56 protein-coding genes, 1 tRNA gene and 2 pseudogenes (2 of these 59 running past the window's edge) are annotated in these 57,671 nt (G+C 29.9%); 11 read left to right on the forward strand and 48 right to left on the reverse strand.

Annotated elements, in window-relative coordinates:
* The 12 genes from PG914_RS00525 to PG914_RS00580 all read right to left on the reverse strand — a co-directional run.
* Nucleotides 1-346, reverse strand: partial view of a glycoside hydrolase family 5 protein gene (locus PG914_RS00525; RefSeq protein ID WP_488821727.1) — the beginning only. The gene continues 581 nt to the left of window position 1, outside the view; the window shows 346 of its 927 coding nt (coding positions 1-346); it begins with the start codon at nucleotides 344-346; its stop codon lies off the left edge, out of view.
* 391 nt (nucleotides 347-737) lie between these two features.
* Nucleotides 738-1,097 carry a DUF2200 domain-containing protein gene (locus PG914_RS00530; protein WP_488821728.1) on the reverse strand — a complete coding sequence of 120 codons (360 nt, stop codon included), beginning with the start codon at nucleotides 1,095-1,097 and terminating at the stop codon, nucleotides 738-740.
* 214 nt (nucleotides 1,098-1,311) lie between these two features.
* Entirely contained in the window at nucleotides 1,312-3,096 is a 1,785-nt protein-coding gene (locus PG914_RS00535; RefSeq protein WP_488821729.1) for an ABC transporter ATP-binding protein, read from the reverse strand.
* Between the two features lies 1 nt (nucleotide 3,097).
* Nucleotides 3,098-4,873, reverse strand: a complete 1,776-nt coding sequence (locus tag PG914_RS00540) for an ABC transporter ATP-binding protein (RefSeq protein ID WP_488821730.1) — start codon at nucleotides 4,871-4,873, stop codon at nucleotides 3,098-3,100.
* 8 nt (nucleotides 4,874-4,881) lie between these two features.
* Nucleotides 4,882-5,325 (reverse strand): MarR family winged helix-turn-helix transcriptional regulator, encoded by a 444-nt coding sequence (locus PG914_RS00545; RefSeq protein WP_488821731.1) that lies wholly within the window; start codon nucleotides 5,323-5,325, stop codon nucleotides 4,882-4,884.
* A gap of 353 nt (nucleotides 5,326-5,678) precedes the next feature.
* A complete protein-coding gene (locus tag PG914_RS00550) occupies nucleotides 5,679-5,954 on the reverse strand; it encodes a hypothetical protein (protein WP_488821732.1) in 276 nt (91 codons plus the stop codon).
* Between the two features lie 6 nt (nucleotides 5,955-5,960).
* The gene (locus PG914_RS00555; protein ID WP_488821733.1) at nucleotides 5,961-6,383 is read right to left on the reverse strand and encodes a hypothetical protein; all 423 of its coding nucleotides are present in this window, start codon (nucleotides 6,381-6,383) and stop codon (nucleotides 5,961-5,963) included.
* A 104-nt stretch (nucleotides 6,384-6,487) separates the two neighbouring features.
* Nucleotides 6,488-6,955, reverse strand: coding sequence for a hypothetical protein (locus PG914_RS00560; RefSeq protein ID WP_488821734.1), 468 nt, complete (start codon nucleotides 6,953-6,955; stop codon nucleotides 6,488-6,490).
* Between the two features lie 103 nt (nucleotides 6,956-7,058).
* Complete coding sequence (locus PG914_RS00565; protein ID WP_488821735.1) at nucleotides 7,059-7,820, reverse strand: TMEM164 family acyltransferase; 762 nt, start codon at nucleotides 7,818-7,820, stop codon at nucleotides 7,059-7,061.
* Nucleotides 7,821-7,823: 3 nt separating this feature from the next.
* Entirely contained in the window at nucleotides 7,824-10,844 is a 3,021-nt protein-coding gene (locus tag PG914_RS00570) for a hypothetical protein (protein WP_488821736.1), read from the reverse strand.
* Nucleotides 10,844-12,619: a DegV family protein gene (locus PG914_RS00575; RefSeq protein WP_488821737.1), complete on the reverse strand. Its 1,776-nt coding sequence runs from the start codon at nucleotides 12,617-12,619 to the stop codon at nucleotides 10,844-10,846. Before PG914_RS00575 ends, PG914_RS00570 begins: the two co-directional genes overlap by 1 nt.
* Nucleotides 12,616-13,020 carry a DUF2177 family protein gene (locus tag PG914_RS00580; RefSeq protein WP_488821738.1) on the reverse strand — a complete coding sequence of 135 codons (405 nt, stop codon included), beginning with the start codon at nucleotides 13,018-13,020 and terminating at the stop codon, nucleotides 12,616-12,618. The genes PG914_RS00575 and PG914_RS00580 overlap by 4 nt, the downstream gene beginning before the upstream one ends.
* 188 nt (nucleotides 13,021-13,208) lie before the next feature.
* On the opposite strand from PG914_RS00580, the gene PG914_RS00585 reads away from it, so the two are divergent.
* Nucleotides 13,209-15,548, forward strand: coding sequence for a lamin tail domain-containing protein (locus PG914_RS00585; RefSeq protein ID WP_488821739.1), 2,340 nt, complete (start codon nucleotides 13,209-13,211; stop codon nucleotides 15,546-15,548).
* Between the two features lie 80 nt (nucleotides 15,549-15,628).
* On the opposite strand, the gene PG914_RS00590 is transcribed toward PG914_RS00585, so the two are convergent.
* The 10 genes from PG914_RS00590 to ybaK all read right to left on the reverse strand — a co-directional run bounded on the left by PG914_RS00590 (nucleotide 15,629) and on the right by ybaK (nucleotide 26,730).
* The gene (locus PG914_RS00590) at nucleotides 15,629-16,906 is read right to left on the reverse strand and encodes a lysophospholipid acyltransferase family protein (protein ID WP_488821740.1); all 1,278 of its coding nucleotides are present in this window, start codon (nucleotides 16,904-16,906) and stop codon (nucleotides 15,629-15,631) included.
* A 161-nt stretch (nucleotides 16,907-17,067) separates the two neighbouring features.
* Entirely contained in the window at nucleotides 17,068-17,766 is a 699-nt protein-coding gene (locus PG914_RS00595; protein ID WP_488821741.1) for a lysophospholipid acyltransferase family protein, read from the reverse strand.
* A gap of 152 nt (nucleotides 17,767-17,918) precedes the next feature.
* Nucleotides 17,919-18,695, reverse strand: a complete 777-nt coding sequence (locus PG914_RS00600; RefSeq protein ID WP_488821742.1) for a P-loop NTPase family protein — start codon at nucleotides 18,693-18,695, stop codon at nucleotides 17,919-17,921.
* Between the two features lie 129 nt (nucleotides 18,696-18,824).
* Nucleotides 18,825-20,411 (reverse strand): ABC-F family ATP-binding cassette domain-containing protein, encoded by a 1,587-nt coding sequence (locus PG914_RS00605; protein WP_488821743.1) that lies wholly within the window; start codon nucleotides 20,409-20,411, stop codon nucleotides 18,825-18,827.
* Nucleotides 20,412-20,589: 178 nt separating this feature from the next.
* Nucleotides 20,590-21,327, reverse strand: a complete 738-nt coding sequence (locus PG914_RS00610) for a hypothetical protein (protein WP_488821744.1) — start codon at nucleotides 21,325-21,327, stop codon at nucleotides 20,590-20,592.
* 76 nt (nucleotides 21,328-21,403) lie between these two features.
* Nucleotides 21,404-23,506, reverse strand: coding sequence for a heavy metal translocating P-type ATPase (locus PG914_RS00615; RefSeq protein WP_488821745.1), 2,103 nt, complete (start codon nucleotides 23,504-23,506; stop codon nucleotides 21,404-21,406).
* A gap of 251 nt (nucleotides 23,507-23,757) precedes the next feature.
* Nucleotides 23,758-24,555 carry a ZIP family metal transporter gene (locus PG914_RS00620; protein ID WP_488821746.1) on the reverse strand — a complete coding sequence of 266 codons (798 nt, stop codon included), beginning with the start codon at nucleotides 24,553-24,555 and terminating at the stop codon, nucleotides 23,758-23,760.
* 99 nt (nucleotides 24,556-24,654) lie between these two features.
* Complete coding sequence (locus tag PG914_RS00625; protein WP_488821747.1) at nucleotides 24,655-25,158, reverse strand: P-loop NTPase family protein; 504 nt, start codon at nucleotides 25,156-25,158, stop codon at nucleotides 24,655-24,657.
* 54 nt (nucleotides 25,159-25,212) lie between these two features.
* Nucleotides 25,213-26,247, reverse strand: a complete 1,035-nt coding sequence (locus tag PG914_RS00630; protein ID WP_488821748.1) for a M42 family metallopeptidase — start codon at nucleotides 26,245-26,247, stop codon at nucleotides 25,213-25,215.
* 15 nt (nucleotides 26,248-26,262) lie between these two features.
* Nucleotides 26,263-26,730 carry a Cys-tRNA(Pro) deacylase gene (gene ybaK, locus PG914_RS00635; protein WP_488821749.1) on the reverse strand — a complete coding sequence of 156 codons (468 nt, stop codon included), beginning with the start codon at nucleotides 26,728-26,730 and terminating at the stop codon, nucleotides 26,263-26,265.
* 222 nt (nucleotides 26,731-26,952) lie between these two features.
* Here ybaK and PG914_RS00640 point away from each other — a divergent pair, with 222 nt between their 5' ends.
* From PG914_RS00640 to PG914_RS00650, 3 genes are read left to right on the forward strand one after another with little or no spacing between them, the layout of a single operon-like run.
* Nucleotides 26,953-27,126 (forward strand): hypothetical protein, encoded by a 174-nt coding sequence (locus PG914_RS00640; protein WP_488821750.1) that lies wholly within the window; start codon nucleotides 26,953-26,955, stop codon nucleotides 27,124-27,126.
* A gap of 3 nt (nucleotides 27,127-27,129) precedes the next feature.
* Nucleotides 27,130-27,441, forward strand: coding sequence for a hypothetical protein (locus PG914_RS00645; RefSeq protein WP_488821751.1), 312 nt, complete (start codon nucleotides 27,130-27,132; stop codon nucleotides 27,439-27,441).
* The gene (locus PG914_RS00650) at nucleotides 27,416-27,550 is read left to right on the forward strand and encodes a hypothetical protein (protein ID WP_488821752.1); all 135 of its coding nucleotides are present in this window, start codon (nucleotides 27,416-27,418) and stop codon (nucleotides 27,548-27,550) included. The genes PG914_RS00645 and PG914_RS00650 overlap by 26 nt, the downstream gene beginning before the upstream one ends.
* Nucleotides 27,551-27,787: 237 nt before the next feature.
* Here PG914_RS00650 and PG914_RS00655 read toward each other — a convergent pair whose 3' ends face one another.
* The 3 genes from PG914_RS00655 to PG914_RS00665 form a co-directional block, all read right to left on the reverse strand.
* Nucleotides 27,788-29,203, reverse strand: a complete 1,416-nt coding sequence (locus PG914_RS00655) for a flotillin family protein (protein WP_488821753.1) — start codon at nucleotides 29,201-29,203, stop codon at nucleotides 27,788-27,790.
* A gap of 170 nt (nucleotides 29,204-29,373) precedes the next feature.
* A complete protein-coding gene (locus PG914_RS00660) occupies nucleotides 29,374-30,117 on the reverse strand; it encodes a phosphotransferase (RefSeq protein ID WP_488821754.1) in 744 nt (247 codons plus the stop codon).
* A gap of 16 nt (nucleotides 30,118-30,133) precedes the next feature.
* Nucleotides 30,134-30,688, reverse strand: coding sequence for a hypothetical protein (locus PG914_RS00665; RefSeq protein ID WP_488821755.1), 555 nt, complete (start codon nucleotides 30,686-30,688; stop codon nucleotides 30,134-30,136).
* 242 nt (nucleotides 30,689-30,930) lie between these two features.
* Here PG914_RS00665 and PG914_RS00670 point away from each other — a divergent pair, with 242 nt between their 5' ends.
* Entirely contained in the window at nucleotides 30,931-31,170 is a 240-nt protein-coding gene (locus PG914_RS00670) for an ASCH domain-containing protein (RefSeq protein ID WP_488821756.1), read from the forward strand.
* A gap of 28 nt (nucleotides 31,171-31,198) precedes the next feature.
* Here the strand turns inward: PG914_RS00670 and PG914_RS00675 are convergent, their stop codons facing one another.
* The 8 genes from PG914_RS00675 to PG914_RS00710 all read right to left on the reverse strand — a co-directional run bounded on the left by PG914_RS00675 (nucleotide 31,199) and on the right by PG914_RS00710 (nucleotide 38,417).
* Nucleotides 31,199-31,840 (reverse strand): peptidylprolyl isomerase, encoded by a 642-nt coding sequence (locus PG914_RS00675; protein WP_488821757.1) that lies wholly within the window; start codon nucleotides 31,838-31,840, stop codon nucleotides 31,199-31,201.
* Nucleotides 31,841-31,910: 70 nt separating this feature from the next.
* Nucleotides 31,911-32,801, reverse strand: coding sequence for a GHKL domain-containing protein (locus PG914_RS00680; protein WP_488821758.1), 891 nt, complete (start codon nucleotides 32,799-32,801; stop codon nucleotides 31,911-31,913).
* Nucleotides 32,802-33,250: 449 nt separating this feature from the next.
* Nucleotides 33,251-34,036: a LytR/AlgR family response regulator transcription factor gene (locus tag PG914_RS00685; RefSeq protein WP_488821759.1), complete on the reverse strand. Its 786-nt coding sequence runs from the start codon at nucleotides 34,034-34,036 to the stop codon at nucleotides 33,251-33,253.
* Between the two features lie 284 nt (nucleotides 34,037-34,320).
* Nucleotides 34,321-35,454 carry an N-acetylglucosamine-6-phosphate deacetylase gene (gene nagA, locus PG914_RS00690; protein ID WP_488821760.1) on the reverse strand — a complete coding sequence of 378 codons (1,134 nt, stop codon included), beginning with the start codon at nucleotides 35,452-35,454 and terminating at the stop codon, nucleotides 34,321-34,323.
* Nucleotides 35,455-35,672: 218 nt separating this feature from the next.
* Entirely contained in the window at nucleotides 35,673-36,164 is a 492-nt protein-coding gene (locus PG914_RS00695; RefSeq protein ID WP_488821761.1) for a GNAT family N-acetyltransferase, read from the reverse strand.
* Nucleotides 36,165-36,191: 27 nt separating this feature from the next.
* Nucleotides 36,192-37,211: a hypothetical protein gene (locus PG914_RS00700; RefSeq protein ID WP_488821762.1), complete on the reverse strand. Its 1,020-nt coding sequence runs from the start codon at nucleotides 37,209-37,211 to the stop codon at nucleotides 36,192-36,194.
* Nucleotides 37,208-38,089, reverse strand: a complete 882-nt coding sequence (locus tag PG914_RS00705; protein WP_488821763.1) for an ABC transporter ATP-binding protein — start codon at nucleotides 38,087-38,089, stop codon at nucleotides 37,208-37,210. The genes PG914_RS00700 and PG914_RS00705 overlap by 4 nt, the downstream gene beginning before the upstream one ends.
* Nucleotides 38,076-38,417, reverse strand: coding sequence for a GntR family transcriptional regulator (locus PG914_RS00710; protein WP_488821764.1), 342 nt, complete (start codon nucleotides 38,415-38,417; stop codon nucleotides 38,076-38,078). The genes PG914_RS00705 and PG914_RS00710 overlap by 14 nt, the downstream gene beginning before the upstream one ends.
* Nucleotides 38,418-38,640: 223 nt before the next feature.
* Here PG914_RS00710 and PG914_RS00715 point away from each other — a divergent pair, with 223 nt between their 5' ends.
* The 5 genes from PG914_RS00715 to PG914_RS00735 all read left to right on the forward strand — a co-directional run bounded on the left by PG914_RS00715 (nucleotide 38,641) and on the right by PG914_RS00735 (nucleotide 44,097).
* Nucleotides 38,641-39,810, forward strand: a complete 1,170-nt coding sequence (locus PG914_RS00715) for an aminoacetone oxidase family FAD-binding enzyme (RefSeq protein ID WP_488821765.1) — start codon at nucleotides 38,641-38,643, stop codon at nucleotides 39,808-39,810.
* 340 nt (nucleotides 39,811-40,150) lie between these two features.
* The gene (locus PG914_RS00720) at nucleotides 40,151-41,275 is read left to right on the forward strand and encodes an ABC transporter ATP-binding protein (protein ID WP_488821766.1); all 1,125 of its coding nucleotides are present in this window, start codon (nucleotides 40,151-40,153) and stop codon (nucleotides 41,273-41,275) included.
* Nucleotides 41,262-42,092, forward strand: coding sequence for an ABC transporter permease (locus tag PG914_RS00725; protein WP_488821768.1), 831 nt, complete (start codon nucleotides 41,262-41,264; stop codon nucleotides 42,090-42,092). Before PG914_RS00720 ends, PG914_RS00725 begins: the two co-directional genes overlap by 14 nt.
* On the forward strand, nucleotides 42,089-42,952 hold the full coding sequence (locus PG914_RS00730; protein ID WP_488821769.1) for an ABC transporter permease: 864 nt from the start codon (nucleotides 42,089-42,091) through the stop codon (nucleotides 42,950-42,952). The genes PG914_RS00725 and PG914_RS00730 overlap by 4 nt, the downstream gene beginning before the upstream one ends.
* Nucleotides 42,949-44,097: an extracellular solute-binding protein gene (locus PG914_RS00735; RefSeq protein ID WP_488821770.1), complete on the forward strand. Its 1,149-nt coding sequence runs from the start codon at nucleotides 42,949-42,951 to the stop codon at nucleotides 44,095-44,097. The genes PG914_RS00730 and PG914_RS00735 overlap by 4 nt, the downstream gene beginning before the upstream one ends.
* Before the next feature lie 61 nt (nucleotides 44,098-44,158).
* Here the strand turns inward: PG914_RS00735 and PG914_RS00740 are convergent.
* The 10 genes and pseudogenes from PG914_RS00740 to PG914_RS00785 all read right to left on the reverse strand — a co-directional run bounded on the left by PG914_RS00740 (nucleotide 44,159) and on the right by PG914_RS00785 (nucleotide 51,503).
* A pseudogene (locus PG914_RS00740) lies at nucleotides 44,159-44,511 on the reverse strand (cupin domain-containing protein).
* A gap of 16 nt (nucleotides 44,512-44,527) precedes the next feature.
* The gene (locus PG914_RS00745) at nucleotides 44,528-45,250 is read right to left on the reverse strand and encodes an alpha/beta hydrolase (protein WP_488821771.1); all 723 of its coding nucleotides are present in this window, start codon (nucleotides 45,248-45,250) and stop codon (nucleotides 44,528-44,530) included.
* 31 nt (nucleotides 45,251-45,281) lie between these two features.
* Nucleotides 45,282-45,413, reverse strand: a pseudogene (locus tag PG914_RS00750) (GrpB family protein); the annotation flags it as partial.
* 206 nt (nucleotides 45,414-45,619) lie between these two features.
* Nucleotides 45,620-46,027 (reverse strand): DUF5071 domain-containing protein, encoded by a 408-nt coding sequence (locus PG914_RS00755; RefSeq protein ID WP_488821772.1) that lies wholly within the window; start codon nucleotides 46,025-46,027, stop codon nucleotides 45,620-45,622.
* Nucleotides 46,028-46,250: 223 nt separating this feature from the next.
* Nucleotides 46,251-47,975 (reverse strand): hypothetical protein, encoded by a 1,725-nt coding sequence (locus PG914_RS00760; RefSeq protein WP_488821773.1) that lies wholly within the window; start codon nucleotides 47,973-47,975, stop codon nucleotides 46,251-46,253.
* Between the two features lie 9 nt (nucleotides 47,976-47,984).
* Nucleotides 47,985-48,428, reverse strand: a complete 444-nt coding sequence (locus tag PG914_RS00765) for a LytTR family DNA-binding domain-containing protein (RefSeq protein ID WP_204434111.1) — start codon at nucleotides 48,426-48,428, stop codon at nucleotides 47,985-47,987.
* Nucleotides 48,429-49,415: 987 nt separating this feature from the next.
* Nucleotides 49,416-50,159 (reverse strand): DNA alkylation repair protein, encoded by a 744-nt coding sequence (locus tag PG914_RS00770; protein WP_488821774.1) that lies wholly within the window; start codon nucleotides 50,157-50,159, stop codon nucleotides 49,416-49,418.
* A 63-nt stretch (nucleotides 50,160-50,222) separates the two neighbouring features.
* Entirely contained in the window at nucleotides 50,223-50,531 is a 309-nt protein-coding gene (locus PG914_RS00775; protein WP_488821775.1) for a type II toxin-antitoxin system RelE/ParE family toxin, read from the reverse strand.
* Nucleotides 50,532-50,533: 2 nt separating this feature from the next.
* Nucleotides 50,534-50,800, reverse strand: a complete 267-nt coding sequence (locus tag PG914_RS00780) for a type II toxin-antitoxin system prevent-host-death family antitoxin (RefSeq protein ID WP_488821776.1) — start codon at nucleotides 50,798-50,800, stop codon at nucleotides 50,534-50,536.
* Between the two features lie 325 nt (nucleotides 50,801-51,125).
* A complete protein-coding gene (locus PG914_RS00785) occupies nucleotides 51,126-51,503 on the reverse strand; it encodes a hypothetical protein (protein WP_488821777.1) in 378 nt (125 codons plus the stop codon).
* A 614-nt stretch (nucleotides 51,504-52,117) separates the two neighbouring features.
* Between PG914_RS00785 and PG914_RS00790 the strand changes: the two genes are divergently transcribed.
* On the forward strand, nucleotides 52,118-52,519 hold the full coding sequence (locus PG914_RS00790; RefSeq protein ID WP_488821778.1) for a hypothetical protein: 402 nt from the start codon (nucleotides 52,118-52,120) through the stop codon (nucleotides 52,517-52,519).
* Nucleotides 52,520-52,614: 95 nt separating this feature from the next.
* Here the strand turns inward: PG914_RS00790 and PG914_RS00795 are convergent, their stop codons facing one another.
* From PG914_RS00795 to PG914_RS00815, 5 genes are all read right to left on the reverse strand, one after another.
* Nucleotides 52,615-53,154 (reverse strand): hypothetical protein, encoded by a 540-nt coding sequence (locus PG914_RS00795; RefSeq protein WP_488821779.1) that lies wholly within the window; start codon nucleotides 53,152-53,154, stop codon nucleotides 52,615-52,617.
* Between the two features lie 246 nt (nucleotides 53,155-53,400).
* The gene (locus tag PG914_RS00800; protein ID WP_488821844.1) at nucleotides 53,401-53,544 is read right to left on the reverse strand and encodes an IS3 family transposase; all 144 of its coding nucleotides are present in this window, start codon (nucleotides 53,542-53,544) and stop codon (nucleotides 53,401-53,403) included.
* Nucleotides 53,545-53,704: 160 nt separating this feature from the next.
* Nucleotides 53,705-53,795: transfer RNA gene (locus tag PG914_RS00805), tRNA-Ser, on the reverse strand.
* A 10-nt stretch (nucleotides 53,796-53,805) separates the two neighbouring features.
* Entirely contained in the window at nucleotides 53,806-55,521 is a 1,716-nt protein-coding gene (ptsP, locus tag PG914_RS00810; RefSeq protein WP_488821780.1) for a phosphoenolpyruvate--protein phosphotransferase, read from the reverse strand.
* A protein-coding gene (locus tag PG914_RS00815; RefSeq protein WP_488821781.1) for an ATP-binding protein crosses the window boundary here: on the reverse strand, nucleotides 55,521-57,671 show its 3' portion. 1,116 nt of this gene lie beyond the right edge of the window; 2,151 of the gene's 3,267 nt are visible here — the last part of the coding sequence; its start codon lies beyond the right edge, outside the window; its stop codon occupies nucleotides 55,521-55,523. Before PG914_RS00815 ends, ptsP begins: the two co-directional genes overlap by 1 nt.

Genomic DNA, 57,671 nt, shown 5'->3' on the forward strand with positions numbered 1-57,671 from the left:
AACCTGGTGCCGTATGTAAGTCTAACATGACTAAAATATTGGTTTCTTTTGCATAATCTAAAGCTTTTTTAATATATTGAAGTGGACTAATATATGGTTGATCATCCAATAACCACCAAGGAATAGGTATTCTAACTGCATTTATTCTTTGTTCCTTTAACCATTTAAAATCCTCTAGAGTAATCCATGTTTCCCAATGTTTTTCTAGAGTTTCTTTAGCTTTTGGATGATTAAGAACAAAACCAGTCTCATCACGACTTGAAGTTATGTTTTCGAATAATGAATTTTTCATCCAACGCTCTAAGACAAACCATCCACCAAGATTAACCCCTTTAATCTTTTGCATAAAATGCTCCTTAGAAAGTGTTTCACTATTCTTATTTTACTACCATTCATATAAATATAAAAGACTAAGAGAATAGCTCCTAGCCTTAGTATACGAAAAGAGGTTTTAATAAACCTCTCTTAGGATTTGAAAACAGCTTCTTTTAAGATCATTCTTTATTCTTTTTCAACCGCTTCGTTAATTTCATGGATGTACCATACATAAATGATGGTTGAAGGTCTAATCTATCAGACATAAAAATTTCATGCATCTTAAAATAGATACTTCTAAAAGGCTCTTTATATTCTGAAACTTTATTTATAAATTTAACTTCTACTGGACTTTTTTTAATAATACCTGCTTATGCGAACAATTTAAGAGGTACAATTTTTGATAGCAAGTATTAGATTGATTAATTTCTAAATATTTTATCTAATGTTTTTCCTTTAGCTAGTTCATCTACAACCTTATCCATATATCTAATTTTTTGCATAAGTGGATCAGTCATTTCTTCTACTCTAATACCACAAATCACACCGGTAATTAAGTGTGCTTTTGGTGTAAATAAAGGAGATGCTTCAATAAACTCAGTTAAAGTTGCACCTTTATTAATTTGTTCAATTAATCCTTTTTGAGTATAGCCTGTTAACCAAGATAGGACTGCATCTAATTCTTCTTGAGTTCTGTTTTTTCGTACGACTTTTTCAACATATAAAGGATAAATACTTGCAAAACTCATTTTCTTAGCACGTTCATTATTCTTTTCATTCATGATGATACCTCGATTCTGAAGTTTACTAAACATAAACAATGTTTAATATATCAATAATTATACAATGGTAATATTTATTATTGTTGAATAACGAAAATAAGGTCTTTGATTTTTTGAACTAATTTATGTAGATTTATCTAATTTAATTAACTAGATTTTAATTTGGGATTATGTACCATCAAAGAAAAACCCTCTAAAATAAGAGGGTTTAGAATTAAACGTTTTGGAATTGTGAGTTATAAAGTTCGGCATAGAAACCATTTTTAGCAAGTAATGCTTCATGGTTACCTTGTTCAATAATGTCACCATCTTTTAACACTAAGATAATATCAGCATTACGAATAGTTGATAATCTATGTGCGATAACAAATGATGTTCTACCAACTGTTAATTCATCCATTGCACGTTGAATAATTAATTCTGTTCTAGTATCGACTGATGATGTTGCTTCATCAAGAATTAATAATGGAGCGTCTTTAATCATTGCTCTTGCAATTGTGATTTGTTGTTTTTGACCTTCTGATAGTTGAGCTGATTCATCTAAATAAGTGTCATAACCATTTGGAAGTGCATTAACAAAGTGTTTTAATCCGACTGTTTCACAGATTTGATCTAACATATCATCTGTAACATTTGCTTTATTATACACAAGATTTTCTCTTAAAGTACCCTTGAATAACCAAGTGTCTTGTAAAATCATATCAAATAAATTATGAATATCTTCACGTTTCATATCGTGAATTGATACACCATCAATTATGATATCACCACTATTTACATCATAGAACTTCATTAAAAGGTTAACAATAGTTGTTTTACCAGCACCAGTAGGTCCTACAATAGCAACTTTTTGACCCTTTTTGATTGATGCATTAAATCCATGAATAATTTCTTTGTCTTCGAAGTAACCAAATTTTACATCTTTGAATTCAATATTACCTTCAACTACATCTAACTTAGCAGTTAAATGAGATTCATTATTCATTTCTTTTTCTTCTAAAATACCAAATACTCTATCTGCAGCAGCACTTGCTTGTTGCATACCAGTCATTGCTTGTGCAAAAGTTTGAAGTGGTTGAGAGAATAATCTAGCATAAATAACGAATGAAATTAAGGTGCCAATTGTAACAACTGAACTACCATTAATGTGAAGTAAAGCACCAACAATAAAGATTAATACATATGATAAGTTACCAACAAAGATCATAATTGGTTGCATTAATCCTGAAAAATATGATGCTCTCCAGTTTGATTTTCTTAATGCGTTGTTTGTTTCTGTGAAAACTGACATTTCATCATCAACAGCATTGAATGCTTTAACGATGTTATGGTTTGTATATACTTCTTCAATTTGACCATTCATTTTACCTAGTAAACGTTGGTTCGCTCTGAAGAATCCTTGCGATTTTTTAAGAATAACTGGGATGAAGAACATACCTAACATAGATGATAGTATTGTTACAATTGCTAATACCCAGTTTGAAATAAACATCATAATCAGCAATCCAATGAATAAAACGATTGCAGAGAATAAATTAGCTATTGATTGAGATAAACTTTGTGCAATTGTATCTACGTCATTAGTTACTTTTGATAAGATATCACCTTTAGTGTTTCTATCAAAATAAGCAAGTGGTAAACGATATAGTTTTTGGTCAACATCGGTTCTTAATCTATTAGCAGTCTTTTGTGTAATGGTTGCCATAATAAATTGTTGAAGGTAACCAAATGCTGCTGAGATTAAGTAAACAATCATGATACCAGTCGCAATTTTAATAACTTTATCAGTATCAATGCCTGTAGCCATATTGTTTTGAATTTCATCAGATAATACTTTTACCATATCTGGTCCAATAATGGTTGTTACAGCAGCAACAATTGCTAAGATAATTGAAATAACCATTGCTGCTGCATATTTATCCATATATTTTAAGAGTTTCTTAAATGATTTAGCATTGAATTTTGCTTTTTCGCCTGAGCCGCCTCTTCCGTGCATCATATTAGATAGCCTCCTTTACAACAAGTTCATCTTCTGATAATTGTGATAATGCGATATCACGATAAACTTCATTATTCTTTAATAAGTCTTCGTGTTTACCAATACCAGCAATCTTACCATCATTTAAAACAATGATTTGATCTGCTTGACGAATTGTACCAATTCTTTGGGCAACAATCACAATTGTTTTGTCCTTTAATTCTTCAGCGATGCCTTTTCTTACCATCATATCAGTACGATAGTCTAATGCACTGAATGTGTCGTCGAATACAAAGATATCTGCATCTTTATATAGCGTTCTTGCAATCGATAAACGTTGTTTTTGGCCACCTGAGAAGTTTGTACCACCTTGCGCAACCGGTGCTTCAATGCCACCTTCTAATTCATAAATAAATGACGCTTGTGCAAGTTTGACAGCTTTATCAAATCTAGCTTGATCAAATGTATCACCATAAGTAATATTCTTTTTAACATCACCGCTAAATAAAACTGCTTTTTGAGTTGCTAGAGAGACAACTGCATTTAAGTCCTCAAGTTTATAATCTTTAACATTCTTACCATTAATTAAAACTTCGCCTTCAATCACATCATAGAATCTATTTAACAGATTGACAAGTGATGTTTTACCAGCACCAGTTGAACCGATGATTGCAATTGTTTCACCTGGTTTAACTTTGAATGAAACATTATCAATTGCTTTATGATTTATATCATCTACATATGAGAATGAAACGTTCTTAAATTCGATTGAACCTTTAACATTTGCTTCTTTATTAGATAATCCATCTTTGATTTTTGGTTGTTTCTTTAAGACTTCATTGATACGATTTGCTGAAACAGTTGTTCTTGGTAACATGAAAATAATCATAACTAAGAACATAAATGACATAACAACTTGCATAGCAACTTGAGTATATGAACCCATGTTACCTAAAACAGTTGCTTTTTCAATGTATCCAGTCTCTCTATTAATTAAGAATGCACCAATAACATAGATTGCAACAGTTAAACCATTCATAGATAACATCATGAAAGGTTGCATAATTCCCATTGCACGTGAAACAAATAAGTTATTTTTAGTTACTTGTTTGTTAACAACTTCAAATTTATTGTTTTGGAATTTTTCTGCATTAAATGCACGAACAACTCTAACACCTGAAATATTTTCTCTTGTTACATCATTTAAATCATCTGTAAGTTTTTGAATCTTTTTAAATCTAGGTAATGAAACTAATACAAGTGAAATCATAACAACTAAGATTGCGACAACTACTGCAAATGTTGCTTGTGTCCATTCAATTGATGTTGATGATAATTTCAAGATTGCCCAAACTGCTGTAACAGGAGCTTTAATCATAAATTGGAATCCCATTGCTGCAAAGTTTTGAACTTGTACTACGTCATTTGTTGTTCTAGTGATTAGTGATGGTGTTGTAAATTCATTAATCTCAGCATTTGAGAATGTTGTAACTTTAGTGATTAATTCTCTTCTTAATTCAAATGACCAGTCAGATGCCATTCTTGCAATAAAGAAACCATTTACTACCATTGCAGCCATTGATCCGAATGCACAAAGTAACATCATACCACCGTTGTACCAAATATCAGTCATATTTAAGATGTTATCTTCACCTTGTCCCATTGAAATCAGTTTAATTAATTGTGATGTGTAGTCAGGCATTGTCATGTCCAACCAAGTTTGAAATACAATTAATCCAATAATTAAGAAAATATATAGCACATCAATTTTCTTAAAATGTTTTAATAATTTAATCATCTTATTTTTTACTCCTCATCCTTATGAAATATGTTGTTTTCTAAAAAAGTCTGCATCTTATCAAAAGTATCGACAAATTGTTTTAATTCATCTTTACCAATGGCATCAATCATTTGAGAAACTAATGAGTAATATCTTTCTTCCATAATTTTATGCTGCTTAAAACCTTCGTCTGTTAAACTAATTAATGTTTTTCTTGCATCATCTTTAGATATTCTTCTTTCAACTAAACCTTTTGCTTCAAGTTTGTTGACAAGATTTGAGACTCTAGCTGTTGAGATATGCATTTTATCAGCTATTTCAAATGTGAATGTCTTACCACCACTATTTGCTAAAAATTTAATTAAGAAATTCATTCCACGTTGTTCCAACTGAGTTTTTTCTACCACTTGGTGAGGATGCAGATTTTTAAAATACGTAATTAGTTCTATAACATCTTCATGTTTCGCCATAAGTACCTCCTTTTTATTTTTACTGATAACAGTTTACGCTTATTAATTTAGTAAGTAAAGTAAATTGCTAACCCAGTTAGCGATTATGTTATTTCATCTCATATTTTATTTTATAAAGAAAAAAGTGGAAACAAAATCCACTTTTAAATCATACTTATAACTTTTAAAAATATCATAAAATCATCAATGAATTCGTTATTAATTGTTATCTTAAACTCAGACAGTTTCATATATAATCTTCCAACACTTATAGCATATCAAATAAACTATTTTTATCAATTATTCATACAATGAAAAATATTCACAATCTTTTATAAAAAAATAAAAAGACCCTGTGAGAGTCTTTGTTATAGTTAGAATAATCTGATAGCTGTAACGATTAAAGTTAATAAAACCATCCCAACAGCTACCATAATTGGTGAATCTTGTCTGTTACGTCTTTCAATATTTGATGCCACTACACTAATTAAATAGATAATACCCATGACAATTAAGTACCAAAAGACTACACCAAGTTTTCCATCATTAAAAGTAAACCAACCATTTGATTCAAAATCTAAGAAAAAATAAGGAAATTTTGAACCATCTGAAAATCTGATACCAGCAAAATACATCGTATATGAAAACACTAAATATTAAGCAGGTGTGATTAATCCATATAAACTTTGTTTATTCACTGTAATTTTATGGTCGTTCATTAAATAGTCAACCATAGCTAATACCGGTGTCAATGTATGAACAAGTAAATTAGATGGGCTTACTAAATAACTTAAAGGCATACTTGGTGATAATAATATTGAAAAGACAACATATGTTAATAATATACCCCTGGTTAAAATATACTTTAACAAATAAAATCCTTTTGCTGGTTTATTGAAAATTGCTACAAAGATACCTACAAATGCAATCATTGCAATCCAAAGATTACCTTGAATGGTGAAATACATAATGAGTGAACGTCCACTCATAAAACCACCACTTGCGGTATCCATTTGTAAGACTACTCCAATGATTGCAGATAAAATGACAGAAACCTTAATAATGATGTTTTTTAGCATATTGAATATCCTCTTTCTCTAGTCTCTATATCATTATAGAATAATTTGATTAGATGTAAAGTAAATCTATATAATAATTTGTGACTACTTAAATGTAAGTCATTCTAATCTTGTATTTTCTTCTTTTTAAATAAATGAAAGTTTCTTTTATCATAGTATCCAATATATTTTTGATAATTTTGATCAAAGTAATCATATATTTCTTTACTGTATGAAACAATAAATTCAAATGATTCAGAATAGATATAAATGTTTTTTGATTTAAAAATGTTTTTTTGACGTCCTTTAGAAGGTAAATAAATTTTTACAATGTATTTTGTTTTTATGTCAAACAATGTATTTCTACCAATTAAATAAATATCAGATTTGGTAAACTCAATATAGTTACTTTCTAAATCTCTTGTTACAAGGAAAAATGGAATACCTGTAAATAAAGAGAATAATGTAATTCTTAAAAGATTTTGATGATAACCAAATGCAAGTAATGTAATACTCATAATGGTTGTTGCAAATAATAAAATAAAAGTGATTCTTGAGAATAATGCATCTTTTTGATTCCTTTTGAATTTCATAGATGTTCTCCTAATGATGTATATAGTATAGATAATCACCAGATTTTATTATAACAAAACAAATAAAAAATTGCCTTGTAAAGCAATTTTTTATGTTTTTTATTTAAGTTTGTTTCTTCTGAGGCAAAAACTTAAATATCAGATAGAATATAAATCCAGTCCCCAAAAATAAACTAAGTAAAACAATTAAATAATAAGGATAATCTAGATTCCATATGAGGTCAAACATTGGGTCTTTTGCTCTAGTCCAGAAAAAGTTGGTTGAACCACCTGTTTGAAATTGCTCATTATATAGACTCATAACATACGCAATCCAAGTCGAGACCAAGACAGATGTTACTGCTATTTTAAAGTTTTTGAGTTTAACATCCCATAATCGATATCGCCATGCAAAAACTGGCATGAAGCATAAAATCATATGGGAAATAAATGATTGAATCGGTAAGAAACTATATGGATTAAACCATGGCAAGATTCCAATCGGTAAAAGTAATGCAAGTGGTGCACCAACAATTGCTTGAATAAAGATTGCATCATACATCCACTTTTTATTAAATATACCGGTTATTACTGCAAAGTAAATTGCAATTGAACACATATGAAAAGACAAAGATGCAATAACATCTTTATTAAATGCTTCCATAAAGTTAACTACTCTTAATACTTCTAGAATCAGTAAAATTATAGCTAACATCATCATAAATATTCGTTTGTTTTTAAACTTAGCACCAATCAACCATACCACCCAGAAGAGGAGGATTGTTCCTCCAAGCATCAAAAGGTGGTATGTTGAGAAAGTTTTTCCCATCTCTGGGTCATAGATAAAATCTTTTTGGTGCCAAATATAATCTATAAAATCTGTCATTTTTTATTGTAAAGGTACTAATTCCATAATAGCAATACTATATCCACTTGGGAAGATAGGAATTGGAGCTAATACTTCAAAGTAACTTGGTGGTAAGATATTGTTTCCAATATTACTTAAGACAGCACTTTGAATCATCGACATCATCGTTGCTTGATTACCACCAGAAATAATTGCTGCATCAGCAATTTGACTAGCTGATAAATTATAGAATGCTGCAAGCATAGATAGATTACTAATTGTTGGTAAGTCTAATACAACACTATATTGTTGATATGCATAATTACCAATATTATTAGCTAGTGCTAAGAAATCAGTAACGTCACTATATAATCCCATTGGGAACGCATATTGTCCACCAGTAATACGTGGGTCTTCACTTTGTAAATAGTTAAATGCTCGATTTGACTCATAACCATCAATAATTACTCGAACTTCACTACCACTTAATTGTACGTTTTCTTCATCTCTAACTTCTGCTTCACTGTATGGTTCAGTTAATAAGATGAAGTTTAACATCTCTGTTTCAAGCCCTGTAACTGGGTTAACTACTTCTTTGATAATGGATCTTCCAGTTGATGAAATACCTGTTTCGATACCAGACTTCAATTGAAGTGCAACCAGTGTCATACCATATGCTTTAAACCATGCTTCTTCTCCAGAAATATAGTTTTCCATAGTAGTACGATTAATTCTGATAGTTGGATTGTATATACCACCATATGGTCTAATATCAACAGCATGAATAATTGAACCACCAGATTGTCCTAAATATGAATCATTAATTGTGATATCTGCACCATGTGAATAAACACCATTTGCCCAGCTATCATCAATAATAACTTTATTTAATACAGTACTAATCTTAACTTGTTCTTCATTAACTAATGTAAATCCTTTAGCTCTGGTTGATACAGCAATTACTGTAAATTTAATTTGTGAATTATTAATTTCTACCGCACCTTGAGTGTTGAAGACACCAATATATCCGCCAGAGTTTCTACTCATTAGACGTTCTTGAAGTAGAATATCTTCTGCAGTTCCACCTAAGTTAATTGAAGGCACAGTTGTATTACCAATAATTGTTAAGTTATTCATAACAAACTTAGCGTTATTTTCAACTTGAATGTAATTCTTAGGTAAACCATCACCCGAACTAATTTCACCATTACCACCAGAATAATTGAAGATACCAATTTGCATATTAACAATTTCAAATGCATCTGCATATCCAACCAGTCCACTACCACTTCTACCATTTGAGTATGGTAATTGTGAACCATTAATTGTCATGAAGTTACCTTCAATTCTAATTGAGTCATTATTGTCTAAAGTTACACGATTATAGACATTACCTGCCCCATTAGCTATATTTTTAGGTGAACCATCGGCATTCATTTGGTTAGGTGATAATTGAGCAGTTATATTTGAATGCAGATTGATTAATGAAATACTACTGTTTGAATATAATTCTTTTAATTCTTGGTTCGTAAATGCATTGTGTCCATTATTTACAGTAACTACGTAAATTAATGTTTGAGCTTGCATATTAAGTGATTGATACTTCGGTGTGATTTCAATTTGATATGTATTGCCAATTGCTGCATTCTTAAACTTGATTCGGTTCTTAGGTTTCATTGACAAGTGATCAGCTAAATCTTCATCATCAATTTCTATCCAAGTGTTTACACCTGTTTTTATATAGAATTTATAAGTTAAGATTGCATCATCAATGTTGATTCGATTTCCTTGTGAGTTGGTTAATCTTGCATCTAAGTAGAAGTTATTTTGTGCACCAACATAGTATGGAACATCTGTATCAATATAAGTTGAAGCACCGGATGTTTCAGTTAGGTAAGTTTGATAATTAGAACCATACCCAAATTGTTTAATATCTTTAACAATCAAGGCATCATATGTATCAGATGTACCATTAGGACGAGTCATCTTAAACTTAAATGAACCAGCAATGTTCTTCATCTTTAATGTCGAACCATTTTCAATACTTACTAAATCTGAACCTGAAAGAATTTCAAATGTATATAAGACATTAAATTGATATGTCATATTTGTATAGAAGATATAACGAGTTGATTCTTCAAATTCTTCGATAATGAAGTAATCATAGATTGCAGTATTTTCTGGTGCATCATCATAAATAGACTTTCTTTCAAAGATAAATTCATCTGAAAGTATACTATCTGTTGTATCTTCTTGGTCACCTATAGCTTGAATGGATACTGAGTGTAATCCAGTCTCGGTTAACTTAATAAACTTCGCGTGATCAGGATGTTCACTTGTAATAACTAATGTGAATACCAAGCCATCTTGGGTGACTAGTGATGTATAATCACTGATTAAAACTTTATCAATATATAGGTTAAAGTTTGGTTGAACTTGACCAAGTAAATCAAGTTTCCAAGTAATTGTAATTGTATTACCTGATTGAGAAACATTAACGCTAATATCATAAGGTTGTTGATATGCTACTAAAGTCTTCCACTTAGAATAAACTTCAACTTGATTATCAACAAAATCATTAAATGCGTAATCACCTTGAGTAAGTTTTACTTCCTCATCATCTGCTAAGTAATACCAACATAGGAATTTATATCCTGGTCTTGTTAGAACCCAAATTGGAGAATCCTCACCAATAAAGATTGCCTCTGGGTCATTTCCTTGGGATGCGATAAAGATGATTGAGTTATTATCAACAAAGCGAATGGTCTTAGCTGTGTTATCAAAGTATAACGCAGTAATGTTCATTGCTTCTCTAATATTAGTAAATAGAATTCTTTCCCAAATTGCAGTAATATTTGGATTATCATTTAATACTGCAGGAATAAATGATTCATCTAATTCTTCATTGTAATAAACAAAACGTGTATCTGAAATTGTTGAATTGCCTTCACCTTTTTGTGTAAAGACAAGTTCTAAGATGATTCTTCGATAGTAAACTTCAACACCTTGCATGTCATCTGTGACAAGTAAAAGTGCTTCAATATAAATATATAAAAATTCCATTACTTTCTCCCCTTTATGTAACCTACTGCAACTGCATCCTTTCCTGCATTCATTGCAATGACTGCACTTGATTCTGTAACATACTCAGGTAAGAATCCGAGTGCACGAACAAGTGACGCTTTAAATTTTTCAGCTTCTTCTAAATTGTCCACATAAGAGATTGCATAAGTTTGTATGCCATCTTTCTTATGAACATCCAAGATATGTTTAATAATCTTATTGAAACTGTTTTTCTTACCAATTGCTTTACTAAGGACCACCCCTTCACCTTCCTTATTAATTGATACAATTGGTTTTAAGTTGAATACTTTAGCAACAAATCCTAAACTCTTTCTGATTCTACCACTTCTAACCATGTTATCAAGTGACTTAACTGAAACTAAAATGTTTGAGTTATTGACAACATCCAGAGTTGATTGATAAACTTCATCAAATGATTTACCTAAGGCTACTTGTTTGGCTGCATGTAGAGTAATCAGACCTTCACCTACTGAGTTTTGTTTAGAATCAACTATTTTAATACTGTCATCTTTCATTTCAGCAATTGCATTTTTAAAGACTTGATTTGTTGATGACATCTTTGATGAGACTGTAACAACTAATATATTCTTATATAACTTCTTTAATAATTCCAATTGCTTGATGACTGAAATTGTTGAAGGTGATGCGGATCTTGGGAATGATTCTCCATTTTCGATTAACTCTAACATTCTAGGATTCTTAATTGATTTCTTATCAAAGTATATTGTTCCATCAACATTAATAGAAACAGGGAATACTTGAATTTGAAGTTCATCAATTAATTTTTGATTGATATCAGAAATTGAATCAGTAAGTACTGCAATATCATATTTTCTATGGTGATTGATAGCATTTTGATTTTTCATATCATCAACTTTAGAATCAACAATCGTTGCATATTTTGATACATATTCAAAAACTTTATATGGTTCATTCGTATGAATATGGATCTTATAAAATTCAGATGACTCACCAATGACCAAACTATCACCATGATGATTAAGTAATTGTTTTAAAGATTCTTTTTCTAATGGTGTTTTAATTAAGATTTCAGTACAATATCTAAAATTAATATCCGTTTCTTCTTCGTTATGATTATGTTCATCAAGTGATAGATTTTCTGTTTCTTTGACATCTATAACAAAGTTTTCATCAGCAATACTTCTAACAAAACCATCAACAAACATTGTAAAAGCAAGTGCTCCAGAATCAACGACATTATTTTTCTTTAAAATCGGTAAGAGTGATTTTGTTGATTCTAGTGTTTTTTGAAGTTCTAAATTACGTTTCATTAAGTATTCTTCAAACGACGTTTCATTTGTTTCTTCTGATAATAGGTTAAACCAGTTTCTCATTAATGTAATCATTGTACCTTCAACTGGCATATCAATTGCTGAATATGCAAACTCATAACCTTTTTTCATTTGATCTCTTAAAACCTTTTGATCAACAAAATCTGTTTCAATATCTTTTGATAAACCATACATGAATTGAGAAAAGATTAATCCTGAATTTCCTTTAGAACCGATTAAAGCAGCATTAGATATGGATTCTAATGTTTCTTTTAATGTCGCTTTCATTTCTGCTCTTTGAAGAATAGAATCCATTAATGAACGCAGATTTGAACCAGTATCGGCATCCTTAACTGGAAATACGTTAATTTCATTTAGTTGTTTTTCTTTTAAAATAACTGCTTTAGCACCATTGATGATGGCATTAAAGAACTTATCTTTATAAATTTGAATCGATGTCATTTCAATACTCCTTGATAAATTAGATATGTAAATAATGAGATTAAGGTCGATAATGATGTGCCCCATATAAGATCAATAATGACAATCTTTAATGGGAAGCCTTCCATTGTTGCATAATTTGTTAAATCATATGTTGCATAACTTGCTAATCCAAATAATGCTCCTAGGAAGATTGTTTTAACAAGTGATCCTGATTCAATACCAGGCACTAAGACAAAGATAGTTAACGCTGCAATAAAGATGATATAAAAGATAATAGCTACTACGAAATTCACGTCTTGTTTCATTAAATGACCCATTTCTTTTTGATATAAGTCTTTAGCGATAATCCCTAACCATAGTAAATCGATTAAAATAAAAATTACAAACGCTAATCCAAACACTTTTAGATACATCCACATATAAATCACCTCAAAATTTGATTTCAAAGTAATTTTAAGTTTTATTTGTTAAAGGTGAGTTAAGGATGTAACCAAATGCAGATTATTTGTAACAAACGGTTTAACCTATGATTATTAAAACTCCAAATTTAAATACGAACTCATGTTATAATGTTCTTTAGACAACTACTCTTATTTAAGGAGAAAATATGAAATATTTTAAAACACTGATAGTGGTTCTTTTATTATCAATTAGCTTAATTGCTTGTACAGAAATTGAAGATATTGAAGAACCATTAACTTATCGAATTTTGATTAATGAGGATGTATCAAGAGAATTTAAAGTTGGTGATACCATCGATTTTAAACAATTCTTCATCATTATGGATTCAAATGATGAACTTGTTCAAATTACCGATTCTATGATTGATGCAAGTAATGTGAACATGCAACAAGTTGGTTCATACATTGTTAAAATTACCTATTCAAACTATAAAAATCAAGTAACCATTCACGTTGGACCAAATGATTCAGGTGGTGGTGAAGTTGAAATTACCTATACAATTACCATTAACGATGATATTTCTACATCATTACTTTTAAACTCACAAAACATTGATTTTAAAGCTTACTTCATCATTACTGATAGCGAAGGTAATCAAATCCAAGTCACTGATGAAATGCTTGATTTAAGTGAAGTAAACTTGAGTACAGTTGGTGAATTCACAATTACAATAACATACCAAGATGTTTTTAAGTCACTTGATATTACAGTGCTTCCCCCAGATAATTTAGTAGCATCTGATTTATTCATTTCAGAGTACTCAGAAGGTTCTAGTTATAATAAGTACATTGAAATCTTCAATGGTACAGGTTTAGATGTAGATTTATCCAATTACGCTGTTAAATTATTTAATAATGCAGTTTCACCTGCTCAATATACTTTAACTTTGACAGGCACTTTAAAAAATGGTGAAACCTATGTAATTTATCATTTACAAGCTAATGCAACTATTAAAGCAGTTGGCAATATGTATCATGATGTAACCAACTTTAATGGAAATGACCCAATCGCACTCTTTAAAAATGATGTATTAATTGATGTTGTCGGTGATTTAACTAAATCTGTATCAGAAGGTTATGATGCTGGTGGCGTTTCAAAAGCTACAAAAGATAATACCATTATTAGAAATTCAAATGTTTATCAACCAAATGCTAGATGGGATGGCGATGAATGGACTGTTTTAGGATATGAAGTTTATTCAGATATTAAATCACACACTATGGATTGGTTTAATTATCCATCACCTGAGGTTCCAGTTGACAGAGTTCCAGACCTTTATATTTCTGAATACTTTGAAGGTAATGGTGAATATAATAACTCTAAATATATCGAAATCTATAATGGTTTAGGTTTCGACGTTGATTTATCTATTTATGGTTTATCACTTTATTCAAATGGTCAAACTTTCCCTTCTTACACTGAAGATTTAGTCGGTACATTAAAACATGGTGAAACCTACATTGTTTATGCACCATATTCAGCTGATGAAATTAAGGCAGTTGGTAATCTTTCAAGTGAGGTTGCATACTTTAATGGAAGACATGCGATTGCATTAACTAAAAATGATACAATCATTGATGTCTTTGGTGTTATTGGTGAATATCCAGGTGAGGATGGATGGTATGTTGATCAATTCAGTGGTACTGCTAATAATACTTTAATCAGAGATTATGATGTAAATGGACCAACAACAACTTGGGATAAATCTGAATGGTATATTTGTTATGAAAACTATTTATATGATATTGGACAACATAAAGTAACTTATGATGAAGAACCGATTGAAGACTTTACTATTTTGTTCAACTTAATTAAAAATTTATCACTTGATAGTAAAGGTAGTGCCAAAGCTGAACTTGCTGTAACGATTAAAGGTACAGTTTTCATGGATGTTAAAAATGAAACAACATTAGTCTATATTACAGATGGTACTTATTTCATTAAACTTCATGGTCAAAAAATCCATAATTATACTTCTCCAAATACTGTATATGAAGTTGAAGGTTATTATAATGCCAATCTTTATATTCCATCCTTCAGCGTTTCAAATCCATCAACAGATATTACTGCGATTAAAGATGAAGAGCCAGTGAGTGATATTTTCTATAAAGAAGTCACACTTTCAGAAATCTTATCAATGAAGAGAGAAAATTTTGTCCAAAACCTAAATAATGAGTATCTTCAATCAATGTTATTAATCAAAGGATACTTACAACTTGATACACATAATTCAACCCGTTGGGATTATGCATTAACTGTAAATGAAACATATACTAAGAATGATACACAATATATCAATAATGGTTTATACTTCAAAAACGATATTAATGAACTTGAAGATTTCTTAATGCCTTATGAAGTAGAAAAAAATGGAGATAATATTGAAATTGAAATCTTTGGTGTAATTTACGATTGGAATCCTAATCGTAAAAATTGGAGAATTTACGTTTCAGATGAATTAACTTATCAACATTTAGAAGGATAACAATTAAAAAGGTAACTCGCTTGAGTTACCTTTATTTTTTATGATATAATTTGAAATCTTGATTGACGTTAAAAAACAGCCTATTCGGCTGTTTTATGCAATTTAAGTGCTTCTTCTTGTTTATGAAGTTTATAAGCTTCTTCGACTGCAAATCTTAATTTTGTTACTTGATCACGTTTGTTTTTTGGATAGATATAATAAGTATCATCCAGTGTTGATAAAACAATGGCATCAGCAACAACTTTATCTGATCTTAATTTATAATCAAATTCAATATGAACAGAGTAAAGTGAAGCTGTTTCTCTAACTAAATCAAGTGGTTGATCAATATCTTGTCCAGTTAATCTAAATCCATCTTTGGTATGAACTAGTTTACCATTTCCTAATGGAATAAATCCTTTAGCATTTGGTAAAGATTCAATATACACATCATCCTCAAAATGATATGTACCATTAATTAATTCTTGACGTGTAAATTCTCGTTGTGTTTCATACCAATCTGGAATATGTGGATACTTTGTTTCACCTTCATGTGCATGAAGTCTACCATACTCATCTTGAGTATGTCGTTTTCCACAAGCATTACACCAAATTTCAGTGCCTGCTGAATCCATCATAAATTCAGTGCCACAAGATTCACATTGGTATAAAACTTTATGTAAACCTTTAGTTCTGTTTTTATCTTTAATCTTTATTTGATTGTCAAATTGGTATTTGAATTCATCGTATTCAAACGCTTTATGAATTCTTGAATTAATTTCTTCTACTGGTAATTCTAAGATTTCATCCTTAGTGATGATTTGAGTCATATCTGCAGTTAGAGGAACTTTTCTCATTCCCATGTTCCAAACTGGTTGGCTTAAGAAATTACCATGCATATTTAATACAACTACTGGCACTTTTAAAATCTTGACCATTTTAGCTAGTGAATCCGGTAAAGCAGCAGTTGTACCCATCACTGAATAACATGCCTCTGGATATAAAATTGTAATCTTCTTTAATTTTTCTAAAGAATATTTAAGTTGTTTAAATAAGAGTGTATCTTGTGGTGTAAACTTACGTTTCCCCATTGCACCAACATTTCTTAATAACCATTCGCGCTTTAAGAATCCATCAATCGCGACAACATATGTTGCACGATGAGGGAAAATAGCATGCGTAGTTACTTTAAAATCGATAAATGCATGGTGTGTACAAAGTAAAAGATAAGGAGGTTTAAGACCCTTCATATTCACTTTATTTACTTTAAGGTGACGCGGCAATGTTGCTGAGAAACTCAGTGCATATGCGATTGGAGTTAAGAACCATTTTTCTTTTAATGGCTTTTTAATCATATCAAATCTTTTTATTAATGACATTATAAAATATTCCCCTAAACATGAAAGTTTTTGCGTGGCGTAAATATTCTAGCATATTTTAATATTTACATACCTATATAACGACTTTTTAATCAAACATTTGAATGATTTTTCATCAAAATAAAGGTTTACCACGTATTGTGCTAAACCCTGTAATTTTATTAAGCTTCTTTAAGTTCTAACTTACTAAGTTTATTGCATTCATTTACTAAGTACTCAGTAATTTCATTTCTATTTAATCCCATTTCTTTGATCTTACTAAATTTAATTGGATGACCAAAGATATATTTTCTTTCATTCAACTTAAAGTATGATACATACACATCAACATCAATACCTCTTTTAAGTAAGTAATCTCCTAAGACGACAAAACCTCCATGGAAGCCTTGAAGTTCATCTAAATAACCTTCATCGCTCTTCTCAGGAAAAATGACAATGTTCTCTTTAGTATCTTTAATTGTTGTTAAACTCTCTTCTAATGTTTGTTTGAAACGATAATCTTTATATGTAGAGATTAAATTTAAACCTTTATAAAAAAGATTTGTAAGCGGACTTGCTAGTAAACAAAACAATCTTGCAAGATGAATGTTCCAATGTTTCTTTTCATGATAATAAACTCTTGATTGATATTTATACATCTTAATCAATCCTGAGTTCATTTCATGAGTACCCCACATTCTGATTGGAAAATCTGCATAAATTTCTAATGACATTGGTGCATCAGTACCAACATGATTTGAAAGAATAATTGCACTTTCACTTGGTTTTTCGCCAAGATAAATAAACTTTGGTTTCTTATATCGTCCATGCATTAGTTTTTTTAAACCACGATACCAGAGCTTCCTTTTTTGTTTAAACATGTTATTTTCCATAGTAAATGTGTATTCCTTTTTCAAATTGAATTTCTTAATACTTTATGAATTTGATACGTTTTTAGCATTTTTATTGTAGCATAAATCTTGATTATTCAAATAAATCTGCATAAGAGAACTATAAAATAGTCTCTTATCATTTATATATTAACAAAGGTAAATACTTCATCAAATGAGTATTGTTTAGATTCCAAGATTTGATAACTATCTTTAAAGACTTCACTTAAGATTTTCTTTTCTACTTTACGTCTTAATTCAAAATATGAAATCAAGTCATCGATAGAGGTTAAATTGTGAGTTTTAGCATATGGTGAATTGGTAAAATAATTCATCATAAATTTAAACCACATTTCATGACCATCTTCATTCACTCTTTCTTTTTTTGCTTGAAGAAAGTTTTGTCTAATATGATCAGAATCGATATATAACATTCGATAATTAAAATTCATGACTTCTTTAAGTTCTTGATAAAACTTAACTACTTCTTCCTCAGTCATTTGATAGAAAAGTAACATGGTTTCAACTACATTTTGAAAGATTGAACATTCAAAAATCCCATCGTTTGATTGATAGTTTTTAAATCTTCTAAATAAGATTTCTTTAAACTTTTGGAAAGAAACTCGACCATTATAAATTTCATACTGTTCCATTTCAAGATAAAATGTCTCATCTTGTTTATTAGTCTTTGTATAAGGGACAACATAGAATTGATCTTCTTTATGTGTTAAGTCTTTGATACAAGGATACTTAATTAAAAGTTTGTTGTATTGCTCTTTATCTAAATAACTGCACCAAGCAAGTTCTAGTGGATTATAGTCACCTTCAAAAAAAGTTTTATGAGTCTTCATATCCTTCGATAATTTTTTGATTAATGTCGTTTTACCACTACCCTGTATACCTTCAATAAAAATGTTCATATATATTCCCCTAAATATGCTTCATGTATTTTATAATTGAAATCTAAAACGTAGTTTTACTACCCTAATTATACCATTAAAGAAAAAGGTCTCTACAAATGTAAATAATTTGTAGGACCTTTTGATTTATTATGATAAAGTTTCTAAGTATTCTTCATATGAAGTAATATATGATGTCAATTCACCATTCGCTTTTACTTCATATATTTTATTAGCAACCGTTGATGCTAATTGATGGTCTTGAGTTGTAAATAAGATGACACCACTAAATTCTTGTAGACCTTTATTTAATGCTGTAATTGTTTCCATATCAAGATGGTTAGTTGGTTCATCTAAGATTAAGACATTATTTGATAAAATCATCATTCTACTCATTAACAGTCTAACTTTTTCTCCACCTGATAAGACATTGATTGATTTTAATGCATCATCACCTGAGAATAACATACGACCTAGGAAACCTCTAACATAAGTTGTTTCTTTATTTGGAGAATAGTCCGTCAACCAATCTACCATTTTTGTATCTTTGGTAAATTCATAGTTATGATCTTTATCAAAGTAACCAACGTTAGTCGTTTGACCCCAGCGAATTGTACCAGAATCAGCAGTTTCTTTACCTGCAAGAATATCAAATAAAAGTGTATGTGCTTTTTGGTTTAAGCCAACAAACACGATTTTATCTTCTTTACCTACTGTAAATGAGATATTATCTAAGACTTTTTTACCATCAACAACTTTAGTTAAGTTTTCTACCTTTAAAATATCATCACCAAGTTGCTTTTCAAACTTGAAGTTGATATATGGATAGCGTCTAGTTGAAGGTTTAATTTCATTAAGTTCAATTTTATCGAGTAATTTCTTACGTGATGTTGCTTGTTTTGATTTAGAAGCATTTGCACTAAATCTCGAAATGAAATCTTGAAGTTCTTTAATCTTTTCTTCTGATTTCTTGTTTTGTTCTTTCATTTGTTTAAGCATTAATTGGCTTGATTCATACCAGAAATCATAGTTACCAGCATAAAGATTCACAGTCTTATAATCAATATCCACAATATGTGTACATACTTTATTTAAGAAATAACGATCGTGCGATACGACAATCACTGTGTTTTCAAAATCAATTAAGAAGTTTTCTAACCAACGAACAGCTTCTAAATCTAAGTGGTTAGTCGGTTCATCTAGTAACAAGATATCAGGATTATCAAAGATTGCTTTAGCTAGTAAAACTTTAACCTTTAAATTACCTTCTAAATTTTTCATTTCTTCATAATGGTATTTAACATCAATACCTAAACCTGATAAAAGAATTGCAGCATCGGATTCTGCATTCCAACCATTCATTTGATCAAACAATTCCTCTAATTCACCAGCTTTAATACCATCAGCTTCTGTAAAGTCTTCTTTTTGGTAAATAGCTTCTTTTTCCTTCATAACGTTATAGAGTTTTTGATTACCCATTAAAACTGTCTCAATAACTGAAAAATTGTCATATTTAAAATGGTCCTGTTCTAAGACAGACATACGTTTTGATTGTGGATATGAAATTGTTCCTTTAGTTACTTGAAGTTTACCACTTAATAATTTTAGTAGTGTTGATTTACCAGCACCGTTAGCACCAATAACACCATAACAGTTTCCTTCAGTAAATTTAATGTTGACATCTTCAAATAAGATATCTTTTCCAATTTGATAAGTTACGTTAGCAACATTTAACATGATATACACCCTTTTTTTCTTATAAACCTCTACTATTCTAACATAAGTTAGATACGTATGCTAATTATTACTATGTAATATTTAAAGTTTGAGAAAAAAGGGTCAAATGTGTTAAAAATTAGTCTTTATATAATAAAAGAATCCGATACCAAATTTAGATTGTACCGGATTTTATCAATTATTTAATTTTGATTAAGAATGATTTGAGTAGAGTTGGATTCACTTTATCAAGTAATTCCACAAATAACTTTAAAACTTTTGAATCTTTATCATTAGCAATCACAACTTTTTTAACTTCTGGATAAAGTTTAACCGCATCGTTGTAATTACCTCTTTGAAAGAATCCAGGTGTGAATCCTTTTAAAATATCTTCGAATTCATTAAGTCTAATTTCTAGAGCAGCTGAATCTTTAATCTTTACAGAATCTGAAATATCATTGACAATTTTAACTTCTTGATTCTTATCAAATGGTTTTGTAACAATCTTACAAAGTGAAATTGGAATATCTTCGCCATCGACTTTGATAGTTCCATGCTTAACTTCATTTGTTTCAATTGAAACAACAACTAATCTCATATCTTCTGGTCTTTTAACTAGAATAGATTTCTCTTTAACATATTTTAATAAATCATCCTCTTCAGTACGGAAGTATACAAGGTTCTCGTCATGTTTTTTGAAACCTCTAAAACTATAGTTTGTACCTTCAACAATAAATTCATAAGTTTCCGCTTCAAAGGCTTTTCTAAATGCCATACTGTCTTTAATTTTTTCAATTTCTTCTTTAGTTCTTTCAACCACAGCTTTAGAGACATCTGTAACAACTTTAGTTGCTTTATTAATAAAATTAGCTATTTTGTCTTTACCAGATGGTTTAGCATCTTGATGCTTTTCTTGATCTTTATTTTCGTTTTCCATATTAAATTACCCCTTCGATCTCTTTAATTAAATTATAACATACGACAAGGAATAAAATTAAGACATTTTTATGTCTCTATTTTTTAATACTTAAAGTTCTCATAGAGTTTAATACAGCAATTAAAGCAACCCCTATATCAGCAAACACTGCTTCCCACATCGTAGCTACACCGAATGCACCAAGAAAAATGAAGATTAATTTAACTGTGAGTGCAAAAACTATATTTTGGATCACAATTGATTTTGTACGTTTTGCAATCTTAATTGCCAAAATAATTTTTGATGGTTCATCTGTCATAATAACTACATCTGCGGCTTCAATCGCAGCATCACTACCTAATCCACCCATCGCAATCCCAATATCTGCTCTACTTAAGACTGGTGCATCATTAATCCCGTCACCAACATAAATGATATTGCCTTTTTTATACGGATTTAATGATAATTCTTCAACTTTATCTAATTTATCTTTCGGTAATAAATCTGCATAAATATGATCAAGTCCAAGAAAAATACCAATTTCTTCTGCCACTTGTTTCTTATCTCCGGTTAACATGATTGTCTTTTTAACACCTAAGGCTTTTAGCCCATCAATTGTGTTTAAAGAATCTTCTTTTACTGAATCAGAAAGAAGAATATATCCCGCATAAACTAAATCTACTGCAACATGAATTAATGTACCAACAGCTTTATCATCTCTATAATAAATGTTATTGTTTTTCATTAATTTGTTATTGCCAACTAAAACTAATTTATCATCAATATTCAGTTTAATCCCTTGGCCTGGAACTTCTTCAAAGTTTGTTATTCTATCTTGATTAATGCTGCCAACAAATTTCGATTGTATTGAAAGTGCAATCGGATGATTAGAATGACTTTCTGCATAGACTGCATATTCTAATATTTGGTCTTTCGTAAAACTATTTTCACATTGGATTAAGGAAACACTAAAGTCTCCCTTAGTTAACGTGCCTGTTTTATCAAATAAAACTGTTTCAACCTTACTCAAAGCTTCTAAATAATTTCCACCTTTAATTAAAATACCATTTTTTGATGCTCCACCAATACCACCAATAAATCCAAGTGGTACTGATAAAATTAATGCACATGGACATGAAACAACTAAGAAAATAGATGCTCTATAAATCCAATCATTGAATTCTTGATTAGGTATAACAAGTGGTGGAATAACTGCAATAATTATTGCTAGTAAAACTACGATTGGTGTGTAATATCTGGCAAACTTAGTAATAAACTTTTCAGTTTTTGCTTTTTTAGAACTTGCATTTTCAACAAGTTCAAGTATTTTAGATGCCGTTGATTCGTTGAATTTTTTCAATACTTTTATTTTTAATAATCCATTTGAGTTAATTGAACCACTTAAAACATTATCTCCAACCTCTACGTCACAAGGCAATGCTTCACCAGATAATGCTTTAAGATCAAGTGATGATGAACCTTCAATAATTATCCCATCTAACGGAATTTTTTCACCAGGTTTTACGAGAATTATGTTTCCAATTTTAACCATTGATGGAGCGACTTTTTTATAATCATTATTAATTAAAAGATTTGCATATTCGGGTCTTATATCCATCAATTTAGTAATTGATTTTCTTGACTTATCAACTGCCATGTTCTCCAGAATTTCGCCTAGTAAATAAAATAACATGACTGCAACCGCCTCTTTATATTCACCAACATAGAATGCACCAAATGTTGCAATCATCATCAAAAAGTGTTCCGAGAAAAAGTCACCATGAATAATCTTTTTAAACGCGGTTATGATAACTTTATAACCAACAATCAAGTAACTTAGAATATAAAGTAAAAAATGAATCCAATCTTCAAAATTAAAAATGATACTAACTAAAAGAATGATTGAACCAAAGATTAAGTTGATGATTTCTTTATGATTTTTTTTGATATCTATTTCCTGCCTATTTTCCTCAAAATCAAAAATAACCTTCACATCAGGTTCAATTCTTTTTATAATATTCATTACTTTATCTTGAATCATTTCAAGATTGTTTGAATCATGAGTTTCAATATTAAGTTTTTGAGTGATAAAGTCAACAGAAGCGTTATGTACACCTTCAATATTCTTGACACTATCTTCAATTTTCAATGCACAGTTGGCACAATCTAGACCATCTAGCAAGATATCTTTTTTGATCATAATAACTTCACCTACTTTTAAAAACTTAAATCTTTGCCTACTCATTTTAACACTACAAAAAGTAAAGTCAATATGAAACTAGTTTCAAACAAATTTTCATTTACATATATGTAAAATTATAATTTTAAAAGACTTCATCCTCAATTATCGAATAGACTATAATATAAATACCAAAGTATGATTTAAGTCCTCTATGAAAATAAAAAGTTCGACCATATCATAATCGAACTTCAAAATAAATAATCTTTGAGTTATCCTAAAGCAACATCTAAAATCATCATAATGACAAATCCAAGCATGACACTCCAAGTCGCTAAGTGTCCATACTCATTCATATGACCTTCAGGAATTAATTCTTCAACCACAACATAAATCATGGCACCAGCTGCAAATGCTAAGAACCAAGGAATCAGTGGAGCAATGGATGCTGCAAGTACTAATCCAACAACTGCAGCAATTGGTTCGACAACACCAGAAAATGCTCCAAATAAGAATGCTTTATGTTTGCTTCCTAATTCTTCTGCCATTGGAAGAGAAACTGCTGCACCTTCAGGAAAGTTTTGTAAACCAATACCGATTGCAAGACTTAAACCTGATGCTAATGATACAGTTTGAAGTGTACCTTGAGTTGCAAGTGCAACACCAAATGCAAATCCAACCGCTAATCCTTCAGGTATGTTGTGAATTGTCATTGCAAGAAATAGTTTAGTAGATCTTGATAATTTATTTTTCACACCTTCTTCTTGATGTGTCTCACTGTGAAAATGAGGTACGATTTTATCAATTGCAAATAAGAATAATCCACCAAGAAGGAAGCCTAGCGCAGCAGGAATAAAAGCAAATGAACCCCATTCTTCACTTCGTTCAATGGCAGGTATTAATAATGACCAAATAGATGCAGCAATCATAATCCCTGCTGCAAATCCTAAGAAGATTGTATTTAATTTTGGTGTGATACCATTTTTAAAAAAATAAATAAGTGCGGAACCTGAAGTTGTCATCACAAAGATAAAAGCAATACCAAATATGATAATTTGTGTTTCTGTCATATGAACCACTCTCTTTCTTTATTATTATAGCAATTTTTTTCAATTAAGCTTTCGTAAGTTTAACGCTTTACTAAATGAAACTAAGAAAGTAAATATATATTAACCTTTATCTTTTATTGTTTCAAGAAACAGATTAACTTCATCTCTTGTATAAAAAGTATACACATTTCCTTGATATTTTTTTAATGCTTCGATAATGCCAGGTCTTTTATCTTTGTTGAAATCTCTGATATATTGTTCAAATTTAGGATCATAAAACTCCTTACAGTCTGCTGTCATATCTACTCTTACTTCATTTTTAGTGATTCTTTCTTTCCAAGAATTTATACAAAATTCTGTTTCAAAATCTAAAAATATGACAGTGTCTGCATATTGAAGTCTTAATTGTAGAGTTCTTTGATAATTTCCATCTATAATCCACTCATCTTTGATAAGTTCTTTTTGTAGTTCTAAATCAAAGGTTTCAAAATCAACCATAACCCAATTTGGTTTCCAAAATATTTTATCTAAATGGATGAGCGGTAGTTTTAATTTTTCTTTTAGTTTTATCGACAATGTCGATTTTCCACTTCCAGGAGAACCAATAATAATTATTCTTTTCATATAGTCTTTTTTAAAAATTAAGGTTTGATAAACAACATCAAACCTTATTTTACTTTATTTAATGAGATAAGTGTAAATTAATTTAAGGGTATTTTCAATACCTTTAATATGCGTACGTTCCATACCATGTGATGCTGAAACACCAGAACCAATGAGCGCACCTTTAATATCAACACCAGCTCTTCTAGCAGCACCAACATCACTTCCATAGAATGGGAAAATATCAACTGTATAGTCAATACCATTTTCTTTAGCCATTTGAATTAATCTTGTTGTTAATTCATAATCGTAAGGACCACCTGAATCTTTCGCACAAATTGAAACAGCATATTCTGACCCTGCTAAATCAAGCCCAATACAGCCCATATCAATTGTTACAAACTCAGAAACACTACGATCTACAATCGCTGCACCATGGCCAACTTCTTCATAAGTGACAAAATAAATCTTGGTATCATGTTTAAACTTGATATTGTTGTCTGATGTGTATTTCAATAACATCAGTAAAATAACCACAGAAGCTTTATCATCAACAAATCTTGTCTTTAAGAAGCCTGAATCAGTAATCGTGAACTTTGTATCATATGCAACAATATCACCGTTTTGAATGCCCAATGCTTCAACTTCAGCTTTAGAAGAAACTACTTCATCCAGTCTAACTTCTAGTTCATCAATGTTTCTTGATTTTGTATTCGCATCTGAAAACACGTGTACCGCCGGCGATGTTGAAAGGATTGTCCCAGTATATTTTCTGCCATCTCTTGTATAGATTGTGCAATATTCACCATCTAGGGTTGGTGTTGAAGGTCCACCAAGTAAAGTTAAGGCTAACTTACCATTTGGTTTAACACTTCTAACCATCAAACCTAAAGTATCTGTATGTGCTGATGTAGCAACCACTTTTGATGAATCTAAACCTTTAATAGAAACTTCTAATGCTCCAGTGTTTAAAATCTTTGAGGCATATCCATATGAATCAACGTGTTTTTTCACAAGTTCGATTACATTATCAGTAAAACCAGTTGGAGAGTCACATTTAAAGATTTCTTCTGCTACTTTTCTAAAATAATTATTATCAAATTTAATCATGTTTAATACTCCTTATTAAGTACTTATTATATCAACAAATTCTGCATTTAAGTAATTCATTAACTGGTTTGGATCAATCTCAATTTGATATCCAACTTTGCCAGCTGAAACATAGATTGTATCATATAAAATTGCTGTATCGTTGATGACTGTCTTAAATCTTTTTTTCATACCAATTGGTGAACAACCACCATGAATATAACCTGTAAGTGGCAATAATTCTTTTTGTGGAATCATCTCAATTGATTTAACACCAACAATTTTAGCTGCTTTTTTTAAGTCTAGCGTATTTGAAACTGGTACACAAAAGACATAATAATTTTTATCATTCCCTTTTGTAACAAGCGTCTTAAATACTCTATCTAACGCTTCATTAAGTATGTTTGCTATTTTTTCACCATCAACTAAACTTGGGTCGTATGTTCTTGCAACATATGAAATTTTAGCTGCATCCAAAAGACGCATGACATTTGTCTTTTCCATAAAGACTCCTTAGAAAATATCTATTACAATTGTAACATTTTGAACAAATGATTACCTTCATCTTGTTAAATTAATTTTATTATTTTTTATACAATATGTGAGTTTTATCAATTTTTATAAATTTCGCACCTTTAAATGCGCCATTGAGGGAATTTTTCTGCTTATATAACTTGTTTTTTGATATTTTCTTACAGGAACTAAGTTCCACATAAGGAGGATTTTATGAGCGAAATCATTACAACCTCGACTTTTGTATTTTTAGCCTTTTACAATTTCATACTCATGATCTTAGGTGTAAAAGAAATTTCAAAAAATAAATTTGTATTGACCCATTTACAACGCAAACCAATCTTTTCAATGATATCTATTTGTTATTTAGAAAACTTATTTGAATAATTAGTGGACGGTCATCAAGGATGGATTAATTTATTCATTACATTTGGTAATTATAGTCCATTTATGTTTACCACAATTACAATTATAGTGAGTTTAAATGCAATCTTTGACACAGCTTATTCTAGTTTAAATTTAAATGGTAGACATAATATTTACAATCGAGTTTTAACCGATAATTCATATATATCGATGATCTTTTATTTCATTGGATTAACTACACTTGTTTCTTTTAACAACATTATTATGTATTTCATTCAAAGAAAGAGAATTTCTAAGGAGGAAAAACTTCATGATTCAATTACTATACTATCTTAGATTTTTCTTAGTTTTAAGTTTCACTATGTTTGGAATTATCTTTGCATTTAGAAATAACAGACCAATGTCAAGCAATGTCATCTTATTTATATCTTATGCAATCAGTTAAGAAGTATTCACATCAACTGGTTATAGTTTCTTTTGCATCGGTAATAAATTCTATAGTTTCTACTTTTTTGGAAACAGTTTGATTTTAGACCAAAGATTTATCAGCATTCCAATCTTTTCACTTTTAACTTTGATGCTTGTATATTTACAACGTATATTTAAAAAGAAAGCATTCAAACAAGAAAAAAACCCTATTGAGTTCAACTCATAGGGTCTTATTCTCTTACATTAACTTACATTATTTTTTATCTTCTTCAGCTATTTTTTCTTTAGATGCAAGTTTACCTGTTGCATATCCTGCAAGTAATGATGTTAAATCAATACCTGTTGCATCTTTAACAGCTGTAATTACTTGAGTAGATGAGTTTACAATATCACCCATTAATTTAGTTGAATTGCCTTCACCATACATTGTAATCTTATCAACCTTAGTTAAAGGTTCGGCAGCTGCAGCTACCATATTTGGTAATACATTTGAATTTAGAATCAATTCAAGGACAGCCGCATTTTCCATTTTCTTCATCGCTTCAGCTTTCTTTTCAATAGCTTCTGCTTCAGCTAAACCGACTGCAGCAATACCTTTAGCTCTTTCTTCTTCAGAAATACGTGCGGCTTCAGCAGCAACTTTTATTGCTTCTGCCTTTTTAAGTTCCTCAACTAATTTTGCTTCTGCTTCTTTAGAACGAACAAATAGATCAGCTTCTGCTTGTTGTTGTGCAGCATAACGATTCGCCTCAGCACTCTTCTTAACGAGTGCTTCTAAACGTCTTTCTTCAACTTCAACTTCTTTAGCACGTAATTCAATTTCTTTACTACGTTTAGCAATTTCTGCTTCTTGGATTGCAATATTTACAGACTTAGTTTCATTTGCTTTTTGAATTTCATATGAAAGGTCTGCTGTTGCTTGTAATGCATCCGCTCTTTGTTTAAGTGCTGCTTGACGGATTGCAAGATCTGTATTTTGTTCTGCAATCTTTAATTCTGCTTCAATTCTTGCTTGGTTAGCAAGTTCTTTAGCTTGTGCACTTGCAATCGATACTTCTTTTTCTGAGTTTGCACGAGCAATTGCAGCGTCTTTTCTAATTTGAGTAACATTATCTACCCCTAAATCTTCAATGACACCATTTTTATCGCTGAAATTTTGAATGGTAATGTTAATTATTTCTAATCCCATGCGTCCCATATCTTGCATCGCAGATGCTTTAACTTGTTCAGCAAATTTATCTCTGTTTTGAACTAGTTCTTTCAATTTCATCTGACCGATGATTTCACGCATGTTACCTTCTAATACTTCTTTAGTAACTACTCTGATACCTTCTAAGTCTCTAGATAAAAAAATTTGTCCAGCCAGTCTAATAGAATCTTCATCAGTCTTAATTCTAATATTAGCAACCCCATCGACGAAAATATTAATAAATTCGTTAGTTGGAACAGCTGAGTCTGTTTTAATATCGGTTTGGATTAATGATAATGGAATCGTATCAATTCTTTCAAGAAAAGGTATACGTAATGTACCTTTTCCAATAACAACACGTGACTTTCTTGGTCCTGTAATAATAAATGCTTGGTTAGGTTTAACCTTGACATAAGATCCTGCAAAGAATATTCCTAATACAATGACTACAATAATACCTATGATACTAAGTGTTTCCACGATTTTGCTTACCCCTTTTTCATATTTTTTTACTACACTTTAATTATATATGATATTGTATAAAAATATTGAAAATATTATAAAATTTTTTTACATGGAATATCAGCTTTTATTTATATGATTAAATTCCTTATAGTGTGTTAGTTAAGCGGTTATAGATTTATAAATATTTAAGATAAAACTAGATTTCCGTTAATCATATCTACAAGGCTTTTTTTAAACTTTTCATTCGTCGTTTCAGTAAGTCTTATAGCTGCAATAAAGGGTAATATTTTATTCATTTCATCAATGGTTACGTTAAAGTTTTCTTTAACTAATTTCAAGTATTTACTTGCTATAGAAGGAATAAACTCTCGCATGATTATGTATGATCTTGTAATATCTAATATCGGATTTGATAACTTTGCATCGACCCAATCAATGATATATAATTTTTCACCTTCAAACATTATATTTTCAAAATGAAGGTCAAAGTGACATAAAGCAGATTTTTCTTCAATCGAATAAAGCGATTTGAGAGCTTTTACTTTAAATGATTCATCTAAATTAGCATCGTTGATTCTACTTTTAAAAACCAGGGATGCTTTGGGTAAATTTAAATTTGTAAAACTATGAATTCTTTTTTGAATTTCAATAAGATTCTTCAAACCATTTTTATAACCTTCATGACGCATTTTATCTGCCAGTGTAATTCCTTTAATCATATCCATTTTAATTTCTTTATTCGCACGGTCTAACTCATAATTTATAACAGGAAGATCAGTTTTTTTAGAAATCTCATTTTGAATATTTACTTCGTCTTCGATCCAAGATAATTTATAATCTGAAGGATATGTCTTGTAAGCATAAAAACTATCTGTATATATAGATGATATTCTACCTTTACCAATCAATTGTCTTGTTACTTCTCCCATATGTTTATCCTTTAATCTATTCGTAATGTTCTAATAATTCTTGTTTTGATTCTTCATCCACAACAGTTAATAGTTTTTGTTTGTAAGCAACTAAATTTTTTCCATCTTTATTAAAAACTTTATTAACTAAATCTCGTATCATGCCAACATGTGGGATACCTTTTTGATGTAAAACTTTTGAAGATGTATTTGATTCTTTATTGATTAAATCCATTAAAAATTCAAGATGAGGAATTGCTTCTTTATTTCTATTTGATTCACATAAAGCTAAACTATAATAAAGTCTAACAAATGGTCCATTTAGTTCTACCGGTTCAAGTGTTAAGTTTGGTTTATACGATTTTAATTGATCAAATAACTCTTGTTCTAATTTGTTATTACCACAGTAAACTGAATTCAACAATAAATTGAATGCATTAATGGCAGACTTTTCATCATTATAAAGTACTTCATACATCAGACTAGCAACCGCATGGTCACCTCTTCTAGAAAAAGCTAATGCTTGACTCAAATATTCATCTTTATTGATTTTTGGTTTTCTTTCTTTTTTTAAAAAATCAAATAATCCCATCTTTTTAACCTCTTATTTATGATCTTAATTGTTTAGTAACGCTTATATTTATCTTACCAAAATATTGTGACATTTACTGATAAATAATCAGTAATTTTTAAAATGAATTTGTTATATTCAATGTGATAAGAGGGGTATATAATGAGCAAATTAGACAATATTTTAATAGCTATTTTGAAATGAGTAATTAAAATAAAACAACTACCTATGCTAATTCTTATAATTTTTGAATTACTCAAAAAATGTCTACTGAACTTTATGGAAATCATAAATGTGTTGTCATAAATACCAGTGTTATGAATCTACCTTTTAAGGATTTTACCTTTGATATTGTCAAACGTGAGGGTGAATATGACACTTTAGAATATTGGCGTAGTGATCATTTCAGTTATTTTAGTTCTGAATCTAGTGTACTTGGTTATGTCTTCAACAAAGATTTGCTTGTTTTCTTCGAAGATTTTAAAGTCGTTTATCAAGAATAAATAAAAAATCCGAGTCTTTCGGATTTTTTTATACGTAAATTACTTCTCCTACTTCATAACCTCTTAAATTAACAGTTATCGATTCTATAACAATCGTTGTTAATGGTGCATCACTTGCATTGGTTGGTGTATTAGCAATTTGATCTAAAACATCAAATCCACTAATCATTCCACCGAAACTTGCATAATCATAATCAAGGTAAGGATAATCTACATGCATAATAAAGAATTGTGATGTTTGTGAGTTATAGCTTATAGCAGTCCTAGCCATAGATAACACACCTCTTGTATGTTTTAACGGATTAGCAAACCCATTTCTTGCAAATTCGCCAGGAATCGCTTTTCTGGTGTTTTTAACCATACCACCTTGAATCATAAAGTTTTTAATCACACGATGGAAAGTTGAATTATCGTAACTTTGATCTTGAATATAAGTTATGAAATTATTAACAGTATTTTGTGCAAGACTTGGAAACAGTTGTGCTTTAATCTCACCTAAATCTTTAATCTTGATTGAAACTACTGGGTTTTCTTTATTTAAGTATTGATAATAATCTAAATCTTTTAATAAATCATAGTTTATATCATCATCCGTTGGTACCTCAATATTGTTACATGCAACTAATGTGATTAAACTAAAGGCTAACAAGATGAATAGAATCTTTCGCATAAAAATCTCCTTATGTTGTTTTTGTCTTTGATATTATAACAAAAACAATCTAGATTTTACTAAAATATCACTATTTTTGACTCTTGCGAGGTAGTAATACATCTACTCTAAATATTTTTTCATAATCATTAAAAGTAAATTTGATTACTCCACCATTTCTTTTAATAATTTCCCTCATTGAAGCTATTCCAATTCCGTGATTAAAATTATCTTCCTTGGTCGTAGTAAATACACCATTATTATACTTTATTTGACCAGCGTATGAATTTTCAATTTGGATAGTACTCCAAGTATCTGTGTTATAAATTTTAAGATTAATAAATCGCTTATGTACATCATTTACTTGTGACGCAGCTGTAATTGCATTGGAAGTTAAGTTATAAAACAAATTAACTTTATCAAATAGTGAAAGTTTATGTTGAGGTTCAACACCTTCAAAATTAAACGTTATATCATTAACTTTACATTTTGATACTAAATCTTGCATCATTGAATCAAAGACAAAGTTCTTAGAGAAAACCTTGCGATTCCATTCTTGATTTGAAAGTACCTTTTCAAAACTCTCAAGTACTTCGAATGCACCTTCCATATCATGATTTTTATTCAATGTACTTTTCATAACGTTAATTATGCCTTGAAAATCATGTTTAAATCTTCTAAACATTTCATAACTTTCTTCAGTTCTTTTATAATGTTCAAGTTGTAATTGGTATTGTTCAGATATAATTTGTGATCTTTGAAATAACTTCAAATATTTAAATTTTCTAACTGAAAAATTTACAAAAACAAACATCAAAATATAGAGCATCATACATGTTGTTGTAATTATGATTAAATATTTATACTTTGATTCTAAAAAAGTTAAGTCATTTTTAAGTGATAACGTATTAATGATACATAATTGAATACAAGCAAAAATTTGATAAAAATTTGAAAATACAATTGATTCTTTCAAATTCATAAAAGTTTTGAATTTTGTATCTAAATCAAGCATATTTCTTATTAAAATAAAAGTAAGTACTGCAATTATAAATGTGATTATAGAAATCAAATTATACATATTTGACTCACTTACAATCAACTTTCCACCAAGTATCCACATTGAAGCGAAACTGTTAAGAATATTTCTCATACAGTTTGCATTAAGAACAATTAATGAAGCTACAAAAAAAGATTGACAATAACCCAGTGAGGTTGTAACTCGAATCATAAGAAAAATAACACTTAAAATGAGTGAAAAAATCAAGGTAGGATAACTTTTATCTACAAAAGTATAGATGAGTATAGTTGCAACTAAACAGACAATAAGAATCCATAATGGCTTTTCTCTCCTTGGGAATAGCCTATTAAAATATGTTACAAAATAAAGATTATAAAGAATCATTAAAATAATAGAAAATATATATATCATTAAAAATCAACTTTCAAATTAGGAGCTATAGAATTTTCAACAAACTTTAACAATGCTTTTTCAAAAGCACCAGCATACGTTCTACCTAAAGGTATTTTATTACCATTACTTAAAACTATTTCGTTCTTATATACTTCTGAAACTTTATGTAAATTAACAACATAAGAACGATGAACTTGGAAAAAGTGATTGTTTAGATTATGCATAACATCGTTTAAATTCGCATAAAATTTTTGAGTTTTTTTATTATAGTTAATTGTCACAACTTTATTCCATACTTCAAAATAATAAATATCTTTCATATGAACTAAATACTTTATACCACCAAATTCAAAATAAAATAAATCATTATGAACATTTTGAATTCTACCTAGTACATTAGATAATACTTCTTGAAATTTATTCACATCACATTTTTCTTTAACTAGATAATAATCTGCTTGAACTTCAAATGCATCATATACATAATCCTCTGTTGATGTTAAAAAAATTATTTTAGAAAACGATCCTTTTCCTCTTAATGTTCTAACAACATCAATACCATTTTTTTGATGAATCATAATGTCCATAAAGATTAGATCATACTTAGAAGGGTTTTCTTCTAAATCAAAAAGTAATTCTTCAGCAGTTTGAAATACTTTTAATGTCATTCTTAAATTTAGTTTTTTAGCGCATGTATCTAAAAAACTAGTACAATGTTCAATATCTATCGGATCATCTTCACACAATGCAAAATTCAAGATATGATCATTTGTGTTATATTTTATTTTTTCTAGTGCATACATAAAGAATTCCTCAAAAATTAGAGTATTTTAGTTTTTTGATTTTTTAACGTTCGTGTATTAATAGTGTATATTTTTGAACGTTTCAATGATAATTTTTTATACAATAAAATATTCATTATGTTTATTTTTACAATTTTAATTATTAACTTATAATTTGATTTTTCTATTCAAGGTGTTAAAACTTCCATTCAGGGGTTTTTATAACAAAAGATAAAAATTTATGATAGAGTCTGTTTTTACATAAAAAAAGTCCGAAGATTTTCAACTTCGGACCAATCATTATTTTAGGCTTTAAAAGCTGATTTACCATTAATAATTGTTTCTAGAACATTAAATTCTTTATCTACAATCGTTAAATTGGCTTTTTTACCAACAGCGATTGAACCAACTTTATCAAAAATACCAAGTTGTTTTGCAGGATTTACAGATGCAAGAATAGATGCTTCTACCATTGTTAGACCTAAATCAAGAACTAAGTTTCTATAACCATCATTCATTTTAAGAATAGATCCTGCTAATGTACCATCAGCTAATCTTGCTTCATTATTCTTAACATATACAGTTTGACCACCTAATTCAGACTCGCCACCATCAGGTAAATATTTAGCACGCATTGAGTCAGTAATTAAAATCATATTTTCAATGCCTTTTGATCTAAGTAAAACTTTTGCTGCTGGAACTGAAACGTGAATCTTATCAAAAATTAATTCAGCATTTAATTCATTATGTAATAATCCAGCACCAACAACACCAATATCTCTATGATGTAATGGAGTCATTGCATTATAGAAGTGAGTAAGTGATGTCATACCTGCTTCAATTGAAGCTTTTACAGTGGCATAATTTGCTTTTGTATGAGCTATACTTGCAACAATATTGTTTTCTTTTAGGTACTTAGTTAATTCCATTGCACCTTCAATTTCAGGAGCAAGTGAAACTTTTTTAATTAAGTTTTCAGCACTTTTGTTAAACAATTTAAAGACTTCTACTGTTGGTTTAATAATACAGTTTTTAGGTTGTGCACCAGCCGCACCTTCATTAATGAAAGGTCCTTCTAAGTGAATACCATAAACTTCTGTAGCAAGTGGATTCTGTTTTTTATAATATTTTGCAATTGCTGTTAATGCTTTTTCTACGTTTTCAATAGTTTGAGTCATGGTCGTTGGTAAGAATCCAGTCGTACCTTCTTTAACTAAAGACAAAGCCATATTTTCAATCGCTTCAGGTGTTGCATCCATTGCATCAAAGTTATTTGAACCATGAATATGAACATCAATAAATCCTGGTACGATAAAATTAGCATCCGCTTTTGGTGTATTACCTTTTTCAAAGATTTCAGTAATCACTCCATTTTTAACAATTACATCCCCAAAGATAATTCTATCTTCTAAAATGATATTTACATTTCTAATTAACATGATAAATTCTCCTTTAATCTGTCGAGATATTTCAATCTTAATTATAGACTTTTATTTTATATAAAACAAATTAAAGACTGAATAATGAAAATTATTGTCAAAATTTAAATTATGTTTGTAAAAACTGTTTAAATCTTTTCAATGTTTAAAAATTAAATTAATTGGAATATTAAATAAAAAAACATCAAAACAATATGCATTTTGATGTTTTTAATGTCTTATAAATCTTTTTGATATGCAAGTCGTTCTCGATCTTTGCTTTGATTTAGCAAAATAATTCCACAATATGTAAAACCTAATTTTTTTAGTAAAATTTGCATAGGAATATTGAATTGATGGGTATCAATTCTTATACTCATCGCATCTAAATTTGTAAAGACATAGTTAATCAACTGTGCAGAAATACCTTTATTATAATATCCCTTTTTAGTTGCAATTCTATGAATCACTTTATAAGGTTTATCTGAAAGCCAAGCTCCATTGATTACATCATAGGTATTCTCATAATCAAAAACTGACATGACACCTCGTATTTCATTATCTTCTTCGTAAACATAGATGGCTTCTTTACTAAAATCATTCATGGTTACTTCAATTGATGGATAGTTATTTTGCCACTGTGGAGAACCATATGAGGCAATCAATAATCTACCATCCGCATATATGCTTTGTACTGCTTCTAAATCATTAATATTAGCTTTTCTTATCATCAATCTACTCCATCTTATTACAGTAGATTATACCATTATGAACAATCCATTCATTGTTGCGATTGCATTAATAAGTATACCTACAAATGTGCTTGCAAAAATGATAACGAAATAATACCATTTGATCTTAAATGTCCGCTGATGAATCACATATCCAACATATCCAGCCATGAAAAACAATGCAAGCCATGGAATATTATTAAACACGATAAAATTAATACGAAGAAATACAGTTAATGTAATTAAGTATATAGGAATGAGTATTTTGTATCCAATCCAAGTATTACTTACTTGATAAACATCTTCTGGTTTTAAATCTTTAGTGAAAACTAAACCAAACGTGCCTACAACTAATCCGACAATACTCCAGATCCATAAACTGTTTTGCATTCTGAATAAAATAGCTTCTTCTATGTATCTCTTCGTAATAATATGATCAAAATAATTGAATAGTTCTAATATATGGTTGAATGGGAAAAATGATATTGTTTTATTAGGATATAACCCAAAGATATAAGTGATTGTATTTAATACTAAGAATGGTGCAAGAATATACAACAAAATAAACAAGATACCATCAACAATACGATTACTTCGCAAGAATATAACGGTGTTAAATGCATAGTAAGTAATCAAACCTATAAGTCCTAAGAAATATACTGGTAAATACCATTCATAGTCAAAATTAAAACCTCTTGAAAAGGTAATAAGTACACCAAGGATATAAAGTACACTATAAGAAACAATAAGTTCCATTAAACCTTTTAAAAACAATATAAAGTGTACGTGTCTTTTAGTCAGTGGTAATGCATAATATAGATCTGAACCTTTAGTTGTTTTTAAACTTGAAAACTCATAAACTGGAATAAAAATTGTAGCAATAATTAAAAAAATTGCAAAAGAAACTAAGTTAGCCGTTCTGCGATACGCAATGGGGTCATTAACTTGTGCAAACATGATTGGAATAATATAAACTAGTGTTCCAATGATTGTTAAGAATACGGTAGGCATTAACATTTGTTTGTAATTAAATTTAAAATATTTCATTTTAAATACCCCCTTGACTCAACCTCTTCAATAAATAAATCTTCAAAGGAAACATACAACTTATCAACGAAGAAAGGTTTATATTGTTTTACTTCCTTTGTAAAGTTTTCTTCATCACCTTTAAAGGTAATTTGGTACATTCTACCTTCTTTTTTCAAACTGACTACTTGTACACTTACAAATGATTCTTTTGTTAATATGAATTCTGTTGCAAATTGATATTTATGCATATTACTTAATGCATTATCAATTGAACCAGCTGATAAAATTGTTGTATGGTCAATAATGCCATAGGAATCACATATATCTTCTAATTCTCTTAAGGCATGTGATGAAATAATAATCGTTGTATTTTTGTTTGTTGAAAGATCAATTAATGCACGTTTAAAGTGAAGTCTTGCAAGTGGATCTAATCCATCAAATGCTTCATCAAGTAAAATGTATTCCGGTTCTGAAGCTATTGCTAGTGCAATAAATAACTGTCTTTTCATTCCCTTAGAATAATTATGAATTGGTTTATTTGGGTCAAGTTTAAATCTAGTTAAGTGTTCATAATATGCATCCTCATTAAAATGATAAAAACTCTCAAATAAATTCTTTAATTCTTCCCCAGTTAAACGGAATGAAAAATATGGATCATCAGCTAGGAAAAATACTTTGCTTTTCACCTTAGGATTATCAAATACTTCGCTACCTTCTATCAGTATTTGGCCAGATGTAGGTTTATATACACCACTCATCATTCTAAGAAGTGTTGACTTACCAGCACCATTAATACCAACTAGCCCAAAGATTGAACCTTTTTTGATGGTTAATGAAATATCTTTTAGTACCTGTTTATCACCAAATTGTTTAAAGACATTTTTAATCTCTATCATAATAATCACCATATACTTTCTTAATGAGTTTCAGCAATTCTTGATACGATAAACCTTCTGCTTTATATTTCTTTAAATCTTCTTCTATTTGTTTGTGTAAGTTATCTGCCATTTTTATATTTTTAACAAAGCTACCTTTTTTAAAGATTGTTTCAATATATCCTTCATCTTCTAACATGAGAAAAGCACGATTAACTGTATGTGGATTTAATCCTCTATTATCTGCTACCTCACGTACACTTGGTAATTTGTCACCTGGTTTAAATACACCAAGTAAAATAAACTTTTTATACGCTTCATAAATTTGAATAAACAGAGGTTCTTTCATGTTTTCCCTCCTTCTGTATCATCTGCATCATCTGTGTTATCTGTGTTAATTATATAACAAATATTTAGACTTTCAATTAAAATTACTTTTATCATATTTTTAAAAATCATGATGCTTTTTATAAACTGTTTTACAGTTTAATTGATAATCTCAGCACGAGTACGATGAAGTAACCTTAGCACATGTTATAATGTTTCTATATATTTTATAGAAGGAAAACTAAATGAATCCTATTGTTATAATTGGTGGTGGACCTGCTGGCATGATGGCAGCAATATCTGCAAAAATGCACCATAAAAATTATGAAGTTATATTAATAGAACGCGGTAAAGATTTAGGCACTAAAATGAAGTTAACTGGAGGTGGCAGATGCAATGTGACTGCCAGAATGCCAGTTGATGAAGTGGTTGAATACATTCCTAAAAATGGAAGATTTTTATATTCAACATTAAACGCTTTTGGTCCAAATGAAATCATTGCATTTTTTGAAAAATTAAATTGTAAATTAAAAGAGGAAGATCATTCTAGAATGTTTCCTCAATCAAATAAAGCTCAAGATATTGTAGATACACTAAAAGCTAAAATCAGAGAATTAAATGTCACTGTCAGACTAAATAGTTATGTCTCTGATATTGATGTTGAGAATAAACAAATCATCATTGAAGATCAAAAATTAAGATATCAACACTTAATCATTGCAACCGGTGGTATAACACTTCCACAAACAGGTAGTGATGGTACTGGCCATAAACTAGCAAAAAAATATGGACATACAATTACTAAATTACTCCCTGCTGAAGTACCACTGGTATCAAATGATCAGTTCATTCATGAAAAGACGCTTCAAGGTTTATCATTTAAAGATGTCAGTTTATCTGTCTATGATGGAAAGAAAATTAAGAAAACAATTACACATGATTTATTAATTACGCATTTTGGTTTATCTGGACCTGCTGCACTTCGTGCATCATTCTATGCTTTAAACTTACTCGAAGAAAAAAATGAACCAGTTAGATTATCGATAGATTTTCTACCAAGGGTAAGTTTAGGCGAGTTAGAACAATCAAAAACATTAGATGATTTGTTTAGAGATCACAATGTGCCAAAGAGATTAGTAGATTTTTGCAAGGATACTCAAGGTAAAGATTACTTAAAAATGTTAAAAGATTTTCCAATGACAACTTATGCAACTAGAGGTATTGGTGCTGCCTTTGTAACCAATGGCGGGGTCACTGTTAAAGAAGTCGACCCAAAGACAATGCAATCAAAACTTAATCCATATGTATCATTCTGTGGTGAAGTCTTAGATATTAATGCCTTTACAGGAGGATTTAATATCACATCTGCATTCTCAACAGGTTATACTGCAGGCATGAATGTAAACTTAGATTAATTAAAATGAAAAGTTAGCTTATTAGGCTAACTTTTTTTCTTTTTATTTAAACTATAAAACTGATTTGATAATTTCAAAAACACTCTTAACATTATTCAACAATGAAACACTCTAAACTGAGGTTAATGCTTACTCTCTAAAAAATGCTTAAATTATGTGTTAAATCAATTTAGTCCTCTGATTATAATAATGGCTTTATGAGGCTGTCAAAATCATTTGTTGAAAACTTGAATTTTAAGAGATTAATAAATTAAAAAAATGCTGAAATATTATGCTTGCAAACTGTAAAAATTAGTATATAATTATTGCTTGTAAAATTAATTATTATAGGAGTCCGACATTGGATAAAAAACCTTTAATTGAACTCATCGATATTAGTAAAATATTCGATGCAGAAGCTGTTGTAAATCACATCAATTTAACGATTTACAAAAACGAGTTTGTAACTTTATTAGGTCCTTCAGGATGTGGTAAAACAACAACATTAAGAATGATTGGTGGATTTGAGAATCCTGATTCAGGAACTATTCTCATTGAAGGTAAAGATTTTTCTGATATTCCTTCATATGCTAGACCAATTAACACTGTTTTCCAAAAGTATGCATTATTTCCTCATTTAAATGTAATTGATAATGTGGCATTTGGTTTAAATCATCGCCCACTTAGTTATCTGCAAGATTTTTATAAGGATCGAATTGCAGCGGCAAAAGATCAAAAAAATATCCGTAAACTGATCAATACATTAATTTATGAAGATGCTAAATCTATGCTTAAATTAGTGAAACTTGAAGGTTATGATACACGTAAAATTAATCAACTTTCAGGTGGTCAGCAACAACGTGTTGCACTTGCAAGAGCTTTAATCAATCGTCCGAAGATTCTTCTACTTGACGAACCATTAGCAGCACTTGATTTAAAACTTCGTCAAAACATGCAATATGAGTTAAAAGAAATGCAAAATAAATTAGGTATTACATTTATTTTTGTAACTCATGACCAAGAAGAAGCTATGACAATGTCAGATCGTATTGTCGTTATGCGCAATGGGGTTATTGAACAAATCGGTGTACCTAAGAAAATCTATAATGAACCAGTTAATCGTTATGTTGCAAGATTTATTGGTGAAACAAATATTTACCCAGGTACAATAACAGACAAAAACGAAGTAACTTTCTTAGGTAGTAAATTTAAATACATTGGTTACGATGAATTTAACATTGGTGATGCAGTTGATGTTGTTATTCGTCCTGAAGACTTTGACGTTGTTCCAATTGAAAAAGCAACAATTAAAGGATTAGTAACCTTCTCGCTATTTAAAGGGGTTCATAATGAACTTGTTGTTAATGTAGATAATCAAGAAGTTTTAGTTAGTGATTATGAATCATTCGAACTTGGCAGCGAAATCGGATTGAAAGTGGACCCATATGAAATTCATTTAATGAGGGTTTCAAATGACAGTAAATAGTTATAAACATCTATCTAAACCTTATACAATTTGGATTATGGTATTAGTCTTTATTCCAATGCTTGCATTAATTGTATTAGGCTTCACAGATATGACATCAAATATTTCGTTCTCAAATATTAATTTCACTTTAGAGAATTTTGATATGTTTGGCGAGAAATCTATTGTCACTGCTTTCTCAAATAGTTTAACTTATGCTTTTTTAACAACTATTATCAGTTTTATTATCGGATATTTACTTGCATATATTATTTATCGAAGCAAGTTTAACAATAAATTCGCAATCATGACAATTATGATTCTTCCAATGTGGAGCAACCTCATTTTAAGAATTGATGCATTAGCAAACATTATGAATGAAAACAATATTCTAGTTGATTTAATTGGTTTTAGCCCATTAGGTGGCTTAATTGGTACACCAACCGGTATTTTAATTGGTATGGTCTTCACATATGTACCATTCATGATTCTACCTATTTATACCGCATTAGAAAAGATTGACCCAAGTTTAGGCCAAGCTTCTTCTGATTTAGGATTAACTCCATTAAAGACATTTCTTTATGTGACATTCCCACTTTCATTTAAAGGTGTGATTACTGGTGCGATCATGGTATTCTTACCAACCTTTTCAGGATTTGCCATACCAAAGATTTTATCTAGAGGTAACATGGTTTTCTTAGGAAATATCATTGAAACAAAATTCAATTACACAATTTTTAATGATGGTGCTTTACTTGCTGCATCAATGTTATTAATTATTTTCGCAGCCATCCTGCTAATTCGTAAATTCGACAAGGAAGGAGAAACTTTATTATGACAAATCAATATGAAAAAGCAAAAGTTTCAGATTATGGCTATAAAGATTATTCATTTTTAAAACCAATTGGTAAAGTGTTCTCGATTGTATTTACAGTCACTATGCTTTTCTTACTTTATCTACCAATTATTGTCATTGCTATACAGTCAGTTAATTCAAGTAAAAATACTTCTTCATTTGATAGTTTTACATTCGAATGGTACCTAAATATTTTTAACGAACCTGACTTATTAAATGCAATTTCAAACACATTTTTAGTTTCTGCAATTGCAACAACAATAGCAACTGTATTAGGAACACTCTTTGCGATTGGTATTTATAATCTACCAAAGAAAGCTCGCAGTAGAATTATGTTCTTAAATAATGTACCTATTTTAAATGCTGATATCGTGACTGGTTTTTCATTAATGATTATGTTTAGATTTTTAATGATCATATTCCCTGATATCTTCGGACTTACAACTTTAGTACTTGCACATTTATTCTTTACATTACCTTATGTAATTCTTAGTGTTATACCAAAATTAAAAGAGCTTGATCCTAATTTAATAGATGCAGCTCAAGATTTAGGTATCAAACCTAAGAAAGCAATTTATTTAATTATTGTGCCAGCAATTAAAGCAGGTATCTTCTCTGGAATGATTCTTGCCTTAACCATGAGTATTGATGACTTTGTCATCAGTTTCTTCACTACTGGTGCTGGGTATGATAATCTGTCAATTTGGATTTATGGTGTACTTGGTCGTCGTAATTTAACACCATCAGTCTACTCATTTTCTACTCTATTAACCCTATTTACACTCATAGGATTAATAACCGTACAATTATTACAAAGAAAGAGAAAGGGAAAGAAAAAATGAAGAAATTAGTTATCACAATGTTTGCTATCGTTTCTGTCGCTATGCTTGCTGCATGTGATTCAAGAGACGTATTACGTATTCTTAACTGGGGTGAATACATCAATGATGATGTCGTCGCTGCATTTGAAGAAGCAACTGGATATCGTGTATCAATCGATGTCACTGACTCAAACGAATCTTTTTACTCAAAAATTAAAAGTGGCACAACTGCTTATGATATTGTAATCCCATCGGATTATATGATTGAGCGTATGGTCGATGAAGATATGTTAATCAAACTTGATTATTCAAAATTACCAAATCGTTCAAATGTAACATATATGGATGGTGTTAATGATATCTTCGAAGCTATGACTGCTACTACACTTGCTAGAACCGGTAAAACTGTTGATTACACAGATTATGCAGTACCTTATTTCTGGGGTTCATTTGGTATCATCTATAACAACCGTGTTCCTGGTTTAAAAACTGCACTTGAAACACATGGTTGGGCTGCTTATTTTGATCCAAGTTTAACACCAGCTAATGTTAGACGTGGTATGTATGATGTTCCACAATATGCTTATGCAGCTGCTTCTTTCTATTTAGAACAAGATGTTAATACAGTTACAACTGCATCACTTGCTGCTGCAGAAAATGCAATTATTCAAGCTAACTTTACTGAATGGGCTGATGATATGCTTAAACGTAATGTTGAATCTAATAACTTAGATATGGCATTTGTTTATACAGGTGACTATCTTGACCGTTTATACATTCAATTAGAAGAAGGTAAAACATTAGAGGAAGTTCAAGCCTTATTTGATATTTACATTCCTGAGACTACAATGGGCTTTATGGATAACTTAGTTATTCCAAATACTTCAAGACAAGTTGATATGGCTCATGAATTTATTAACTTCTTATTAGATTCTGAAATGGTTGCTTTAAACAGTGAAGTTGTTGGTTATGCAACTGCTTTAGTTGAAGCATATGACTTAATTGTTGCAAATCTAAACAGTGATGATGAATGGTATCATAACTGGGCACTTGCTAACTTAACTTATTACAACAAAAATGCAACTAATCATTTAGTTCCATTAACTACATTATCTGCAGCAAATATTGATAAAATCAATACTATGATTGATAATGTCCGTTCATAAAATAATATATTTCAAATAATAAAAAGGTGACTTCCAAACTTGGAGTCACCTTTTTTACTTATTAATAAATAATTCCATCTGTGCGAGAATATCCTTCTAGTGAATTCTCACGCACCTGGATACAAACATATGAAATCCCTGAATCTTGACTTGCAAAAAATTGTCTTTTACCATTTGGAGAAATTCTAATCCAGTCTCCAGCAGTAAGTTCTATTTTTTCATCATCAATGATGACATGACCATTACCTTCAATAATAAAATATATCTCTTCATTCTTTTTATGTGCATGTACAAATGGTACAAAACTACCAGCACTTAAATTATTTACAGAAATCTCTGCACCAGTTAAGTTTAAAGTATCATGTAGCTCAGTTCTTCTATTTTTCTCACATGTGTCATTGTGTAATTTTTCATCTTATGTCTCCTTTGTTTAGTTATTTTCTAAATATGTGCTTATTATTTCAACAACTTTTAGTTGTTGTTCAAAGATGCTTATCGTATTTATGCCATCACCTTTTTGGGCTCCATACCAACCAAAACCACCATGATTCCCACCTTCAATAACTGCTTCTTCATAATTTGCATAATTTGATAAACTTTCAGTATACGCCGTTTTATTCATAACTAAATCATATTGAGCAGTTATTAAAAGTACGGATGCATTATCTATCGGAGTGGTTGTATAACTTGCAAGTAATATTAAATGATCAACATTTGTATGACTAGATGTAATCATTCCACCAACTGTTCCACCTAATGAGTGCCCAATGATAATATTGGGTAAACTATCTGATATAAATTTTTCTGTATATGTTGGAGTAAGGATTGCTAAATGGAAAAGTTCCTTTGAAACTGTGACATTATATCCTTCTAAAGATAACTTAAATGCTAAAAATAAATAACTCTCAGTATAGACTAATCCTCCTGGAATAATCACGATTTGAGCTTTAGGATTATTAACAGTTAAACGGTAACTATCAAATTCTTCTTTAAATTCAACTACTTCGGTATCAAGTGCATCAATCGCTTCATACATTTCATCCAGTGGTTTATATGCTGTTGATGAATAAATCGTTAAACCAATCAGTAAGAGTGTAAATAATGACCCCAACGAAATCAGAGTCCATTTAATAATCTTTAATACAGTTTTCAAGGGTATTTCCTCCGTAAAAAAAAGATAAATATTAGATAAAATATTTATTTTGATATAATTTTTTAGCTAATTCAGTATATTTATTAACGAAATCAGATTTAGCATTTGTATAAGCATCTCTGTTTTTTTCATATAATTTCCAAAGAGACTTGGCAAGGATTTCAGACTAATTTCGTAAGTAAGAACATCAATAGAACGATCATCATACTCGACTCTCCACATTATGTTCATGACTATGAATATGAATCGATAAGCACTGAAATTACTCTTTTTATCACTGATTTGGCTGATTAGATAATTGAATAACCCCATAAGGTCTAATATTAGAAAAGCAAGTGTGAATTACTACCGCTTGCTTTTCTTAATGTTCTATTTCCTAAGTAGGTTTAACCATTCGACCCATTGATCATCATTATCTTCTTTGGCTTTAGTTATTGCCTGATTTACATATACTTCTATTTTCGAATACAAAATCTTCTTTAGTCTATCCAAAATGATTGTTGCACCAGGCCAGTTCAAATCTTGTAACCAAACAAGAAGACCTGGTAATAGGCTAATGATTTCACCATCGGACTTATTACTTATGACGATAGCACAACCTTCAGCAACATCTTTCCACCATATTTCATTAGTATCATAAAGTTCAACTTCTAATGGTGATATTAGCACTTTCAAATCATAATCTTTCCTATTTGATAATGCCTTAATTGCTCTATTTTGTTTTTCTTTGTTATTCCAATCTAACTCTAGCAATAGTGTTCGAATCTCACTAGTCATTTCATCATACCCTTCTTTTCTTTAGAGTAAACATTAGTAAATTATTCTTTATCAATTTATGAATAAATAGACTTACATCATTTGTTAATCACTTATTCTATTATCGCTCATTTTCATAACATCCTAAGTGTTCTTCTAGTATTCTAGGCATTGGTTATCTAAAAGGTTTGTCACAAAAATTGCCTATTTAATCCCTATAAATTACTAAATTGTTAACAAGTGTTTAAATCACTTCAAGATTAATAACTTTCCCAATAGTATAATACCCATCTAAGACGATATATAGTGTAATTGAATAAGTGTTTCCGGCTTCATATTTCGATAATGATCCGCCACGGTGATAAGTATCAACTCTACTGAAATACTGTTCTTCTACTTCTGTTAATAAATCAAAATTGATATCAAATAGGATTCTATCCGTTTGTCCTTTAGTAATTGTAAGTGTGTTTGTCAAAGGATTATATGTATCGTGATTAATTCTTATAACATCCTTACTAAAAGTTGTATCATAAATAACTAATACAATATCGTAGATACCAACCGTATCTATAATTAGAAAATCAGAAATATGTGGCATAATATCCATAGCATTATAATACCCATGTTGCTCACTATCAATGTTAAATGCATCTATAACATGACTAGATGGCGCGTCTAGAGGTTCAATTATCTTATTTGTGTCTAAATCATATTTTAAGTATACAACCTCACCTCTAATATTATAAAATGCCTTATACGGTATGACTTCAATCTCGATTGTTTTTTCGATTTTTAAGAAACCTAAATTGATTTCTACAACTATTTCGGTTGATCCTGGTTTTAATCCTGTAATAGCATTATAACCTTTGATATCAATATACTCGTTTGAGTCGGATTTAATCACTGTTTTATATGTAAACGCATGGTCTCTTATAGGTGTCCAACTGAGAAGGGTTTCTTCTCCTAAAGATACTTTTAAGTCGTTATTTCGATAAGGATTATCTATTCCATTTGTACTAATAAGTTCCAATGAAATATCCTCTAAAATGTATTCAAGGTTATAAACAATAGGATACACCTCATAATCATCAAAAATGATATCTGATATTTGCACATCCCCATTAAACTCCCATTTATTCTCAAATAGAATATGAAGTCCTTGAATCAAATCATTCACATATGTTACATAATAGTTTACACGTTGTTCGAGATGAGTTTGGTGATTTGGATTTTCGGACCAAAACATAGCTAATGACATACCAACTTCTAATTCAACTGTCCCAAGAACGATATCTCCAAGAATAAAATCTAGTTGATAGGTCTCTTCATCTATAAGTTCTATTGAAAAAGGAGATGATTCTACACTAAAGCTTTTAAAGACTTTATGCTCAATATAATACACCTCAAGACTCAATAAACGGATTTCATAAACACCTGCTGATTTCAAGGTTTCTGGAAAGGGCACTTTCAGATTTAAAGCGGTATTATCGGTGATATTCATTTTATTCTCAAATGTTACATCTTTGATTTCATAAGATGAGTTATTAATGAGTAGCACAACAGATGGGAAACTTATTTGATTATTATAGGTAGAATATTGATCCATGCTTACTTCAATTTCTATAATAATATCTCTATATGTACTCACATATGCGTGTTCAACATTCTTTTGAACATATACGTCTTCGATAACGGGGGTGTAGGATTTCAATAAGTTTAGATTATGTTTATTACTCTCTGTTGTGTATACCATCATAACTGTTTGGGAAATCAAGTATAGAATCGTTAACGGAATTGAGGCAAAATGAATCCATTTAATGGGTTCAAATAACCTTAGTTTCTTGATTTTTTTATTGAGTCTTTTTTCAATATACCAATTATAAAATACAAGGTATATTGTGTATATTAAAATAGATAATACGGCTAAATAAAGTAGTACTATGCCGTTGTTGTCAATAATCTTAATCATGGTATCCTCCTATAAATCCATTTTTTCAATAAACAACTTGTAAAAGAGTTTTGTCACAATAAATCTCATATCTCTAGTTGTTTGTATGTTAAACTTTTGACCAGTCAGAGTATTAATATGTTTTACATGATTTTTATTGATAATGACGCTCCGACTAATCCTAAGAAAATCGTCTGGCAAGTCAGTTTCTATCTCTTTTAAAGGTTTTCTGACATCGAATGACTTCTCTAGTGTATGAATATGAATGATATGATCAAAGCTTTCAAGCGCTATTAAATGATCATTATCGATCAATATAACACCTTCAGAGGTTTTAATGTGGATACGTCTACTTTTAAAGGTTGTATCTATTAATAGCCAATCGGTATCCTCTGTGATAACAAACCCGTGGCTTATAAGTTCTTGTTCGATTTCTTGATATTTACTTGGATGACATTGTAAATTTATTTTCATTTTTTCTCACCAACCAAATTCAATTTATCATAAAATGAAATTAATAGTAACCCATTTGTCGTAAGTTAATCATTTTTTATCGCGAAACGCATCTTTAACATCTTGAAATCTGAGCTGATACCAAAAACCTGTACTTTGATACAATATAAGTGTATGCAGGAGGGATCACATGAAAGATAAAAAGAAAACAAATAGACTATAGTGATGACAGTTATAGTTTAAAACAAACTATATTAAAATCTAATGCAAATCTATCCATTTAAGAAATAAATGACGAAAGTATATATATTGATTTAGGTAAAAACACTGTAGCAATTAGTGATGGTTTAATACTAAATTGTACAGTTATACCTAACACCACTATTCAATCTAGTTTAAAAGACGTTTTATCTGTTGATGTACCAAAAGATATATATATATATTTCTCCCGTCGGATGTTATGGTATTATTAGAAGAAAAATCGAGAGAAATATTAATATTAATTCTAAATTGGAAGAAGTTTTATTAAATGTTTCTTCTTAAATGACACCTGAAGAAATAGAGAAACGTTCACGTGTTCAAAAAAGAGGTAGATTCAGTAATGAATCAACTGAGGATATTACTATAAACGAGTCTACAAGTAAAGTTGATATTATAAAGGATAACACTCTATTTGATATAAATTAATTTATTAAAGGCTTTCCTAGATTCTGATTAGTATCAGTGTATTAGAAATCCTTTTTCTTTCGTGTTTTGATTGACCTTTCGTGTTTTTATTAAGAGTAAAAAAGAAACAAGTCTACAAATCACATTTATACAATGACTTATAGACTTGTTTTATTGAAAGAAAAAAGGGATTATCTCCCTATCTTCAAAATTCATTAAGTCGATACGATTGTATCAACACTGTCGTGCTAATATGTGTTGGGATACTAATTTTAATACAAGATTAGCACCCTTAGTTTTTGGAATATTATTAGAGGTTTAAATCTCGCTATATGCGATGTGTTATTCTTTGATCTTACGACTTCTTAATCCATGATTAATAATCCATTTTGTTGCATCAGTGAGTGCTTCTTTTTGCCACTCATCAATAACTTTGAATGCCAAATTTGGATCATGTTTGTATAAATCATTTAAATTATTACCAACACTTTTTTGGATGAACTTAGATTTATCATCTTTAAGGTTAGTAAGAATTTTCTCATAAATATTGAAATAATTCAAGGCAACCGTAGTTTTAAATGACCAAGGTAAAGCAATACGCACTGCCTCACTTGCTAGTCTTCTTACATGAACATTTACATCCTTACTCCATTTTAATAAAACATTCATTGTTTTTAAAGGATTTTTAACAAGTAAGTATCTTATTGCATATTCACCTGTCTGTCTTTTAGTGAAATCATATAAGAAGTCATATGTTGCTATTTCGTCTTTTAAACCGTGTTTTTCTATAAATCTACCCATTGGCCATAACCACCAACCTTCAGTGAACATTCCTGTTTCTTTTTTTAGTTCAGGCCCCCATATTTTTTTAAACGTTTCTAGATGTTTAAGATAATTCCCAGACAAAGACATCTCAAGTGCGTTAACATACAGATCTTGTCTTTGCAAGAAACTTTCTTCTGCTAGATTGTTTTTTAAGTAATCCAAAAACAAATCAGTTCTAAACAAATGATCAGCACTTTTTAATTTTTCTGATAATTTTAAAGCAAATGTATAATCGTAATACTCAACAAGTTTTTTTGCCATAAATACTCCCCTTAATAAATATTAATCTTTTTGAGTTTTTCCTATAAATCGAGATGTCCTTTACTACAAGAATCGGTGATACGATTGTTTAGAATGGAGAATACGATATACAATGACTTCTTTAGATACTTCATTAATCTTATAAAAAATAAGATGACTCTCTACAACTAAAAATCTATACCCTTGTAAAACAAGCAGTCTGTACCTAGGTATCGACCCTCTATTGGGAAATTGTTTTAAAGATAAAATCGTTTTTTCAATTTTTGAAAGATAGTCAAGCGCTTGATCTTTGTCACCACTATCCAAAAAAATAAACGAAGTAATATTACTTAAATCATTTTGAGCACTCAATGTCATTTTTACTTTATACATGATCAACTTTTATTAAGCTGACTTTTAACGGTTTTAAAAGCCTCTTCAATTTCAATAACATCGCCTCTATTAACATCGCTTTCAGCTTCTGCAAGCATCTTAAGAAGCTCTAATTCTGCCATTTGTTGTTCATAAACCGTTTGATTAATGAGCACTGTATCATTTCTACCATTGACTGTGATATAGATTGGCTTTTGTTCATCTTTACTTTGTTTTGAAATTTCAGCATACTTATTTCTTAAGTCAGCCGAAGGTCTAATAATGTTCATATTAACCACCTCTCATATATGCATATCATATCATAATTTGATTATGCTGTAAAGTAAAAAGTTTGACACAAAATTTGTATCAAACCTTTGCTTATTATATGTGTTAGAGCGACAATTTTGATACAATTTCGTACCCCCCTCAAAAAAGTTCGTACCCTTATGTTAATATTTTTATACCTTTGTTAAAAACGGCTTCACAAAGGAGAAAATGATAATAACTGTTGTTTTTACCCTATACATTCCATCAAAATAAAACTATATTGAAAATATATGATTCATCTTGCTTTTCAACCGTTCTATTTGTGATAATTTAAAAAAAGATTATTCACTCTTCAATAACCACATCTTCCACAGAAGGTTTTAGATCAATCTCAATTAGTCTTGGAATAACAAAATCCAATATACTTTGAAGTTTTTCTGCATTTAATGTCCTCCAAAACTCATTTGGAAAGATTACTATCCCATCTTGATTTACTTGATAGTCCTTAATTTTAATTTTTCTCATATTTTCCTTAACTACAATCTGTAACATATTCAATTTTTCATTATTTCCTTCAAGCTGGTAGTGAATTAAAATAACTTTACTTATCCCCTCATGTCTGACTTGTACAAAATAATCATTTTCATAACCAAATGTATAGTACTTTCCAAAGGTCCAGTTTTTCTCTTCACCAATTTTCTTAAAAAACTTTTTAATAAGCATTTCTTTTCTCCTATTTCTTCTATTTTTAATTAAGATTACTAAGCATGAAAATCAACAAGTAATTTATGATTTTTTCCAGGTCAAAGTCACCTATTTTTATAGAAATACACTAATTCATTTAATTATCTATAAAACCTAATCTGCATGTGTGACAAACTTTGTCAATACATGTAGTTGATTCAAGAACTTTTAATTTTTCTCCACATTTAGGGGATTTTTCTATATTTTCAGTTTTTTTATTAATCTCAAATTGAGTTAAGGGTAATAAGAAATATACACTTTTATTGAGTTTTCTTTCCAACTCACTACATATTTCTAATCCTCTTTTAGTTAATTCTGAATTAAAATATGTTAATTGTTATAAATGGTTAAATAAGAGTACGCAATAGTGTGCACGTAAGAATCCCCAATTCTTAGCACTAAAAGCGTACTCTTTTTTGATAAAGAAGCACTTGCTTTTTCTGTGTATTTTTTTAATAGACTACTCTTAAGATAGATTTGAGCTAGCATTTTAGTTTTTTCCGTCTTATTTAGTTTATTAAAATTCAGTAAACTTGATTCGTTTTCATATGCAGAAAACCACCTACTATCACAATTCAGACATACAGATCTAAATGTTCCAGCTTCATTCTGAACTGGTTGGTTCGGAATTAACAGAGAAATTTAAGTGGAATTGTTACTATCGAGCTTTAGTTACGATTCAAATTATATCCATTGGAAGAAAATGGATAAAAGCTAACCTATACAATCCTAAAAATGAAGCACACTGGAGATATTTGAATAAATGTAATATCTTGATTGATGATGAAAATAAATGTTTAAGCATTAAACAAATTTATATATTCATTGTAGAACTTGAAGTTGAAAAAGACATAAAATGGCAATCTAAACCAGAATGTAAAATGCGAATAGTAGATAATCTAGGCAAATATAAAGAATTTATTAGACACAATCCCAACAAGGACAAAACTATAGAAAAATATGTGAAAGAATATCGGATATTTAATTGGAAATAATCTCAATGTATCTTTCAAACTTAAAAAGATGATTCACATGAGCAATTTGATCCTCTTTTATTTGGCGTATTATTGAAATTACTTTCCTATATCGTTCATTCGGATTGATCCCTTTTTAATTGCAAGGATGATTTTATATATTCCATATAAAACCAGAAAGGAATTGCTATAACTGCTGTTATTATGCCGGTGACAACATCATATCTTCCTAAAGGCATTAATGAACGAATGATTGCATACCGAGATTGAAAAAACTCTTCTTTATAGAAACCAAAAACAAGCCAATCAAAAATGGCGGTTGCTCTTGAAACAAATGATGCGATGATCAAAGTAAAACATCCATTCACAAATATGAAATTATTATGTTTACTTAAATATAGATTTTTAATATAATCAAGAACACTTTTTGATTTTAACACGATGGTTTTATATCTACCCATAACAATAGCTGCTATGATAATGAAAATCAAATAAATGGCATTCACAGGCAAAATCAAATAACCATATTCTGTTGATGCCAGTGGATTTCCCTCACCAACAAGATGGTAATAATTTTGAATATAGTAAATTGTTAAAATCATATCCAATGCAAATAACAAAATTGCAACACCGATTATCAATAAAGTTTTCTTCAATGTTAATCCTTTCAGATGCTATTATACAAGTATTTTAATGACTTGACTTATAAAGTAGCAGTGACTCTGTTAGTTAATAGTCACTGCTACTTGTTTTCGTTTTATAGTCTACAAGTTATCTTCTAATTACTATAACCAAAATATTACTGACCGATGATTTGATAGTAGTAATCCGAATTCCAGAATTCCCACCAATTTTGAACTGATACCATTTTCTTGTACTTTATGTTCTTTGTAGTTATTGTATCATATTTGTTGATTCATGAGTCTAAATTGTATTGGGGAATAACCACCTAGAGTTAATTTTATTCTATCGTGATTATACCAATAGATATACTCATCAATTGTTCTAATTAAATCAGATAAAGATTTAACCTTTTGTGTTTTTATTGAGCTTTCGTGTTTCTATAAAGTCCAGAAATAGAGCATTATACAATCTATCACAGTTATTCAATTTATTAACTGATGGTCTGTAAAGAAAAAAGGGATTATCTCCCTATTTTCCTATTTTTAAAGTTGATACTATTGTATCAACACTGTTGTGCTAATATGGCGGAACAAGGGGGATTTGAACCCCCGCGCCCTTTTACAGACCTATACGCTTTCCAAGCGTACCTCTTCAGCCACTTGAGTATTGTTCCATCAAAAGAGCTAGTCAGCTAGCTCTTTATAATATTGTTCAATTAATTCACTTACTTCTTTATTTGTTTCTAAAGTTAATGCTTCGCTAACAATACTTTGAAGTTTTTTATTGTCTGCTTTAGAAATTAGATATTTAATCTCTGCAATAGAATTTGCATTCATAGAGAGATCATCAACACCTAAACCAACAAGGAGTAAGGATTGTTTTGGATTGGATGCCATTTCACCACATACTGAGACTTTCTTACCTGCTTTGTGTGCAACATCAACAATATTTTTAATTGTTCTTAAGACAACTGGATGATAAGGTTGATATAAATTTGCTACCTTTTCATTCGTTCTGTCGGTTGCAAATAAATACTGGATCAAATCATTTGTACCAATACTTACAAAGTCTACATACTTAATTAAAGTTTCAATATGAAGTGCAGCTGTAGGCACCTCTATCATGATACCAAATTTTGGTAAATTTACATCCACAAATTCTTCTTTTAATGAAGAAATTGCTGTATCAATAACCTTTTTTGCTTCATCCAATTCTTCTTTTACTGTTACCATAGGTAACATGATAGAAAGATTCTTATATTTATTTGATTTTAAAAGTGCTCTTAATTGCGTTCTAAATAGTGATGGATAAGAAAGACTATAACGAATTGCACGATTACCTAAAAATGGATTTAATTCGCCTCTATTTGATAGATATGGAAGTTCTTTATCGCCACCAATATCTAATGTTCTTGCAACTACTTTTTGATCTTTAAAGTTAGATGCAACTTCTAAATAGAAGTTAGTTAATTCATCCTCAGTCGGGAAATCACTTGATTCCATATACTGATTTTCAGTACGTAGTAAACCAACCCCCATTGCACCTTGTTCCTTGGCATTTTCAATGTCAATTGGTTCTGAAATATTTGCAAGAATACCTATTTCTTTACCATCTTTAGTTTTACCATTTTGATTTTTAAGTTTTAAGTATACTTGTTGTTCTTTAATAATTTGTTTTTGTTTATCTTTAAAAATTTGAACCTCTTCTTCACTTGGATCTAAAATAATAAATCCTTTTTTACCATCAACAATTGCTAATTGATTTTCTGGAAGTTTCGAAACATCAATGCCTGAAATTGCAGGAATACCTAAGTGACGCGCAAGAATTGCTGCGTGACTTGTTTTAGAACCACTTAATGTAACAATCGCTTTAATGTATTTTTTATCCAAAGTAGCAGTTAAACTTGGCATGATTTCATCAGCGACTAAAATTACATCTTTATTAATTAAGTGTTTTGAAGATTTCATACCTGTAAGATGTGCTAAGACTCTTCTCATGATATCTTTTAAATCTGCAACACGTTCTTTAATATACATGTTTTCGCTTGCTTCAAAAAGGTCAATCATTTCAGAAATTGTTTGACGGAATGCATATTCTGCAGAAGTACTATCTTCTTTGATCTTCTTTAAAGTCTCTTCTTTAAGCATTGGATCATCAAGCATCAGACTTTGTGCATTAAAGATACTTGCTTGATCTTTACCAACTGATTTTTCAATATCTTGATAAAGCGAAGTAAGTTCCTTCTTAGCAGTTAATAAAGCAGCTTCTAGTCTTTTAACTTCAATATCATACCCTTTTCCAAGTTTACCAACTTGAATCAATGGTAATTCATTTAAATGATGTATTTGTGCAATTGCAATCCCATTTGATGTTGAAATACCAAAAATTTTGTTTTCCATTATATAACCTCTCTGTTGAATGCTTCAACAATCGCAAAGTCATTATCTTTAACAATTGCTAGTGAAGTTGTGACATAGTTAATAATATTAGAAACTCTTTGAGGCGGTACTGCAATAAATAGTTGAATAGATAATGAATTATAGAATTTCATCATCGCGTCAATTCTTGATTCGTCCATGTTATTAAATGCTTCGTCAAATAACACAATACATCCAGAATCAACTCTTCTATTCTTAGTTAATAATTGTTGGAATGATGCTGCAATAACAATATAGAACGGAACTTGAGTTTCACCACCAGATTTTTCTCTAGATACTTTAGAGAAGTATGATTTATTACCATTTTCTGATGTAACTTCAATATCGTAACTCATATAGTAACGATAGTCTAAGAATTGTAATGCAAACTTATCATTTTCTGGATCAAATGAAGCAATCTTATTAAATAATTCCATTAAGATGACTTCGTGTTTCTTTGTTAGGTTTTCTGTGAATAAGGTGTGATTAAAGATTGCATCACTACCCATAATGATGTCGTAATAAGTTTTAAACTCTGGGTTTTCTGATGGTTTAGTAATTAATTGGTAACTATCAGCACCAAACTTCTTACCATCTAAAGCCATGTTTAATTCATCAATTTGAATTTGTGCTGCCTCGATGGAAGCTCTAAGTTTACCAACAAATTCTTCTCTAAATCCGATTTCAGAAGCTCTACGTAAATCAATCGCTTCTTGTTCGTATTTCATTAAGTTATTATCACGAATTAGATTTGCTTCTCTTTCAAAGTGAATCAATTCACTAATATCGGGAGCTGCTCCAAAGTGATAATTTGCAATATACACACGCATCAAATTAACAACTTCATTTTCAGCTTTCGCATTTTGTGAGTTGATTGCAACTGTTGATTGTGCTAAATCACGGCTAATTAAATCGAAGTTATTTTGATACTTCTCTTTTAACGCGTTAAACTGTTGGTATGCAGTGTTAATTAATGTTGGATATTTTTGATGTAATTCTTTTTGTTCAGCTAAATACTCATCAAGATTTGTTCTAGCTTCTTCAATTTGTTCTAAGATACGTGTCTTTTCACTACGAAGGTCAGCCATCTTATCAGATAGTTTTTCATAGTCTAATCTTAATTGACGTTTCTTATTACGTTCATCTTGAAGTTGTGCTTCAAGTTCTGTAAATTGAGGGTTTTTAGCAAGATTATTAACTTTTTCTTCCAAATCAATAAATTCACGGCGAACTTGTTTGATGGTTTCAAAGAATCTAACTTGATTAGTTGAAAGAATTTGAGATAATCTAGAACCATTAATTAAACGATAAGCTTTTTGATTTCTATCAATTTGAACATTTAATCTTTCTAAATCATTTTGAAGATCACGTACAAGTTTTTGATCTAATTCAACTTGCATTGTTGTGGCTTGTTGACCAATATATGGAATTTCATATGATTTAGGATTTGTTTGTCTAGCAGTATGATTTGAGTAAGTCATTACTGTCTTAGTGATTGATCTTGAGTAATTCTTTAAATCAGCTAAATTCTCAACTGTAACTACATTACCCATTAACATGTTTACATAGTTTTTTGCATGTGGGTGATCAGTCATTACTTTTGATGCTAAAGAGTTTGGAAGAATATTATTATATTCACCAAGTTTAGCTGTGTTAACTAACCCAACACCATAAATTTGTAATTCTGTTTTTACTCTGTCATAAACTTCAAGTGCATCATTAAAGTATAATGGGTCAATAATTAAGTCAAATCTTTGACCACCCAAGTATCCCTCTAAAGCATTACGCCATGATTCATCTTTAACTTCAATTAATTCACATAAAGGACGTACTCTAACTTCTTTCTTATAGTATGCAGAAAGGTCAGTGTTGATTGCTTCAATTAATTGTTGAACATTTCTTGGATATGTTTTAACATTTCTTCTTAATGAATTCAATCTTGCTTGTGCAATATTTAGTTCATTTAAAAGTCTTGTTCTTTCACGTTCTAATTCTGCCTTTTCAACATTTAAGGCACTTAAATAACCACTGGATGCAGCAGCTGCACCTTCAAGATATGAAGTTAATTCTAACGGATTAGAGTTTTCTTCATGACCTGAATAGTACTTAATAAACGCTGAAATTGCGGTATT

It is taken from the genome of Acholeplasma sp. ORD1043 (genome assembly GCF_057808485.1).

What these genes read in the sequence shown, in the direction of transcription:
- PG914_RS00530 (WP_488821728.1), bottom strand. Translation starts at nt 1,097, where the DNA reads ATGAATGAAAAGAATAATGAACGTGCTAAGAAAATGAGTTTTGCAAGT.
- PG914_RS00535 (WP_488821729.1), bottom strand. Translation starts at nt 3,096, where the DNA reads ATGATGCACGGAAGAGGCGGCTCAGGCGAAAAAGCAAAATTCAATGCT.
- PG914_RS00540 (WP_488821730.1), bottom strand. Translation starts at nt 4,873, where the DNA reads ATGATTAAATTATTAAAACATTTTAAGAAAATTGATGTGCTATATATT.
- PG914_RS00545 (WP_488821731.1), bottom strand. Translation starts at nt 5,325, where the DNA reads ATGGCGAAACATGAAGATGTTATAGAACTAATTACGTATTTTAAAAAT.
- PG914_RS00555 (WP_488821733.1), bottom strand. Translation starts at nt 6,383, where the DNA reads ATGCTAAAAAACATCATTATTAAGGTTTCTGTCATTTTATCTGCAATC.
- PG914_RS00560 (WP_488821734.1), bottom strand. Translation starts at nt 6,955, where the DNA reads ATGAAATTCAAAAGGAATCAAAAAGATGCATTATTCTCAAGAATCACT.
- PG914_RS00565 (WP_488821735.1), bottom strand. Translation starts at nt 7,820, where the DNA reads ATGACAGATTTTATAGATTATATTTGGCACCAAAAAGATTTTATCTAT.
- PG914_RS00570 (WP_488821736.1), bottom strand. Translation starts at nt 10,844, where the DNA reads ATGGAATTTTTATATATTTATATTGAAGCACTTTTACTTGTCACAGAT.
- PG914_RS00575 (WP_488821737.1), bottom strand. Translation starts at nt 12,619, where the DNA reads ATGACATCGATTCAAATTTATAAAGATAAGTTCTTTAATGCCATCATC.
- PG914_RS00580 (WP_488821738.1), bottom strand. Translation starts at nt 13,020, where the DNA reads ATGTGGATGTATCTAAAAGTGTTTGGATTAGCGTTTGTAATTTTTATT.
- PG914_RS00585 (WP_488821739.1), top strand. Translation starts at nt 13,209, where the DNA reads ATGAAATATTTTAAAACACTGATAGTGGTTCTTTTATTATCAATTAGC.
- PG914_RS00590 (WP_488821740.1), bottom strand. Translation starts at nt 16,906, where the DNA reads ATGTCATTAATAAAAAGATTTGATATGATTAAAAAGCCATTAAAAGAA.
- PG914_RS00595 (WP_488821741.1), bottom strand. Translation starts at nt 17,766, where the DNA reads ATGTTTAAACAAAAAAGGAAGCTCTGGTATCGTGGTTTAAAAAAACTA.
- PG914_RS00600 (WP_488821742.1), bottom strand. Translation starts at nt 18,695, where the DNA reads ATGAACATTTTTATTGAAGGTATACAGGGTAGTGGTAAAACGACATTA.
- PG914_RS00605 (WP_488821743.1), bottom strand. Translation starts at nt 20,411, where the DNA reads ATGTTAAATGTTGCTAACGTAACTTATCAAATTGGAAAAGATATCTTA.
- PG914_RS00610 (WP_488821744.1), bottom strand. Translation starts at nt 21,327, where the DNA reads ATGGAAAACGAAAATAAAGATCAAGAAAAGCATCAAGATGCTAAACCA.
- PG914_RS00615 (WP_488821745.1), bottom strand. Translation starts at nt 23,506, where the DNA reads ATGATCAAAAAAGATATCTTGCTAGATGGTCTAGATTGTGCCAACTGT.
- PG914_RS00620 (WP_488821746.1), bottom strand. Translation starts at nt 24,555, where the DNA reads ATGACAGAAACACAAATTATCATATTTGGTATTGCTTTTATCTTTGTG.
- PG914_RS00625 (WP_488821747.1), bottom strand. Translation starts at nt 25,158, where the DNA reads ATGAAAAGAATAATTATTATTGGTTCTCCTGGAAGTGGAAAATCGACA.
- PG914_RS00630 (WP_488821748.1), bottom strand. Translation starts at nt 26,247, where the DNA reads ATGATTAAATTTGATAATAATTATTTTAGAAAAGTAGCAGAAGAAATC.
- ybaK (WP_488821749.1), bottom strand. Translation starts at nt 26,730, where the DNA reads ATGGAAAAGACAAATGTCATGCGTCTTTTGGATGCAGCTAAAATTTCA.
- PG914_RS00640 (WP_488821750.1), top strand. Translation starts at nt 26,953, where the DNA reads ATGAGCGAAATCATTACAACCTCGACTTTTGTATTTTTAGCCTTTTAC.
- PG914_RS00650 (WP_488821752.1), top strand. Translation starts at nt 27,416, where the DNA reads ATGATTCAATTACTATACTATCTTAGATTTTTCTTAGTTTTAAGTTTC.
- PG914_RS00660 (WP_488821754.1), bottom strand. Translation starts at nt 30,117, where the DNA reads ATGGGAGAAGTAACAAGACAATTGATTGGTAAAGGTAGAATATCATCT.
- PG914_RS00665 (WP_488821755.1), bottom strand. Translation starts at nt 30,688, where the DNA reads ATGGGATTATTTGATTTTTTAAAAAAAGAAAGAAAACCAAAAATCAAT.
- PG914_RS00670 (WP_488821756.1), top strand. Translation starts at nt 30,931, where the DNA reads ATGTCTACTGAACTTTATGGAAATCATAAATGTGTTGTCATAAATACC.
- PG914_RS00675 (WP_488821757.1), bottom strand. Translation starts at nt 31,840, where the DNA reads ATGCGAAAGATTCTATTCATCTTGTTAGCCTTTAGTTTAATCACATTA.
- PG914_RS00680 (WP_488821758.1), bottom strand. Translation starts at nt 32,801, where the DNA reads ATGAATTTGAAAGAATCAATTGTATTTTCAAATTTTTATCAAATTTTT.
- PG914_RS00685 (WP_488821759.1), bottom strand. Translation starts at nt 34,036, where the DNA reads ATGTATGCACTAGAAAAAATAAAATATAACACAAATGATCATATCTTG.
- nagA (WP_488821760.1), bottom strand. Translation starts at nt 35,454, where the DNA reads ATGTTAATTAGAAATGTAAATATCATTTTAGAAGATAGAATTATCTTT.
- PG914_RS00695 (WP_488821761.1), bottom strand. Translation starts at nt 36,164, where the DNA reads ATGATAAGAAAAGCTAATATTAATGATTTAGAAGCAGTACAAAGCATA.
- PG914_RS00700 (WP_488821762.1), bottom strand. Translation starts at nt 37,211, where the DNA reads ATGAAATATTTTAAATTTAATTACAAACAAATGTTAATGCCTACCGTA.
- PG914_RS00705 (WP_488821763.1), bottom strand. Translation starts at nt 38,089, where the DNA reads ATGATAGAGATTAAAAATGTCTTTAAACAATTTGGTGATAAACAGGTA.
- PG914_RS00710 (WP_488821764.1), bottom strand. Translation starts at nt 38,417, where the DNA reads ATGAAAGAACCTCTGTTTATTCAAATTTATGAAGCGTATAAAAAGTTT.
- PG914_RS00715 (WP_488821765.1), top strand. Translation starts at nt 38,641, where the DNA reads ATGAATCCTATTGTTATAATTGGTGGTGGACCTGCTGGCATGATGGCA.
- PG914_RS00725 (WP_488821768.1), top strand. Translation starts at nt 41,262, where the DNA reads ATGACAGTAAATAGTTATAAACATCTATCTAAACCTTATACAATTTGG.
- PG914_RS00730 (WP_488821769.1), top strand. Translation starts at nt 42,089, where the DNA reads ATGACAAATCAATATGAAAAAGCAAAAGTTTCAGATTATGGCTATAAA.
- PG914_RS00735 (WP_488821770.1), top strand. Translation starts at nt 42,949, where the DNA reads ATGAAGAAATTAGTTATCACAATGTTTGCTATCGTTTCTGTCGCTATG.
- PG914_RS00755 (WP_488821772.1), bottom strand. Translation starts at nt 46,027, where the DNA reads ATGACTAGTGAGATTCGAACACTATTGCTAGAGTTAGATTGGAATAAC.
- PG914_RS00760 (WP_488821773.1), bottom strand. Translation starts at nt 47,975, where the DNA reads ATGATTAAGATTATTGACAACAACGGCATAGTACTACTTTATTTAGCC.
- PG914_RS00765 (WP_204434111.1), bottom strand. Translation starts at nt 48,428, where the DNA reads ATGAAAATAAATTTACAATGTCATCCAAGTAAATATCAAGAAATCGAA.
- PG914_RS00770 (WP_488821774.1), bottom strand. Translation starts at nt 50,159, where the DNA reads ATGGCAAAAAAACTTGTTGAGTATTACGATTATACATTTGCTTTAAAA.
- PG914_RS00775 (WP_488821775.1), bottom strand. Translation starts at nt 50,531, where the DNA reads ATGTATAAAGTAAAAATGACATTGAGTGCTCAAAATGATTTAAGTAAT.
- PG914_RS00780 (WP_488821776.1), bottom strand. Translation starts at nt 50,800, where the DNA reads ATGAACATTATTAGACCTTCGGCTGACTTAAGAAATAAGTATGCTGAA.
- PG914_RS00785 (WP_488821777.1), bottom strand. Translation starts at nt 51,503, where the DNA reads ATGCTTATTAAAAAGTTTTTTAAGAAAATTGGTGAAGAGAAAAACTGG.
- PG914_RS00790 (WP_488821778.1), top strand. Translation starts at nt 52,118, where the DNA reads ATGTTCCAGCTTCATTCTGAACTGGTTGGTTCGGAATTAACAGAGAAA.
- ptsP (WP_488821780.1), bottom strand. Translation starts at nt 55,521, where the DNA reads ATGGAAAACAAAATTTTTGGTATTTCAACATCAAATGGGATTGCAATT.